This window comes from Nonomuraea sp. JJY05 (genome assembly GCF_043496855.1).
GTDB lineage: Bacteria > Actinomycetota > Actinomycetes > Streptosporangiales > Streptosporangiaceae > Nonomuraea.
The window spans coordinates 223768-279948 of record NZ_JBIEIS010000006.1 but is presented as its reverse complement, the minus strand read 5'-3'; the positions used below and the strand labels follow the sequence as shown (position 1 = coordinate 279948).

General features: G+C 70.8%; 51 protein-coding genes and 2 pseudogenes (1 of these 53 only partly in view). 18 read left to right on the top strand and 35 right to left on the bottom strand.

The annotated features are described in order from the left end of the window. The 7 genes from ACFKCF_RS10900 to ACFKCF_RS10870 all read right to left on the bottom strand — a co-directional run. Positions 1 to 778, bottom strand: the 5' end (the start) of a protein-coding gene (locus tag ACFKCF_RS10900) for a protein kinase (protein ID WP_394492859.1). The gene continues 1058 nt to the left of window position 1, outside the view; only the first 778 of its 1836 coding nucleotides appear in the window; the start codon lies at positions 776 to 778; its stop codon lies off the left edge, out of view. A gap of 111 nt (positions 779 to 889) precedes the next feature. Beyond that, on the bottom strand, positions 890 to 2056 hold the full coding sequence (locus ACFKCF_RS10895; RefSeq protein ID WP_394492858.1) for a cytochrome P450: 1167 nt from the start codon (positions 2054 to 2056) through the stop codon (positions 890 to 892). Between the two features lie 211 nt (positions 2057 to 2267). Further along, positions 2268 to 3059 carry an IclR family transcriptional regulator gene (locus ACFKCF_RS10890; protein WP_394492857.1) on the bottom strand — a complete coding sequence of 264 codons (792 nt, stop codon included), beginning with the start codon at positions 3057 to 3059 and terminating at the stop codon, positions 2268 to 2270. A gap of 85 nt (positions 3060 to 3144) precedes the next feature. Further along, positions 3145 to 3858 carry an XdhC family protein gene (locus tag ACFKCF_RS10885; RefSeq protein WP_394492856.1) on the bottom strand — a complete coding sequence of 238 codons (714 nt, stop codon included), beginning with the start codon at positions 3856 to 3858 and terminating at the stop codon, positions 3145 to 3147. Between the two features lie 14 nt (positions 3859 to 3872). After that, a complete protein-coding gene (locus ACFKCF_RS10880) occupies positions 3873 to 6221 on the bottom strand; it encodes an aerobic carbon-monoxide dehydrogenase large subunit (protein ID WP_394492855.1) in 2349 nt (782 codons plus the stop codon). Continuing rightward, the gene (locus ACFKCF_RS10875; protein WP_394492854.1) at positions 6218 to 6679 is read right to left on the bottom strand and encodes a (2Fe-2S)-binding protein; all 462 of its coding nucleotides are present in this window, start codon (positions 6677 to 6679) and stop codon (positions 6218 to 6220) included. The genes ACFKCF_RS10880 and ACFKCF_RS10875 overlap by 4 nt, the downstream gene beginning before the upstream one ends. 1 nt (position 6680) lies before the next feature. Then, complete coding sequence (locus ACFKCF_RS10870; protein WP_394492853.1) at positions 6681 to 7541, bottom strand: FAD binding domain-containing protein; 861 nt, start codon at positions 7539 to 7541, stop codon at positions 6681 to 6683. Between the two features lie 85 nt (positions 7542 to 7626). Here ACFKCF_RS10870 and ACFKCF_RS10865 point away from each other — a divergent pair, with 85 nt between their 5' ends. Next, entirely contained in the window at positions 7627 to 8535 is a 909-nt protein-coding gene (locus ACFKCF_RS10865; RefSeq protein WP_394492852.1) for a LysR family transcriptional regulator, read from the top strand. 131 nt (positions 8536 to 8666) lie between these two features. On the opposite strand, the gene eda is transcribed toward ACFKCF_RS10865, so the two are convergent. The 4 genes from eda to zwf all read right to left on the bottom strand — a co-directional run bounded on the left by eda (position 8667) and on the right by zwf (position 13885). Continuing rightward, positions 8667 to 9281, bottom strand: coding sequence for a bifunctional 4-hydroxy-2-oxoglutarate aldolase/2-dehydro-3-deoxy-phosphogluconate aldolase (gene eda / locus ACFKCF_RS10860; RefSeq protein ID WP_394492851.1), 615 nt, complete (start codon positions 9279 to 9281; stop codon positions 8667 to 8669). 74 nt (positions 9282 to 9355) lie between these two features. Beyond that, positions 9356 to 10321 carry a glucokinase gene (gene glk, locus ACFKCF_RS10855; RefSeq protein WP_394492850.1) on the bottom strand — a complete coding sequence of 322 codons (966 nt, stop codon included), beginning with the start codon at positions 10319 to 10321 and terminating at the stop codon, positions 9356 to 9358. A 112-nt stretch (positions 10322 to 10433) separates the two neighbouring features. After that, positions 10434 to 12377, bottom strand: coding sequence for a phosphogluconate dehydratase (gene edd / locus ACFKCF_RS10850; RefSeq protein ID WP_394492849.1), 1944 nt, complete (start codon positions 12375 to 12377; stop codon positions 10434 to 10436). Positions 12378 to 12418: 41 nt separating this feature from the next. Further along, positions 12419 to 13885: a glucose-6-phosphate dehydrogenase gene (gene zwf / locus ACFKCF_RS10845; protein WP_394492848.1), complete on the bottom strand. Its 1467-nt coding sequence runs from the start codon at positions 13883 to 13885 to the stop codon at positions 12419 to 12421. A 151-nt stretch (positions 13886 to 14036) separates the two neighbouring features. On the opposite strand from zwf, the gene ACFKCF_RS10840 reads away from it, so the two are divergent. Next, on the top strand, positions 14037 to 15242 hold the full coding sequence (locus tag ACFKCF_RS10840; RefSeq protein WP_394492847.1) for an ROK family protein: 1206 nt from the start codon (positions 14037 to 14039) through the stop codon (positions 15240 to 15242). A 2-nt stretch (positions 15243 to 15244) separates the two neighbouring features. Here ACFKCF_RS10840 and ACFKCF_RS10835 read toward each other — a convergent pair whose 3' ends face one another. Further along, a complete protein-coding gene (locus tag ACFKCF_RS10835; RefSeq protein WP_394492976.1) occupies positions 15245 to 16819 on the bottom strand; it encodes an ATP-binding cassette domain-containing protein in 1575 nt (524 codons plus the stop codon). 77 nt (positions 16820 to 16896) lie between these two features. On the opposite strand from ACFKCF_RS10835, the gene ACFKCF_RS10830 reads away from it, so the two are divergent. Beyond that, positions 16897 to 17547 (top strand): TetR/AcrR family transcriptional regulator, encoded by a 651-nt coding sequence (locus tag ACFKCF_RS10830; RefSeq protein ID WP_394492846.1) that lies wholly within the window; start codon positions 16897 to 16899, stop codon positions 17545 to 17547. Positions 17548 to 17568: 21 nt separating this feature from the next. On the opposite strand, the gene ACFKCF_RS10825 is transcribed toward ACFKCF_RS10830, so the two are convergent. From ACFKCF_RS10825 to ACFKCF_RS10815, 3 genes are all read right to left on the bottom strand, one after another. After that, positions 17569 to 18957 (bottom strand): MFS transporter, encoded by a 1389-nt coding sequence (locus ACFKCF_RS10825; protein WP_394492845.1) that lies wholly within the window; start codon positions 18955 to 18957, stop codon positions 17569 to 17571. Positions 18958 to 19277: 320 nt separating this feature from the next. Continuing rightward, a complete protein-coding gene (locus ACFKCF_RS10820) occupies positions 19278 to 19814 on the bottom strand; it encodes a hypothetical protein (protein ID WP_394492844.1) in 537 nt (178 codons plus the stop codon). A 71-nt stretch (positions 19815 to 19885) separates the two neighbouring features. Beyond that, positions 19886 to 20587, bottom strand: coding sequence for a DUF2470 domain-containing protein (locus ACFKCF_RS10815; protein WP_394492843.1), 702 nt, complete (start codon positions 20585 to 20587; stop codon positions 19886 to 19888). 67 nt (positions 20588 to 20654) lie between these two features. Between ACFKCF_RS10815 and rpsD the strand changes: the two genes are divergently transcribed. Both rpsD and ACFKCF_RS10805 read left to right on the top strand, forming a co-directional pair. Further along, on the top strand, positions 20655 to 21269 hold the full coding sequence (gene rpsD, locus ACFKCF_RS10810) for a 30S ribosomal protein S4 (RefSeq protein ID WP_394492975.1): 615 nt from the start codon (positions 20655 to 20657) through the stop codon (positions 21267 to 21269). A gap of 2 nt (positions 21270 to 21271) precedes the next feature. Further along, positions 21272 to 22258 (top strand): annotated as a pseudogene (locus ACFKCF_RS10805) (low temperature requirement protein A); the annotation flags it as partial. Positions 22259 to 22484: 226 nt separating this feature from the next. On the opposite strand, the gene ACFKCF_RS10800 reads toward ACFKCF_RS10805, so the two are convergent. After that, positions 22485 to 23264, bottom strand: a complete 780-nt coding sequence (locus tag ACFKCF_RS10800) for an ion transporter (RefSeq protein ID WP_394492842.1) — start codon at positions 23262 to 23264, stop codon at positions 22485 to 22487. A 120-nt stretch (positions 23265 to 23384) separates the two neighbouring features. On the opposite strand from ACFKCF_RS10800, the gene ACFKCF_RS10795 reads away from it, so the two are divergent. Further along, a complete protein-coding gene (locus tag ACFKCF_RS10795) occupies positions 23385 to 23699 on the top strand; it encodes a DUF4190 domain-containing protein (RefSeq protein ID WP_394492841.1) in 315 nt (104 codons plus the stop codon). Here the strand turns inward: ACFKCF_RS10795 and ACFKCF_RS10790 are convergent. Beyond that, positions 23649 to 24320: a TetR/AcrR family transcriptional regulator gene (locus tag ACFKCF_RS10790; protein ID WP_394492840.1), complete on the bottom strand. Its 672-nt coding sequence runs from the start codon at positions 24318 to 24320 to the stop codon at positions 23649 to 23651. The two genes, ACFKCF_RS10795 and ACFKCF_RS10790, sit on opposite strands and share 51 nt — an antisense overlap. Positions 24321 to 24387: 67 nt before the next feature. Here ACFKCF_RS10790 and ACFKCF_RS10785 point away from each other — a divergent pair, with 67 nt between their 5' ends. Together ACFKCF_RS10785 and ACFKCF_RS10780 are read left to right on the top strand one after the other, a co-directional pair. Then, positions 24388 to 25128, top strand: a complete 741-nt coding sequence (locus ACFKCF_RS10785) for an ABC transporter ATP-binding protein (RefSeq protein WP_394492839.1) — start codon at positions 24388 to 24390, stop codon at positions 25126 to 25128. Continuing rightward, a complete protein-coding gene (locus tag ACFKCF_RS10780; protein WP_394492838.1) occupies positions 25128 to 25853 on the top strand; it encodes an ABC transporter permease in 726 nt (241 codons plus the stop codon). Before ACFKCF_RS10785 ends, ACFKCF_RS10780 begins: the two co-directional genes overlap by 1 nt. Positions 25854 to 25862: 9 nt before the next feature. Here the strand turns inward: ACFKCF_RS10780 and ACFKCF_RS10775 are convergent, their stop codons facing one another. Beyond that, a complete protein-coding gene (locus ACFKCF_RS10775; protein ID WP_394492837.1) occupies positions 25863 to 27221 on the bottom strand; it encodes a S8 family peptidase in 1359 nt (452 codons plus the stop codon). A gap of 183 nt (positions 27222 to 27404) precedes the next feature. Here ACFKCF_RS10775 and ACFKCF_RS10770 point away from each other — a divergent pair, with 183 nt between their 5' ends. After that, positions 27405 to 29441 carry a spermidine synthase gene (locus tag ACFKCF_RS10770; RefSeq protein WP_394492836.1) on the top strand — a complete coding sequence of 679 codons (2037 nt, stop codon included), beginning with the start codon at positions 27405 to 27407 and terminating at the stop codon, positions 29439 to 29441. Positions 29442 to 29520: 79 nt separating this feature from the next. Here ACFKCF_RS10770 and ACFKCF_RS10765 read toward each other — a convergent pair whose 3' ends face one another. From ACFKCF_RS10765 to ACFKCF_RS10750, 4 genes are all read right to left on the bottom strand, one after another. Beyond that, complete coding sequence (locus tag ACFKCF_RS10765; RefSeq protein WP_394492835.1) at positions 29521 to 30417, bottom strand: RNA polymerase sigma-70 factor; 897 nt, start codon at positions 30415 to 30417, stop codon at positions 29521 to 29523. Between the two features lie 31 nt (positions 30418 to 30448). Beyond that, on the bottom strand, positions 30449 to 31624 hold the full coding sequence (locus ACFKCF_RS10760) for an NAD(P)/FAD-dependent oxidoreductase (protein ID WP_394492834.1): 1176 nt from the start codon (positions 31622 to 31624) through the stop codon (positions 30449 to 30451). Between the two features lie 168 nt (positions 31625 to 31792). Then, complete coding sequence (locus ACFKCF_RS10755) at positions 31793 to 33340, bottom strand: LCP family protein (protein WP_394492833.1); 1548 nt, start codon at positions 33338 to 33340, stop codon at positions 31793 to 31795. Positions 33341 to 33514: 174 nt separating this feature from the next. Next, positions 33515 to 34531, bottom strand: coding sequence for a neutral zinc metallopeptidase (locus ACFKCF_RS10750; RefSeq protein WP_394492832.1), 1017 nt, complete (start codon positions 34529 to 34531; stop codon positions 33515 to 33517). Between the two features lie 577 nt (positions 34532 to 35108). Here ACFKCF_RS10750 and ACFKCF_RS10745 point away from each other — a divergent pair. Further along, complete coding sequence (locus tag ACFKCF_RS10745; RefSeq protein WP_394492831.1) at positions 35109 to 35978, top strand: LysR family transcriptional regulator; 870 nt, start codon at positions 35109 to 35111, stop codon at positions 35976 to 35978. 34 nt (positions 35979 to 36012) lie between these two features. Here ACFKCF_RS10745 and ACFKCF_RS10740 read toward each other — a convergent pair whose 3' ends face one another. Together ACFKCF_RS10740 and ACFKCF_RS10735 are read right to left on the bottom strand one after the other, a co-directional pair. Next, the gene (locus ACFKCF_RS10740) at positions 36013 to 37359 is read right to left on the bottom strand and encodes a sensor histidine kinase (RefSeq protein WP_394492830.1); all 1347 of its coding nucleotides are present in this window, start codon (positions 37357 to 37359) and stop codon (positions 36013 to 36015) included. Beyond that, positions 37352 to 38026, bottom strand: coding sequence for a response regulator transcription factor (locus tag ACFKCF_RS10735; RefSeq protein WP_394492829.1), 675 nt, complete (start codon positions 38024 to 38026; stop codon positions 37352 to 37354). The genes ACFKCF_RS10740 and ACFKCF_RS10735 overlap by 8 nt, the downstream gene beginning before the upstream one ends. Positions 38027 to 38153: 127 nt before the next feature. Between ACFKCF_RS10735 and ACFKCF_RS10730 the strand changes: the two genes are divergently transcribed. The 3 genes from ACFKCF_RS10730 to ACFKCF_RS10720 are packed head-to-tail and all read left to right on the top strand — an operon-like array spanning position 38154 to position 41297. Continuing rightward, positions 38154 to 39329 (top strand): outer membrane lipoprotein carrier protein LolA, encoded by a 1176-nt coding sequence (locus ACFKCF_RS10730; RefSeq protein WP_394492828.1) that lies wholly within the window; start codon positions 38154 to 38156, stop codon positions 39327 to 39329. Further along, positions 39326 to 40312, top strand: a complete 987-nt coding sequence (locus tag ACFKCF_RS10725; protein ID WP_394492827.1) for an ATP-binding cassette domain-containing protein — start codon at positions 39326 to 39328, stop codon at positions 40310 to 40312. The genes ACFKCF_RS10730 and ACFKCF_RS10725 overlap by 4 nt, the downstream gene beginning before the upstream one ends. Next, positions 40299 to 41297, top strand: coding sequence for an ABC transporter permease (locus ACFKCF_RS10720; protein WP_394492826.1), 999 nt, complete (start codon positions 40299 to 40301; stop codon positions 41295 to 41297). The genes ACFKCF_RS10725 and ACFKCF_RS10720 overlap by 14 nt, the downstream gene beginning before the upstream one ends. Before the next feature lie 51 nt (positions 41298 to 41348). Here ACFKCF_RS10720 and ACFKCF_RS10715 read toward each other — a convergent pair whose 3' ends face one another. Both ACFKCF_RS10715 and ACFKCF_RS10710 read right to left on the bottom strand, forming a co-directional pair. Continuing rightward, positions 41349 to 42077 carry a YcnI family protein gene (locus ACFKCF_RS10715; RefSeq protein WP_394492825.1) on the bottom strand — a complete coding sequence of 243 codons (729 nt, stop codon included), beginning with the start codon at positions 42075 to 42077 and terminating at the stop codon, positions 41349 to 41351. 48 nt (positions 42078 to 42125) lie between these two features. Further along, positions 42126 to 42695 carry an MFS transporter gene (locus tag ACFKCF_RS10710; RefSeq protein ID WP_394492824.1) on the bottom strand — a complete coding sequence of 190 codons (570 nt, stop codon included), beginning with the start codon at positions 42693 to 42695 and terminating at the stop codon, positions 42126 to 42128. A gap of 129 nt (positions 42696 to 42824) precedes the next feature. Between ACFKCF_RS10710 and ACFKCF_RS10705 the strand changes: the two genes are divergently transcribed. Beyond that, complete coding sequence (locus ACFKCF_RS10705) at positions 42825 to 43298, top strand: hypothetical protein (protein ID WP_394492823.1); 474 nt, start codon at positions 42825 to 42827, stop codon at positions 43296 to 43298. Between the two features lie 35 nt (positions 43299 to 43333). On the opposite strand, the gene ACFKCF_RS10700 is transcribed toward ACFKCF_RS10705, so the two are convergent. From ACFKCF_RS10700 to ACFKCF_RS10685, 4 genes are all read right to left on the bottom strand, one after another. Continuing rightward, on the bottom strand, positions 43334 to 44080 hold the full coding sequence (locus ACFKCF_RS10700; protein WP_394492822.1) for an ATP-binding cassette domain-containing protein: 747 nt from the start codon (positions 44078 to 44080) through the stop codon (positions 43334 to 43336). 2 nt (positions 44081 to 44082) lie between these two features. Then, on the bottom strand, positions 44083 to 44871 hold the full coding sequence (locus tag ACFKCF_RS10695) for an ABC transporter permease (RefSeq protein WP_394492821.1): 789 nt from the start codon (positions 44869 to 44871) through the stop codon (positions 44083 to 44085). Then, positions 44864 to 45535: an ABC transporter permease gene (locus ACFKCF_RS10690; RefSeq protein ID WP_394492974.1), complete on the bottom strand. Its 672-nt coding sequence runs from the start codon at positions 45533 to 45535 to the stop codon at positions 44864 to 44866. The genes ACFKCF_RS10695 and ACFKCF_RS10690 overlap by 8 nt, the downstream gene beginning before the upstream one ends. A 239-nt stretch (positions 45536 to 45774) precedes the next feature. After that, complete coding sequence (locus ACFKCF_RS10685) at positions 45775 to 46170, bottom strand: hypothetical protein (protein WP_394492820.1); 396 nt, start codon at positions 46168 to 46170, stop codon at positions 45775 to 45777. Between the two features lie 106 nt (positions 46171 to 46276). On the opposite strand from ACFKCF_RS10685, the gene ACFKCF_RS10680 reads away from it, so the two are divergent. From ACFKCF_RS10680 to ACFKCF_RS10670, 3 genes are all read left to right on the top strand, one after another. Beyond that, positions 46277 to 47254, top strand: coding sequence for an alpha/beta hydrolase (locus ACFKCF_RS10680; protein ID WP_394492819.1), 978 nt, complete (start codon positions 46277 to 46279; stop codon positions 47252 to 47254). A gap of 98 nt (positions 47255 to 47352) precedes the next feature. Continuing rightward, positions 47353 to 48189 carry a siderophore-interacting protein gene (locus ACFKCF_RS10675; RefSeq protein ID WP_394492818.1) on the top strand — a complete coding sequence of 279 codons (837 nt, stop codon included), beginning with the start codon at positions 47353 to 47355 and terminating at the stop codon, positions 48187 to 48189. Between the two features lie 211 nt (positions 48190 to 48400). Further along, the gene (locus ACFKCF_RS10670; RefSeq protein ID WP_394492817.1) at positions 48401 to 49900 is read left to right on the top strand and encodes a protein kinase; all 1500 of its coding nucleotides are present in this window, start codon (positions 48401 to 48403) and stop codon (positions 49898 to 49900) included. Here the strand turns inward: ACFKCF_RS10670 and ACFKCF_RS10665 are convergent. Together ACFKCF_RS10665 and ACFKCF_RS10660 are read right to left on the bottom strand one after the other, a co-directional pair. Beyond that, positions 49887 to 51089 carry a hypothetical protein gene (locus tag ACFKCF_RS10665; RefSeq protein ID WP_394492816.1) on the bottom strand — a complete coding sequence of 401 codons (1203 nt, stop codon included), beginning with the start codon at positions 51087 to 51089 and terminating at the stop codon, positions 49887 to 49889. The genes ACFKCF_RS10670 and ACFKCF_RS10665 overlap by 14 nt on opposite strands. Beyond that, positions 51086 to 51586 (bottom strand): SigE family RNA polymerase sigma factor, encoded by a 501-nt coding sequence (locus tag ACFKCF_RS10660; RefSeq protein ID WP_394492815.1) that lies wholly within the window; start codon positions 51584 to 51586, stop codon positions 51086 to 51088. Before ACFKCF_RS10660 ends, ACFKCF_RS10665 begins: the two co-directional genes overlap by 4 nt. 143 nt (positions 51587 to 51729) lie before the next feature. Here ACFKCF_RS10660 and ACFKCF_RS10655 point away from each other — a divergent pair, with 143 nt between their 5' ends. After that, the gene (locus tag ACFKCF_RS10655; RefSeq protein WP_394492814.1) at positions 51730 to 51933 is read left to right on the top strand and encodes a hypothetical protein; all 204 of its coding nucleotides are present in this window, start codon (positions 51730 to 51732) and stop codon (positions 51931 to 51933) included. 740 nt (positions 51934 to 52673) lie between these two features. On the opposite strand, the gene ACFKCF_RS10650 is transcribed toward ACFKCF_RS10655, so the two are convergent. The 3 genes and pseudogenes from ACFKCF_RS10650 to ACFKCF_RS10640 form a co-directional block, all read right to left on the bottom strand. Next, a complete protein-coding gene (locus ACFKCF_RS10650; RefSeq protein ID WP_394492813.1) occupies positions 52674 to 52982 on the bottom strand; it encodes a hypothetical protein in 309 nt (102 codons plus the stop codon). 198 nt (positions 52983 to 53180) lie between these two features. After that, positions 53181 to 54263, bottom strand: a complete 1083-nt coding sequence (locus ACFKCF_RS10645) for a hypothetical protein (RefSeq protein WP_394492812.1) — start codon at positions 54261 to 54263, stop codon at positions 53181 to 53183. A 1467-nt stretch (positions 54264 to 55730) separates the two neighbouring features. Further along, positions 55731 to 56005 (bottom strand): annotated as a pseudogene (locus tag ACFKCF_RS10640) (IS630 family transposase); the annotation flags it as partial. Positions 56006 to 56181: the final 176 nt, after the last annotated feature.

Here is a 56181-nt window from a genome sequence, read left to right as displayed (position 1 = left end):
GCCGGCGGGCCGGGTCGGGGTGGATGGCCGCCGCCACCAGCCGGTCCAGGGGCGCGGGCAGCCCTCGCAGGTCGGGCGGCGCGCTGCGGGCCCGGGCCGCCATCACGTACGCGTCTCCCTCGCCGAACGGATGCCCGCCCAGCCCCGCGTAGGCGATCAGCGATCCCCAGGCGAACACGTCGCCCGCCGGGCTGGTGCGCCCCTCGAAGACCTGCTCGGGAGCGATCCATCCGGGCGTGCCCATCACCATGCCGGCGTTGGTGTGCCGGGAGCTGACGTGCGTCGAGCGCGCCAGCCCGAAGTCGATCACCCGGGGCCCGGCCAGCGTCAGCATCACGTTGGCCGGCTTGAGGTCACGGTGCACCAGCCCGGCCGCGTGGATCGCGGTCAGCGCGGCGGCCACGCCGACGGCCGCGGAGTGGAGCACGGACGGCGACAGCGCGCCGTGCTCGATCAGGTGGTCCTCGAGCGAGATGCCGTCGATGTACTCGGTGACGAGGTAGAGGACGCCCCGGTCCTCGCCGTGGTCGAGCACGCGCGCCGTGCAGAACGAGGCCACCTTGCGCGCGTTGGACACCTCTTCGTGGAAACGCGCCCGGTAGACGGGGTCGGCCGTGTAGTCGCGCCGGATCGCCTTGAGCGCCACCCGCTGCCCGTCGGCCGCCTTGGCGAGGTAGACCACGCCCATGCCACCGGAGCCGAGACGGCTGATCAGCTCGTAGGGGCCGATCGCCGGCGGATCTTCCGGCTCCAGCGGAGTGCCTGCGGAGCGCCCCAATGTCGCCGTCCTCTCGCCGTCGTCATCCCGTCTCAACCCGAACCGTTCCTCCGCCCGGCACGTCATTTTGTACCCAAGACTCTAACGGAGGAAGTGCCTGCCCGGTGGCGACTAGTTCTGAGCAGGCGAGGGGGCGCCGTGGATGCGCAAGGGGCGCATCGTCACCCGCAGGCGCGAGAGGTTGAGGCTGTGGGGGAGGGGGCGGTGCGGGGACAGCAGCCGCCCGACCGGCTTGGGGCGGGCGGCGCGGACGATGCCGGCCAGGAAGGCGGTCCCGACCGCGAGCGTGAGGTGCACGCCGTCGCAGCCCGGCCCCTTGAACGACTGCGCCCACCACTCGTTCGCCGCGGTGCCGTCCAGCCAGATCTCGGGGGCGAAGGTGTTCGCGTACGGCAGGCGCGGGCTGCGCTGGTGCGCGGCGATCGGCACGAGCACGGTGGTGCCGGCGGGCACGGTGGTGCCGTACCAGTCGGTCCTGGTGGCGGTGACCCGCGACAGCGCCGGCACCGGCGGCCACAGGCGCAGCCCCTCGCGCAGGCAGGCCCGCAGGTAGTCGGCGTCGCGGCGGGCCGACTTGCGCTGGGCCGGGTGGGCGGCCAGCAGCGCCAGCGTCTGCATCAGCCCCGCCGACAGCACGCCGAGGCCCATCAGCCAGAACGCCGCCTGCATGAGCCCGCGCGAGCGCCCCACCCCCGGCCTCTCCGCGATCAGGCCGGCCAGGCTGCCGGGTTCGGCGCGGCGCAGGTGGTCGAGGATGCGGGCGTCGTACCGGCCCGAGAGCAGGTCCTGGCGCCGCCTGTCGCGCCACCTGCCGGCCCGCGTGAGACCCGCCAGCAGGCGGGTGAGCTCCACGTCGTCGGCCGCGCCGTCGCCGTAGACGCAGCGCCTGGCCACCCGCTGCCACCGGGCGTTGAGCCGGTCGTGGTCCACCACGCCGGAGGTGAGCTCCCCGGCCTCCTCCCGGGCGATGTCGATGAACGTCGGGCGCAGCACGTCCGTCGGCAGGCCGAAGGGGCGCTGTTCGACGCCCTGCGCGTATTCGCCCTCCTCCGACAGCACGCGCAGGGCGTCCCGCTTGGAGATGATCAGCAGCGCGGGGCCGCGCAGGCCGCGCACCAGGACGGGGCGGCCGCCGTACCTGGCCTCGAGCTCGGCCAGCAGCGCGCGGGAGCGCAGCGGGTCGCGCCCGGGCATCAGATGCGGCGCGCCCGGCGGGACGATCACGGCGGCCAGGCGCAGGCTCTCCAGCACGGTGGCCCGGGGGAGTCCCCTAGGCACGCGCGGCCTTTCCTGTTCCGACCGGCGCCCGCGGATCCGTGGCCGTGCGGGCTCTGACCTTTCGGACCGCGGGCGCCTCCTGGGTGGCCGGAGCAGGAAGGAAGTCCATATGCCGATGTGATCTCCCGTGGCGCCGCGTCGCAATCGGGGGTTTCGGCCACCGGAACACTTCCGGGCGGAGGCCGCGGAGATGTTCCGATGGCCGGAACGCCTACGCGCCGAGGAGGGCTGCCGAGATGGCCTGGGCGGCGCCGCGTACGGAGATGCCGAGCTTGGCGAGCGGCGCCGCGCCCGCGGGGGCGGCCACGCCGAGTGCCATGCAGATCCGCCCGCCCGGGCCGAACACCGGCGCGGCCACGCACGACACGCCCTCGGTGAACTCCTCCTGCGAGTACGCCACGCCGTGGCGGCGGACCCGGGCCAGCTCGCGTTCGAGGCCGGCCAGCGTGGTGATCGTGCGGCGCGTCATCCGCTCGAACGAGCCGCGCGCCAGCAGCTCCTGGCGCAGCCTCGGGTCGAAGGCCAGCAGCGCCTTGCCGGTCGCCGTGCAGTGCAGCGGCGCGCGGTCCATGCCGTCGGAGCGGGAGTCGACGCGGTTGTGGCTGTAGAGGCGCTCGACGTAGCGGGCCTCGAGGCCGGAGGGGACGGCCAGGTTGACCGTCTGCCTGGTGGTCTCGTACAGGTAGAGCAGGTACGGCAGCACGACCTTGCGGGTGCCGGGCACGCGGGCCCGGGTGATGCCGGCCATCGTCTCCAGCAGCTCGCCCGGCAGGTAGCCGTTGCCCACCCGCCGGGCCAGCTCGCGCGAGCACAGCACCCCCAGGATGCGGTGGGCGGTCGACTTGGGCAGGCCCGTGCTGCGGCACAGCTGCGAGAGGCTGACCGGGTGGGAGACGGTGCTGAGCGCCAGCAGGATGTCGATGCCCCGCTCCAGGCTGCCCGGCTGGGCCGCGGGGCGGTCGTCCGCCATCCTCTGCACTTGGCGGATCAGTTCCGTCGGCATTGATGTCCTTTCGCTCTCCGGAGAGCGAAAGGGGCTTCCCGGGGGCTGCGGTTGTCCTTTCCTTGGCGTACCCGGCTGCCGCCCGTTAACGCAGGCTGATGATCTCGGCGTACACGGAAACCGCCACTTCACCGGGCGTTCTGGCACCTATGTCCAGACCCGCCGGAACCCGCACGCGCTCTCCTCCCTCCACGCGCGCCAGGACCGCCGTGCCGCGCTTGCGGCTGGCGATCAGCCCGATGTACGGGACGCCCTTGGCCAGCGCGTCACGCAGGACCGGCTCCTCGCCGACCCCGTGCGAGGCCACCAGCACGGCGTCGGCGTCGGCGGCGAGCCCCGGGCCGGTCTCGATCTGGTACCCGAGCGCCTGGCCGACCGCGGCGAAGGCCCGGGCGATGGGGCTGTCGCCGTACACGTGGATCAGCACGGGAGGCAGCACGGCCTCCAGGAAGATCTCCAGCGTGCCGCCGGACAGGCACGGCTGGCCCACGGCGACCAGGCCCTCCTCCTCGTGCGGCTCGCCCGCCTCCGGCGTGATCCGCAGCAGCGTGGTGCGTGCCGCGCGCCGGAGTTCGAGCAGCCGCAGGCCCTGGGCCCGGACGGTGTCGGTGGCGCAGACCCCGCCGACGAAGCCCTCGATCGTCCCGTCCGGCAGCACCAGCGCGCGGTCGCCCGCCTTCGCGCTGGTCGGCCGCTGCGCCCGCACGACCGTGGCCAGCACGTACGGCTCCCGCCCCGACCGCAGCCGCGCGACCCGGGCGTCCAGGTCGGCGGCCGGCCGCGGCCGGGGCGTCGGCATACCGAGAAATTCACTCACGGGATGGCCAGGTCAGTGCGGAACGGGTCGCCGTTGACGACGCGCCAGACGTTCGCCGGGGTGAGCGGCATGTCGGCGTGGCGCACACCGTACGGTTTGAGCGCGTCCACCACGGCGTTGACCACGGCCGGGGGAGAGCCGACGGTGGCCGACTCGCCCACGCCCTTGGCCCCGATCGGGTGCGTCGGCGAGGGCGTCACGGTCTCGCCCAGCTCCCACGACGGGCACTCCATCGAGGTCGGCAGCAGGTAGTCCATGAACGACGCCCCCAGGTGGTTGCCGTCCTCGTCGAACGCCATCACCTGCATGAGCGCCATTCCCACCCCGTCGGCCAGCCCGCCGTGGATCTGCCCCTCAACGATCATGGGGTTGATCCGCACGCCGCAGTCGTCCACCGCGACGAACCTGCGCACCTTCACCTGCCCCGTCCCCGGATCGACGTCGACGACGCAGATGTAGGCGCCGAACGGGTACGTGAGGTTGGGCGGGTTGTAGACGGTGACCGCGTCCAGGTGGCCTTCGACGCCTTCCGGCAGCTCCAGGTTGGAGTGCGCGGCCAGCGCGATCTCGGCCATCGACTTGCCGGTGGACGGGTCGCCCACCACCGACCACCTGCCGTCGGCCCACTCCAGGTCGTCCGGCGCGGCCTCCAGCATGGCCGCCGCCACGATCTTGGCGCGGTCGCGCACCTTCCTGGCCACGAGGGCGGTGGCCGCGCCGGAGACGGGGGTGGAGCGCGAGCCGTACGTGCCCAGCCCGAACGGCGTCTGGTCGGTGTCGCCGTGCACCACCTCCACGTCGTCGGCCGGGATGCCCAGCTCCTGCCCGACGATCTGGGCGAACGTGGTCTCGTGCCCCTGGCCCTGCGACTGGCACGAGACCCGCAGCACGGCCTTGCCCGTCGGGTGCACGCGCAGCTCGGCGCCGTCGGCCATGCCCAGGCCGAGGATGTCCATGTGCTTGCGCGGGCCCGCCCCGACGGCCTCGGTGAAGAAGCTGACGCCGATGCCCATCAGCTCGCCCCTGGCCCGCTTGTCGGCCTGCTCGGCGCGGAGCTTGTCGTAGCCGGCCATGTCCATGGCCAGGCGCAGCGCCCTGGGGTAGTCGCCGGAGTCGTACTCCCACCCGGTGGGGGAGTGGTAGGGGAACTGCTCGGGTCTGAGCAGGTTACGCAGCCGCAGCTCGGCCGGGTCGAGGTCCAGCTCGGCGGCCAGGACGTCGATCATGCGCTCGACCAGGTAGACGGCCTCGGTGACGCGGAAGGAGCAGGCGTAGGCGACGCCGCCGGGGGCCTTGTTCGTGTAGACGCCGGTGACCTCGCAGTGCGCGGCCTCGATGTCGTACGAGCCGGAAAAGACGTGGAAGAAGCCGGCCGGGAACTTGGTCGGCTGGGCCGTGCCGTTGAACGCGCCGTGGTCGGCCAGCACCTTGACCCTGATCGCCTGGATCCGGCCGTCGCGCGTCGCCGCCACTTCGCCGCGCATGTGGTAGTCGCGGGCGAAGGCGGTGCTCATGAGGTTCTCGGAGCGGTCCTCCATCCATTTGACCGGCTTGCCGGTGACGATCGAGCCAACGATCGCGCACACATAGCCAGGATAAATCCCGACTTTTCCGCCGAAACCGCCGCCGATGTCCGGCGAGATCACCCGGATCTTGTGCTCGGGCAGCCCGGCCACCATCGCGTACAGCGTCCTGTGGGCGTGCGGGGCCTGCGTGGGGCACCAGACGGTCAGCTTGCCGGTGACCTTGTCGAAGTCCGCGAGCGCGCCGCACGTCTCCAGCGGCGCCGGGTGCACGCGCGGGTAGAGCAGGTCCTGGGCGACCGTCACCTCCGCCTGCTCGAAGAGGGCGTCGGTGCGGTCGCGGTCGCCGGCCTCCCAGTCGAAGATGTGGTTTCCGGTACGCCCTTCGAGATCGTCCCGGATGACCGGGGCGTCCGGATCGAGGGCCTTCCTGGCGTCGATGACGGCGTCGAGGGGGTCGTACTCGACGTCGATCAGCTCCAGCGCGTCGCGGGCCGAGTAGGCGTCCTCGGCCACCACGAACGCGACCTCCTGACCCTGGAAACGCACCTTGTCCGTGGCCAGCACCGCCTGGGTGTCCTGCGAGAGCGTCGGCATCCAGGCGAGGCCGAGCCCGGCCAGGGTCTGCCCGGTGATGACGGCCTTGACCTTCGGATGGGCCTCGGCGGCGCTCGTGTCGATGGAGACGATCCTGGCGTGGGCGTGCGGGCTGCGCAGCACGGCGCCGTACAGCATGCCGGGCAGCCGTACGTCGTCGGTGTAGGTGCCGCGGCCCCTGATGAAGCGGGCGTCCTCCTTGCGGTGCATGCGTCCGTAACTCATTGCTTCGCCTCCGCGGCCCACCGGATGGATCGGACGATGTTCTCGTAGCCGGTGCAGCGGCACAGCTGCCCCGAGATCGCCTCGCGGATCTGGCCCTCGTCGGGGTCGGGCACGCGGTCGAGCAGCGCGCGGGCGGTGAGCAGCATGCCGGGCGTGCAGAACCCGCACTGCAGCCCGTGGCACTCCACGAACCCCTTCTGCACCGCGTCCAGCTCCCCGTCCCGTTCCAGTCCCTCCACGGTGGTGACCTCGTGGCCGTCGGCCATCACCGCCAGCACCGTGCACGACTTGACCGGCACGCCGTCGAGCTGCACCGTGCAGACACCGCAGTTGGAGGTGTCGCAGCCCCAGTGGGTGCCGGTCAGGCCCAGCTCGTCGCGCAGGAAGTGCACGAGGAGCAGCCTGGGCTCGACCTCTCTGGTGTACGGCTGTCCGTTCACCGAGACCGTGATGCGCATGTCAGATCCTCCCTGCGGCTCTGGCCAGCGCGCGCCGGGTCAGCTCGGCGGCCAGGTGGCGCTTGTAGTCGGCGGGGCCGCGCTGGTCGGCGTGGGGGTCGCAGTGCTCGGCGGCGATCCGGCCCGCCTCCGCGAACGCCTCCCCGCCGGGCTGCCTGCCTTCGAGGTAGCTCTCGGCCTCGGGTGCGCAGAAGTGCTCGGCGCCGACCGCGGTCAGCCCGATGCCCGCCCGCGCGATCAGGCCGTCCCGCACGGTGACGACCGCTCCGGCCGCGGCGACCGGCCAGTCGCCCACGCGCCGCTCGACCTTCTCGTACGCGCTGCCCGTGCCCGCCATGATCGGCACGCGGAGCTGCACCAGCAGCTCGCCCGGCGCGACGGCGGTCTCGTACGGGCCGTGGTGGAAGTCCCTGATCGGCACCGTACGCTGACCGCCCGCGCCCTGGATGACCGCCCGCGCCCGCAGCGCCGAGAACACGGCGGACAAATCCTCGGAAGGGTCGCCCTGGCACAACGACCCGCCAACGGTCCCCCGATTTCTCACTATCGGGTCGGCAATAACTCGCTCCGCATCCCGAAATATCGGGAAAAGGTCGGTGGCGGTGGTGCTGTCCAGCAGCTCTGCGTGGCGTACCAGCGCGCCAATGGCCAGCTCGTCACCCTCCACGGCGATCCGCCCCAGCTCGGCCAGCCCGTTGATGTCGATCAACGCCTCCGGCTGGGCCAGGCGCAGCTTCATCATGGGGATGAGGCTGTGCCCACCTGCGACGATCCTGGCCTCGGGGCCGTAGCGCGCCAGCAGTTCGAGCGCGTGCGGCACGCTGTCCGCTCTCTCGTATTCGAATCTCGCGGGAACCTGCATGACTGCACATTGCTGGCACCGATTTGTCCCGACAATCCGCAAATAAGGGATTCCTTAATGAGCGCCGGAGAACTATGAAGGGGGCATGACACTCAGCCAGCTCGGGGCGTTCGTTTTCGTCGCGCGTCTGGGATCTGTCAAGGCGGCGGCACGGGCGCTGGGCGTGAGCGAGCCCGCGGTCTCCCAGTCGCTGGCCCAGCTCCGCAGGCACCTCGGCGACCCGCTGCTGACCCGTACCGGCGACCGGATGGTGCTGACCGAGGGCGGGCGGCGGCTGCTCGGGATCGCCGCCCAGATCGTCGCGCTCGGAGCGGAGGCGGTCGCCGCCGTCCAGCCGGGCCGCGTCGCCGGGCTGCACGTGGTCATGGACGCCGGGCTCGCCGAGTACGTGGCCGGGCCGCTCGTCTGCCTCTTCACGCAGCGCAAGTCGGTGGAGGCCACCACCGGCGTGGCGGCCACGACCGAGATCCCGCTCCTGCTGTCCAGCCGCCTGGCCGACGTCGCCCTCGGGGCCCAGGTGACGGGCGAGGGCCTGGTGAGCCGCCCGGTCCTGCGCTGCCGCCTCATCGTGGTCGGCTCGCCCCGCGGCCGCCGTGACCAATGGCTGGTCGGCCCCTCCGGGACGGACCCGCTGAGCGACACGAGCCGGCTGCTGCGGCTGCTGCGGGTCCCGGAGTCCCAGGTACGGGTCTTCGCGAACCAGACGGCCGCCTGGAAGGCCGCCGCCGAGGGCTCGGGCGTGGCGCCCGCCACGGCCCACCTGGTGGCCTCCCAGTTACGCAGGGGTGAGCTGGTGGCCATCGAGACCGCCGCCACCCCGCTGGCCGCGTACTGGTACGCCACGACCCTGGAGCCGCCGAACCGTTCGGTGGCCGCGGGCACCTTCCTGGACTTCCTCACCGCCCCGGCCGCCACCCAGATCATGCGCACCCCGGCCGACGGCATCCCCCGCAGCCGCTTCCGCCCCCCGATCCACGTGTCGATCTGGAGCTGAGCCCTACCGCACTCGTTAGAGCCGCTCGCCCGGCAGGTGACCGTCGCGCACGTCCTGCCCGGCCCGGACCCGCACCTCCAGCCGCCGATTTCCCGCCGGCGGCGCGAGATCGGGACCTGGAACGGCGTTCATCAGCTGGAGAGCGCCGCGGCCTCCGAGGCGAGCTTCTCGACGCGGCCCCAGTCGCCGGAGGCCAGCGCGTCGGCCGGGGTCAGCCAGGTGCCGCCGACACAGCCGACGTTCGGCAGCGCGAGATAGTCGGGCGCCGTGTTCACCCGGATCCCGCCCGTCGGGCAGAACCGCACGTCCGGCAGCGGCCCGGCCAGCGCCTTGAGGTAGGGGATGCCGCCCGCGGCCTCGGCGGGGAAGAACTTCAGCTCCTTGACCCCCCGCTCGACCAGCGCCATCACCTCGGACACGGTCGCCGCCCCCGGCAGGTAGGGGACGCCGCTCGAATCCATCGCCTCGACCAGCGACAGGGTCGTGCCGGGCGACACCAGGAACCTCGCCCCGGCGGCCACCGACGCCGAGATGTCCTCCGAGCTGCGGATGGTCCCCGCACCCACGGTCGCCTCGGGCACCTCGGCCGCGATCCTGGCGATGGCCTCGCGCGCGGCCGGGGTCCGCAGGGTCACCTCGATGACCGGCAGGCCGCCGGCGACCAGCGCCCTGGCCATCGGCACGGCGCTCTCCACGTCGTCGATCACCACGACGGGGATCACCGGGGCGAGATCGAGCAGGCTCATGAGTTTTCTTCTCCTCGTCGGCCCGTTGACGGCCGTCTAGTCACGTACAGGTCCGCCCAGACAAGTCCGCACGGTCACCCCACCAGTTCCCGGCGGGCGCGCTGCGCCAGCCAGGCCGCCGCGCCCGTCAGGGCGGGCTGCGGGGCGACGATCAGCGCGGTGCCGATGGCCTCCAGGTAGTGGGCCATGTCCGGATTTGCGGCGAAGCGCGTCCGGAAGCTGCTGGTGCGCACGCGTTCCACGATACGGGGGAGCACTCCGCCGCCCACATACACCCCGCCCCTCGCCCCGAGGGTCAGGGCCACGTTCCCGGCGAAGCTGCCCAGCATCCCGCAGAACACCTCCACCGTCTCCGCGCACAGCGAGTCGTCCAGCCGCGCCACGATGTCCGAGGCGGTCAGGTCGGGGGCGGCGACGCCGTTCACCTGGGCGAGCGCCCGGTGCAGCCGGACCAGCCCAGGCCCGGACAGCACGTGCTCGGCCACCACGTGCGGCAACCCCTGCGACTGCAGGACCTGGACGATCTCCAGCTCGCGCCGGTCCACCACGGGCACCGTGACGTGCCCGCCCTCGCCCGGGATCGGCGTCCAGCCGTGCTCGGCCGGCACCAGCCCGCCCACGCCGAGGCCGGTCCCCGGCCCCAGCACGGCCTTGACCCCGTGACCCGGCTCGGGGCCGCCCAGCGAGACCAGGTCGTCGCCCTCCAGGTGCGGCAGCGACACCGCCAGCGCCTCGAAGTCGTTGAGCAGCACCGCGTACGGCACGTCGAGATCCCGTACGGACCCGGCCCACGCGGAGTTCGTGAGCCGGTAGCGGTCGCCGTCGATCGGCCCGGCCACGGCCAGGCACGCCGCCCCCGGTCGCACTCCGCCCGCGTGTTGCGCGAGATAGGCGGCTACGGCTTCGGGGAGGGTCTCGTAGTCGGCCCCGGCCAGGACCGCGACGTTTGCCGGCCGCGCTCCCAACGAGGTGACCAGGCCGAACCGGGCGTTGGTCCCGCCGATGTCGGCGACCAGCCACGGAAGGTCAAAGGCACTCACCGCATACCTCCGGCATCCAGGGCGGCGTCAAGATCGCTCGCCATATACCGAAGGATCCCACGAACGCTCACGCCGCCCCAGACGGGGCGGTGAGCCATCGGTCTCCGAGACGTCACCTCGCCAGCCCGGCGTGCTGGGCGCCGACCGGGGCGCCCGTCTCCAGGTGGGAGGCGCCGGCCTCGGCGAGGAAGCCCAGGCCGGGGCCGTGGTCGGGCGACTCGGCGCCGCTGACGCCGAAGATCCCGGCGCCCTGCTCGGCGTGCCCCGCCATCCGGCGGAAGGCCGCGAACAGCTCACGCCCGGTCCCCACCCACTGCGCGTCGCTCAGCGGGCGGCCCTCCGGCACGCGCCGGGCCAGCTCCTCGGCGGGCACCTGCAGCTCCAGCGTCCCCGCCGCCGAGTCCAGCCTGATGAGGTCGCCGTCGCGCACCAGGGCGATCGGCCCGCCGTCGGCGGCCTCGGGCGACAGGTGGATGGCCGCGGGCACCTTGCCGGACGCGCCCGACATGCGGCCGTCCGTGACGATCGCCACCCGCTGCCCCCTGTCGAGCAGCACGGCCAGCGGCGGGGTGAGCTTGTGCAGCTCGGGCATGCCGTTCGCGCTCGGCCCCTGGTAGCGGATGACCGCCACGAAGTCCTGCCCGTCCAGCTCGCCCGCCTCGAACGCCCGCAGCAGCTCCAGCTGGTCGTCGAACACCTTGGCCGGCGCCTCGATCACCAGGTGCTCCGGCTTGACCGCCGAGACCTTGGAGACGGCTCGGCCCAGGTTGCCCGACAGCATGTGGATGCCGCCGTCCGGCGAGAACGGCGCCGCGACCGGGCGCAGCACGTCCAGGTCGGAGCTGCCGCCGGTGACCGGCGCCCACACCGGCTCGCCGTCCACCAGCTCGGGAGCCTCTCGGTAGCGGTCGAGGCCGCGCCCGGCCACGGTCAGGACGTCCCCGTGCAGCAGGCCCTCGTCCAGCAGGTCGCCGATGAGGACCTGCATGCCGCCGGCGTCGCGGAAGTGGTTCACGTCCGCCTGGCCGTTCGGGTAGATCTTGGTGAGGGACGGCACGACCCCCGACAGGCGGGCGAAGTCGTCCCAGGTCAGCACGATGCCCGCGGCGGCGGCCATGGCGACCAGGTGGATGGTGTGGTTCGTGGACCCGCCCGTGGCCAGCAGGGCGACGCAGGCGTTCACGATGGCCTTCTCGTCGACCAGCTCGCCGATCGGCGTGTACTCCGAGCCGTGCGCGGTGATCTCCACCGCGCGGCGCCCGGCCGCCTCGGTGAGGGCGTGGCGCAGCTCGGTGTGCGGGTTGACGAAGGTCGAGCCGGGCAGGTGCAGGCCCATGACCTCCATCAGCGCCTGGTTGGAGTTGGCGGTGCCGTAGAAGGTGCAGGTGCCGGGGGAGTGGTACGACTTCGACTCGGCGTCGAGCAGCTCCTGGCGGCCCACCTTGCCCTCGGCGAAGAGCTGGCGGGTGCGCGCCTTGACCTTGTTCGGCAGGCCCGAGGCCATCGGCCCGGCCGGGACGAAGATCGCCGGCAGGTGCCCGAAGTGCAGCGCCCCGATGAACAGGCCGGGCACGATCTTGTCGCACACGCCCAGCAGCAGCGTCGCGTCGAACATGTCGTGCGACAGCGCGATCGCCGTGGCCATCGCGATCACGTCGCGGCTGTAGAGGGACAGCTCCATGCCGGGCCGCCCCTGCGTGATGCCGTCGCACATCGCGGGCACGCCGCCCGCCACCTGCGCCACGCCGCCGGCCTTGCGCACCGCGGCCTTCAGCTCCGGCGGGTACGTCTCGTACGGCTGGTGCGCCGAGAGCATGTCGTTGTAGCTGGTCACGATCGCCACGCCCGGCTTCGCCGCGCCGCGCAGCGCGAGTTTGTCGTCGGCCGGCGCGGCCGCGAAGCCGTGCGCCAGGTTCGCGCAGCCGAGGTGGGCGCGGGCCGGGCCCTTCGCCCGGGCGGCCTCGCCGTCGCGCCGGATGCGCGCCAGGTACGCGGCCCGGCTGGTGGCGCTCCGCTCGGCGATGCGGTCGGTGACGTCCTGGATGACGGGGTTCACGGTGCCTCCTTCGTCGGGTCCATGAACCCGGAATCGATTGTTCACGCGTCCTCCTCGTGCCACTCGCGACCGCTGCGGCCGAGCAGTTCGTGGGCTCCGGCGGGGCCGGTGGTCCCGGCGGGGTAGGGCTCGGGCAAGTCCCCGGACGACTCCCAGGTCGACAGGATCGGGTCGATCCAGCGCCAGGCCGCCTCCACTTCGTCACGCCGCATGAACAGCGTCGGGTTCCCGGCCAGCACGTCCGTCAGCAGCCGCTCGTACGCCTCCGGCACCCGCGCGGTGAACGTCTCGCCGAAGCTCAGCGACATCGGCACCGGCTTCAGCGTCACCTCGCCCGCGCCCGGCTCCTTGGCCATGATGTGCAGCTCGATGCCCTCTTCGGGCTGCAGGCGCAGCACCAGGCGGTTCGGCGTGCCGCCGGGGAAGATGGAGTGCGGCACGTCCTTGAACTGCACCACGATCTCCGACCTGCGGTACGGCATCCGCTTGCCGGTCCGCAGGTAGAACGGCACTCCCGCCCATCGCCAGTTCTTGATCTCGGCCCGGATCGCGGTGAAGGTCTCCACTCGCCGCGAGGCGTCCGTCGGCGGCGTGGAGGCGGGCTCGTCGAGGTAGCCCGGCATCCCGTCGGCCTCGGTGTACTGGCCGCGCACGGTGAAGCGGTCGACCTCTGTGCCCGTGATCGGGCGCAGCGCCTGCAGGACCTTGACCTTCTCGTCGCGGATGGCCTCGCGGTCGTTACGGGCCGGCGGCTCCATCGCGGTCAGCGTCAGGAGCTGGAGCAGGTGGTTCTGCACCATGTCGCGCAGCGCGCCCGCGTGGTCGTAGTAGCCGCGCCGGCCCGGCGTGCCGACGGTCTCGGCGGCGGTGATCTGGACGTGGTCGATCCACAGGGAGTTCCAGATCGGCTCGAGGAAGGCGTTGGCGAAGCGCAGGACCAGCAGGTTCTGGACGGTCTCCTTGCCCAGGTAGTGGTCGATGCGGAAGATCTGGCGCTCGTCGAAGATCGCGCCGACCTCGTCGTTGATCCGCTGCGCGCTCGGCAGGTCGTGGCCCAGCGGCTTCTCCAGCACCACGCGCGAGTGCGGCGTCACCAGCCCGGCCTCCTCCAGCTCGCGGCAGAAGGGGCCGAACGTCCGGGGCGGGCTGGCCAGGTAGAAGACCCGGTCGCGCTGCTCGTGCCCGGCCAGCAGCCGGGTCAGCGCCCCCCAGCCGGACTTGTCGGCCCCGCCGACGTCGACCGACACGTGGTGCAGGCGGCCGAGGAAGCGCTGCCACATGGCGGGGTCGTCGATCGGGACCCGGTCGCGTACCTCGGCGTCCACCTTGCCGCGGAAGTCGGCGTCGGTCAGGCCACCCCTGGACATGGCGATGACGCGGGTCTCCGGGGAGAGCCGGCCGTCCCTGTCGCTGTGGTAGAGCGCCGGGAGCAACTTGCGCATGGACAGGTCGCCGGTCCCGCCGAAGACGACGAGGTCGGCGGTGTGGGCGGGGCTGGTTGTCGACACGGGGGACACGGTTACGGGCTCCGATGATCTACCAAGCAGGGACAGAACGGACACTAACGAGAGTTTGGGTCCCACACAAGCGGAGTTTTTGTATTTGAGATAAAAAAGTCTGGACTTTTCATGACCTAACCCCATGTGATTCACTTAGCCGATGCCTCGACGTACCGCCGCGACCCTTGCCACGAGTGGCGAGGTGCTCCGCCTCATCCGCACCGGAGAGGCCGTGACGCGCGCCGATTTGGGCCGGGTGACCGGCCTGTCGCGCCCCGCGGTGCAACTGCGCGTGGGTGAGCTGCTGGAACGCGGCCTGGTCGTGGAGCGCGACGACGCCCCGTCCACGGGCGGGCGGCCGCCGGTCCGGCTGGAGTTCAACGCCGCGGGCGGCGTGGTGCTGGTGGCGGCGCTCGGCGCCAGCCGCACCCGGGTGGCCGTCTGCGACCTGGCCGGGCAGGAGCTGGCCGGGCGCGAGTTCGCGATGGACGTGGAGCAGGGGCCCGACGTCGTGCTCCCGGTGATCATGGACTCCTGGGACGAGCTGCTCGGCGACCGGCCCCGCTCGATGCTCAGGGGCGTCGGTATGGGCGTGCCGGCCACGGTCGAGTTCGCGCAGGGGCGCGCCGAGAGCGCCCGCGTGATGGCCTCGTGGACCGGCGTGGTGATCCCGCCGATCATCCGCGAGCGCTTCCCCGTCCCCGTGCTCGTGGACAACGACGTCAACGTGCTGGCCATCGGCGAGCACCGCGGCGCCTACCCCGACCTGGACGACCTGATGTTCGTGAAGATCTCGACGCGGATCGGCGCGGGCGTGATCGCCGGGGGCGGCATCCTGCGCGGCGCGCTGGGCGCGGCGGGCGAGATCGGCCACATCCCCGTGCTCGACGGCGGCGACGTGCTGTGCCGCTGCGGCAACACCGGCTGCGTCGACTCCGTGGCCAGCGGCACCGCGCTGCTGCGCGACCTGCGGGCGCAGGGCAAGGACGTCAAGACGATCGCGGACGTGACCGCGCTGGTGCGCGCGGGCGACGCCGAGACGATGGCCACGGTGCGCGAGGCCGGACGCCGGATCGGCGAGGTGCTGGCCGGGGCGGTCAACATCCTCAACCCGTCGGTGGTGGTGCTGGGCGGCGACGTGGCCGAGGCGTTCGGGCCGCTGGTGTCGAGCATCCGCGAGGTCGTCTACCGCCGCTCCACGGCCCTGGCCACCCGGCGGCTGCGCATCGAGCCGAGCCGGCTGGGGGCGGGCGCGGGCATCAGCGGGTGCGCGGTGATGGTGCTCGACCACGTGCTCTCGCCGGATGCCGTGGACGAGACGATGACGATCACGTCCCTGCGCCGCGAGCGCGTCGCCGCCCAGTAGCGTCAGAGGTCCCAGCGGGGGACGTCGCTCTCCCGTACGAGCTCGTCCGCGCCGAAGACCAGATGGCGGTCGAGGTCGGCGGCGAACCAGCGGTCGTGCGTGACCGCCAGCACCGTCCCCTCGAACCCCGCGAGCCCCTGCTGGAGCGCCTCCGCGCCGGCCAGGTCGAGGTTGTCCGTCGGCTCGTCGAGCAGCAGCAGCGTGGCCCCCGACAGCTCCAGCAGCAGGATCTGCAGCCGGGCCTGCTGCCCGCCCGACAGCGTCTCGAACGGCTGCCCGCCCGCCGGCGCCAGCTCGTAGCGGGCCAGTGCCGCCATCGCCTCGTTGCGGGTCAGCGCGTACTCCCGCATCACCACGTCGGCGGCGGCCCGCCCGATCAGGTCGGGCCGTGCGTGGGTCTGCGTGAAATGCCCGGCCGACACCCTGGCGCCCAGGCGGGCCACGCCGGTGTGCGCGATCGGCTCGCCGGCCAGCAGGCGCAGGAAATGGGACTTGCCGGTGCCGTTCAGGCCCAGCACGCCGACCCGCTCGCCGTACCGGACCTCGGTGGAGAACGGCCGCAGCAGGCCGGTGAGCTCGAGGTTCTCGCAGGTCACCACCCGCTTCCCGGTGCGCCCGCCGCGCAGCCGCATCCGGACGTTCTGCTCCTTCGGCGCGCGCTGCGGCGGCCCCGCCCGCTCGAACCGCTCCAGCCGCGTGACCGCCGACTGGTAGGCCCCCGCCAGCGCGTCGTTGTTCGCCGAGCGCTGGCGCAGCAGGTGGACCAGCCGGCGCAGCCTGGCCCGCTCGTCCTCCCAGCGCCGGCGCAGCTCTTCGAGGCGCTCCTTGCGCCGCCTGCGGGCCTCGTCGTACGTCGCGAACCCGCCGCCGTGCACCCACACCCCGCGCCCCTCCACGGTGATGATCCGGTCGGCGGTCTCGGCCAGCAGCTGCCGGTCGTGCGAGACGAGCAGCACGGTCTTGGCCGAGCCCCTGATCGCCCGCTCCAGCCACTGCTTGGCCCGCACGTCCAGGTAGTTGTCGGGCTCGTCCAGCAGCAGCACCTCGTCCGGCCCGCGCAGCAGCGCCTCCAGCATGAGCCGCTTCTGCTCGCCGCCGGACAGCGTGCCCAGCTCCCTGTCCTTGATCCGTTCGTACGCCAGCCCCAGGGCCTCGGTGGCGCACACGTCCCACACCACCTCCAGCTCGTAGCCACCCGCGTCGCCGTAGTCGGCGATGGCCTGGGCGTAGGCGAGCTGGGCGGGCTCGTCGTCGCTGCGGGAGATCGCCGCCTCGGTCGCCTCCAGCGCGGCGGCGGCGTCGCGGACGCGCCTCGGGGCGACACCGATCAGCAGGTCGCGCACGGTGCCCGCGCCGAGGAACTGCCGCATCACCCCGATCCCGCCGCCACTCGCGACGCGGCCGTCCGACGGGGCCAGCTCGCCCGCGATCAGCCGCAGCAGCGTGGTCTTGCCCGCGCCGTTCGGCCCGACGAGCGCCGCCTTGGCGCCGGCGCCCACTTTGAAGGACGTCTCCAGCAGCAGCGGCCGCCCGTCCGGCAGCAGGTACGTCAGCCCGCTCACCTCGATGTGCCCCATGACGGCCACCTCCGCTCGATCGTTGTTCAATTAACTAGACCATCGATCCGGTCTCCCGAACAACGTATTATCCCGGGATGGAAACCGTGTGGTCGCGCCCCCAGAAGGCGCCGAGGCAGACGCTGACGCTCGATCGGATCGTGGCCGAGGCGCTCGCCCTGCTCGACGAGGAAGGCGTGGGCCGGCTGACCATGCGCCGCCTGGCCGAGCGGCTCGACACCGGCTCGACCACCCTCTACTGGCACGTCAAGACCAAGGACGACGTCCTCGACCTGGCCCTGGACGCGGTCTTCGGGGAGGTGTCCCTGCCGGCGGGCGGCTCCGGGTGGGAGGGCGCCGTACGCGAGCTCATCGGCGGCTGGCGCGCGGCCCTGCTGCGGCACCCGTGGTCGGCCACCATCCTCGATCGCCCCCTCATGGGCCCGAACGCGCTGGAGCGCACCGAGTTCCTCTACGCGACCCTGGCCGCCGCCGGCTTCGCCGCACCCAAGCCCGCCGCCTACAGCCTGTCCAACTACGTCATGGGCTCGGTCGTCATGCAGGTGACCTGGCAGGACCGCGACCGGGACGACACCGGCGAGTTCCTCAAGGAGCGCGCCGACCGCTACCCGGCTCTCGCCGAGCACGGCCTCGACCACGCGTGGGACGCCACGTTCGACGAGGGCCTCGGCTACCTGCTGGACGGCATGGAGCAGGCGCGCGGACGCGAAGAAGGCCGGCTCGGGTGAGCCGGCCTTCTTCGCGGATCGTCAGTCCTCGCGGGCCTGCTTCGGCAGCATCAGGCCGACCACGAACGTCGTGGCGATCATCCCGGCGGCCACCCACAGCGTGATCGTGACGCTCCCGGTGCCGAAGTAGAGGGTGCCCAGCACGGCCAGGCCCAGCGCCCCGCCCACCTGCTGGAGCGCGGTCAGCGCGCCGGAGGCGGAGCCGGTCTCCTGCGGCTCGACGGCGGCCATCACGATGCTGAAGTACGGGCTCATGATCAGCCCGCTGCCCAGCCCGGCCACCACCAGCGCCGGGGCGAGCTGCCAGGGCGAGACCCCGGGGGAGACGACGGCGATCACACCGATCACGCCGAGCCCCATGACGATCGCGCCGGCCAGCAGCACCTTGCGGCCGTGCCTGCGGGCGGCCTGCGCGACGCCCATGCCCGCGATCATGCCCAGCGACGAGGGCACGCTGGTCAGCGCCGCCTTGAGCGGGGAGTAGCCCAGGCCGAGCTGGGTGTAGAGGCCGATCACGAGGAAGAACCCGGTGAAGGCGGCGAAGTAGATCGTGCCGGTCGCCATGCCGGAGACGAAGGCCCGCTTGCCGAACAGGCTGGGCGCCACCAGCGGGTCGCCGCCGCGCCGGGCCCTGCGCTTCTCGTAGGCCGCGAAGACCGCGAACACCGCCGCGGAGGCCGCCATCATCGCGAACGCCCACGCCGGCCAGCCGCTCTCGCGCCCCTGGACCAGCGGGAAGACCATGAGAACGGTGCCCGCGGAGGCCAGCACGGCGCCCGGCAGATCCAGCCGCACGCCCTTGACCGGGCGGGAGGCGGGCAGGAAGCGCAGGGCGGCCAGCGCGGCGGCGGTGCCGATCGGCAGGTTGATCAGGAAGATCAGCCGCCAGTCGACGCCGGTCAGCGCGCCCGCCAGGATGGGCCCGCCCACCGCGGACAGCCCCATGACCGGACCGAACATCCCCATCGCGACCGCCAGCTCCTTGGGCGGGAACATCTCCTTCATCAGCCCCATGCCCTGGGGGATCATCGCCGCCCCGAACAGCCCCTGCACGACCCGGGCCGCGATGATCGTCTCGGGGGAGGCGGCCAGGGCGCACAGCAGCGACCCGACGGTGAACCCGATGACGCCGATGAGGAACATGCGCTTGCGCCCCACGATGTCCCCGAGCCGCCCGCCGGTCAGCAGGCCTGCGGTCATGGCGAGGGTGTAGGCCGCGCCGAGCCACTGGATCAGGGAGGTGCCACCGCCGAGGTCGGCCCGCATCGTCGGGCCCGCGACGTTGGTGACGGTCGCGTCGAGCAGCTCCATCACCGAACCGGCGAGGACCACCGCGAGCGCGGGCCAGCGCCACTTGTAGGGCGCGGGTGCGGCGGGCGTCTGCGCGGGGCGGGTGTCGAGGACGGTCATCCAGGGCCTCCTGAATCGGAACGGCTTGTTCTGTTCCAGAATAGCAGAACGGAATGCTTCATTCCACAATCCGGCCAAGATTGTTCGCCGCAATCGGGGCAAGGGGTCACCACGGAGCCGGGCAAGAGTGCGCGCCGTCACGGCGAGCAGCCCGTGAGCCTTCACGACCGGCCATGACAGACGGCAACGGGCGTCGGCGCGTGCGGCCCACCGTGCGCAGCCGTAAAGACAGGCTTGAAGAGCGCGATCCACCGTGCGCAGTCATAAGAGACGGCTTGGAGATCGGCGCGGTCCGCCGTGCGCAGCCGTAAAGGAGGGGGTCAGTGCTTTCGAGGGTGGCGCGTCTGGCCGGGCGGAACGTGCGTGCGGCCAGGCGTCGTGGCGGCGGTGGGGGGTGGCGCGACGGACGGGCGGGTCGGCCGCACCGCCGGGGTGACCGTGGCCGGCGCAGGCGTGGGCGTGCGGGAAACGGAGGCGGGGGTCGGCCGTCTGGTGTTCGTTCGCCGTGGGGTCGGGTGCGCCTGCTTCGGGGTGGGGCGGCGCGCGACGGAGGTGGAGCGCGTCGGGCGCGCAGAGGGGGTGCGCGTCAGAGGAGCGGTGGGGCCGAGGGCGGTGGGCGCGGTGCGGAGGCGGGATTCGGTGGCGACCGGGATGGAGCCGTCGCGGGCGCCGGGGCCGGTGCGGTGCCAGTCGACCGCGTCCAGCCGCGTGCCGGTGGACGCCCCGCCCACCAGGATCCCCGCCGAGGCCAGCATGAGCGTGCCGATCAGCGCGCCGACGATCATCAGTATCCGCCCCCGCCGCCCGCTCTCGTCGGCGAGCTGGTGGGGTTCCGATGATCGCTCCGTGCCAGTCACGCCTCAAATGCTAGAGAGGTGCCGCCGATGCCAGGACCGATCCGGACAAAACGCAGAGCCAATTGTGATCATCAACAGGAGCAGAGCAGCCCGCGCAGCGCCGTCTCCAGGCACAGGTCGGAGCGGGCCGGGGTCGGCCACGGGAAGCGGATCAGCGACTCGTCCACCCGTACGGTCGCCCCGAACCGGTCCAGCTCCCAAAGCCACACCTCGCCGGCCTCCTCGCCGAGCTGCCGGGACACCCCGGCGGTGAGCTGCGCCCGGTGCGAGGCGTTGACGTGCGCGAGCACCCGCTCGGCCGTCTCCGCCAGCGGGTCCGGCGTCGCGCCCAGGTAGTCGTCGGCGTCCAGCAGCCCCGACTCCTGCCCGGTCAGGTACACGACCTGCCCCACGTCCAGCCGCAGCAGCCGGGGCGCGGAGCGCTCCCCGAACCGTTCCAGCGCGTCGAACAGGCTCTCGTCGGCGCTGTGGGCGGCCACCGCGACCGCCGCGCCACGCGCCTCGCTCTCCGGTACGGCCTCCGCCCACCCCTGCACCTCCAGCAGCCCGCGGGGATGGGTGGCGTCGCCCAGTTGCCGCATCGCCGTCAGGTTCACCGCGACGACGGCGTCCTCGCGCAGGGGGTGCAGGGGCTCACCGGGCAGCGCCAGGAGCACGGGCCGGCCGCGCTCGTCCACGCCTCCCCGGGCCGGCGAGGGGGCTCCGTCGACGGACAGCTTGGCGACGCTCGCGGTCGCGGCGAGGGTGCGGACCCGCTCGGGGATCGGCAGCATGGGCCCTCCGTTCAATGATAGGTTAGGCTTCCCTAAGTAAGGATTACCTAATCACATTGAGGTGAACGTGCGCTACACCGGTCCCAAGGTGCGACTGTCGCGTCGCGCGGGCGTCCCGCTGACCAGGAAAGCCGTCCGCTACTTCGAGCAGCGCCCCTATCCGCCGGGCGAGCACGGCCGCAAGACCAACCGCCGCACCACCGGTGACTACGGGCTGCGGCTGATGGAGAAGCAGAAGCTGCGCTGGTACTACGACGTGTCGGAGCGGCAGCTGCGCCGCTACTGGGACCTCGCCGTCCGCAAGTCGGGAGCCTCCGGCGCCGAGCTGGTCACACTGCTGGAGAGCCGCCTGGCCTCGCTCGTGCTGCGCGCCGGGCTGGCGCCGTCCATCTACGCGGCGCGCCAGTACATCAACCACGGCCACATCGCCGTGGACGGCCGCAAGGTGGACATCCCCAGCTACCTGGTCAAGCCCGGCCAGGTGGTCACGGTGCGGCCGCGCTCCCGCAAGATGCAGCCGTTCGTGGCCGCCGCCGAAGGGGTCTACGCCGACGAGCGCATCGCGCCCTATCTTTCCGTGGACCACGCCAACCTGACGTTCACGCTGGTGAACCGCCCCGAACGCGGGCAGATCGTGGTACCCGTGGAGGAGCAACTCGTCGTGGAGTTCTATTCTCGTTAGCCGTGAGTGAACCGGTAGAGCGTCACGCGAGTTGGTTAGAGCTGTTCTTCGACCTGGTGGTCGTCGTGGCGGTGGCGCAGCTGGCCCACCGTCTGGAGCACCCGACGTGGGAGAACGTCGCGTTGTTCGCGGTGCTCTACTACGCGGTGTGGAGCGTGTGGACGACGCTGACGCTCTATTCGAACGCCGAGGCCGAACGCACCCGCACCCGCGGCATGCTGATCGGCATGTTCGGCATCGCCGTGATGGCCGCGGCCGCGCCCGACGTGGCGCACGTGCTGGAGGCGACCGGCGACACGCATGACGGCTGGTTCATCGCCGCCTACATCACCTGCAGGGTCGGCGCCTCGCAGACCCTGCAGCGCTCCGGCACGATCCTGACGGCGTGGCCGGCGGCCCAGCTCGGCGCGGGTCTGATCCCGTGGTTCGCCTCCATCGGCGTCCACGGCCCGGGGCGCTACCTTCTGTGGGGGCTGGGCGCCGGACTCGACCTGATCTTCTCCGTGCTCCAGAGCCGCAGGCCGGAGCGCCTGATCAACGAGCTGCAGCGGCAGGCCCAGCGGCAGGCGCAGCGGCTGGAGGATCGCGACCGGCGCAGGGGCAACGGGGCGGTGCTGCGCCCGGCGGCGGCGGTCAAGGCCGCCGTGCTCGACCCGGCGCACCTCGGGGAGCGGCTCGGCCTGTTCGTGATCATCGTGCTCGGCGAGGCCGTCATGCAGGTCGTGATGGCCTCCTCCGGGCATTCCTGGGACCTGCAGCTCGGTCTGGCGGCGGTGGCCGGGTTCGGGCTGATCGTCTCGCTGTGGTGGCTGACCCTGCAGTACGGGGTGAGCGCGGTGCCGGGCGCGGCCGAGCGGGGGCTGCGCGCGTATGTGGCGCTGCCGGCGCACTTCGCGATGACCGCGGGCATCACCGCGACCGCGGCGGGGCTCGGTGCGGTCGCCGCGGACCCGGCCGCGCACCCGCACGGCGGCGTCGGCTGGGTGCTGGGCGCCGGTCTGGCCGTCTACTTCGCCGCCTCCGCCGTGCTCGGCGTGGCGGGGGGGCGCCGAGCGGCGGTGGATCTGGGGATGGGCGCTGCCGTCCGTGGCCGCGCCGCTGGCGGTGGGCGCGGTGTCCGGATTGATCGAGGGCTGGGCCGTGGTCGCGTTGCTGCTGGTCGTCGCCCTGTGGCGGGTGGCCTACCGGCACGGCGGCGGCACGGTCCTGGAGGGCTCAGCCCGGCCGGCGTAGCTCGGCGACCTCCTTGCGCAGCTCGGCCAGTTCGTCGAGGATCCGCTGGGTGTGCTCGCTGGTGTCCTCCAGCGCGGCTCGCTCCTCGGCGTTCTCCTCGTCCATGGCGCTGACGACCACGGCCATGAAGAGGTTCAGGATCACGAACGTGCAGATCAGGATGAAGATGGTGAAGAAGACCCAGGCCGACGGATGCCGGGTCATCACCTCCCTGGCGATGTTGCCCCAGTCGTCGCCGGTCATCGTCTGGTAAAGGGTGAACAGCGAGGTCTGCAGGCTGCCGAAGCGCTCGGGGGAGGTGCTCCCGTAGAGCTTGGTGGCCATGACGGCGGCCACGTAGAGCACCAGGCCGAGCAGCACCACGATCGAGCTCATCCCCGGCATCGCACGCAGCAGCGCCGACACGACGCGGCGCAGGCTCGGCACGACCGACAGCAGCCGCAGGGCGCGCAGGATGCGCAGCGAGCGCAGCACGGACAGGCCGCCCGTGGCGGGCAGGAAGGCGATGGTGACGATCACGGCGTCGAAGACGTTCCACGGGTCGCGCAGGAACCTGGAGCGCTCGACGTAGATCTTGGCGATCAGCTCGACGGCGAAGACGTACAGCGCGATGTGGTCGACCACGGTGAGCAGGTGGCCGAAGCGCGCGACAACCGCGGGGAAGGTCTCGAGACCCAGCGTGGCCGCGTTGAGCAGGATGACGCCGACGATGAACCGCTGAAAGCTTGCGCGGGCGAGGAAGGCGGCGGTGCGTTCACGCACGGGGGCAGGCTCCTAAAGGGCTTGGTCATGTGCCCCACCATGATGACGCAACATGATCAAGCCGGGGTCTGTGGTATAAAAACGCACCTGAGCGACGAATGGTGAGGGCGCCGAGCGACCATGTCCTATCCGAACTACGGTCCCTCCTACTACGGGCCGCCACCCCAGACCCACCCCCAGGGCACCACCATCCTGGTGCTGGGCATCCTGAGCCTGGTGGTCTGCACGTTCATCGGCCCCTTCGCCTGGTCGATGGGCAACCGGGCGCTGCGCGAGATCGACGAGAGCGGCTACTACTACGAAAACCGCGGCACGGTGCAGGCCGGGCGCATCTGCGGCATCGTCGGCTCGATCCTCATGATGATCGCCCTCGGCTTCGTCGTCCTAATGTTCGGGCTCATGCTGATCACCGGCGCCCTTTCCAGTTCCGGCTAGCAGGTCACCGATGCCCGACTCCAGCAGGTCGAACGCCTTGTCGGCCTGAGCCCTGAGGTCGGGCTCGATGCTCTCCCACTGCTCGCCCGCCAGCTGCCTGCGCACCGAAGAGTGGGTGAGGATCCTCGTCGTGTTGAGGATGTGGGTGGCGATCAGGCGGGGCGTGAGGTCGTCGGCGTCGGCCTCGAGCTCGTCGGCCAGCGCCCGCGTCAGCGCGTCCTCCCGCTTCTCGTGCATCTCGCGCAGCTTGGCCACCAGCGAGGGCGCTTCGCCGACGATCCGGGCGAACACATCGGACCCCTGGCTGAGCCCGTAGCGCCAGTGGCGCGTGTCGAGCGCGTCGAAGAAGTCGCGGCGGAACGCCCCCACCACGCTCTCCCCGGGCTCGCGCTCGCGCAGCACCTGCGGCGCCAGGTCGATCGCCACGTCCTGCCGGTCGGCGAACAGGTCCTCCTTGGTGCCGAAGTAGTTGAACACCGTGTTGACCGACACGTCGGCGGCCCGCGCCACCTCGGCCACGGTCACGTTGTCGAACCCCTTGGCCATGAACAGCCCCATCGCGACGTCCGCGATGCGCTGCCTGGTCTCGCGCTTCTTCCGCTCCCGCAGCCCCTCTTGCATGCCTCCATCGTACCAAGTTTGCAGTCACACCAAAATTGTGATTACCCTAATTTTGGAGGCGATGAAAATGATCAGAACGTCAGGTCTGAGCAAGACCTTCGACGGCGGCGTAGAGGCCGTCAAAGGCGTCGACCTATCGGTCGAGCCCGGCGAGATCGTCGGGTTCCTCGGTCCGAACGGCGCCGGCAAGACCACGACCATGCGCATGCTGACCACGCTGCTGCGGCCCACGTCCGGCGCCGCCACGGTGGCCGGCCACGACCTGCTCGGCGACGCGAAGGAGGTGCGCAGGCGCATCGGCTACGTCTCCCAGACCGGCGGGACGTCGCCGGCCTCGCCGCTGATGGGCGAGCTCGTGCTCCAAGGCATGCTGTATGGCCTGAGCAGGCAGAAGGCGGAGGCCAGGACGCGGGAGGCACTGGAGCGGCTCGAACTCGCGGGCCTGGAGTCGAAGCCCGCCGCGGCGCTGTCCGGCGGGCAGCGCCGCCGCTTCGACATCGCGTTCGCCCTGCTGCACGACCCGGTCCTGCTCTTCCTCGACGAGCCCACCACGGGCCTCGACCCGCAGAGCCGGGCCAACCTGTGGGACCACATCCGCTCGCTGCGCGCCGAGCAGGGCATGACGGTCTTCCTCACCACCCACTACCTGGACGAGGCCGACGCGCTCTGCGACCGGATAGTGATCATCGACCACGGCCGCATCGTGGCCGAGGGCGCGCCCGCCGAGCTCAAGACCGGCGGGCGCACGCTCGACGAGGTGTTCCTGGACATCACCGGCAGGTCGCTGCGCGAGGAGGCGGGCGTCTGATGCTGCGCGACACCTGGGTGCTGTTCCGCCACGGCGTGCGTGTCACGCTCCAGCAGAAGGTCGGCATGATCTTCGGCGCGATCCAGCCGCTGCTCTTCCTGGTGCTGTTCGGGCCCATCTTCACCACGTTCGGCACGTGGGAGACGCTCGTTCCCGGCCTCATCGTCCAGCTCGGGCTCATGAGCATGGGGCTGGCCGGGTTCGGGGTGGTGTTCGAGAAGCGTTCCGGCGTGCTGGAGCGCATGCGCGTCACCCCGGCCAGCCGGCTGGCGCTGCTGCTCGGGCGCGTGCTCAACAACGCGCTCACCATGACGATCCAGACGCTGCTGCTCCTCGCGGTCGCCTTCGCCCTCGGCCTGCGTGCTCCCGCGCTGGGGCTGGCGGCCGGGTTCGTGCTGGTGATCGTGCTCGGGAGCAGCCTGGCCGCGCTGTCGTACGCCATCGCGCTGACGATGAACGAGCACCTGTTCGCGCCCGTGATGTCCACGGCGGTGATCCCGCTGGTCCTGCTGTCCGGCTCGTTCCTGCCGATGTCGATGGCGCCGGGCTGGCTCGACGCCATCTCGCACCTCAGCCCGTTCAGGTACACGCTGGAGGCGCTGCGCGACCTGTTCGAGGGGCGCTACCTGACGGGCACCGTGGGCCTGGGAGTGGCCGTGACCGTGGTGTTCGCCGCGGTCAGCCTCACGATCGGGACCAGGGTCTTCAACCGGGAGAACGCCTGAGGGCGTCGCTCAGGCCGCGTTCCTGGCGCGCCGCCGCAGCGCGGCGATGATCCCCGCCGGGTCCACGTTCCCGTAGCCGTAGTCGTAGTCGAAGCCCACCTCGCTGCGGTCCTCGGCGGTGCGCCGCAGCAGCGCGCGCAGCTGGGTGGGCGACAGCCGGGTCGACGGCCACAGGGTGCGGACGGCGGCGACGAGCCCGGCGGCCACCGGCGTCGCCGCGGAGGTGCCCGAGTCGGGCTCGTCGTCGCCGAACGCCTTCGACCCGGAGAAGTGGGTGTAGGCACAGAAGTCGGGCTTGCGGGCGGTCAGCCGACCGGGGCCCTGCGAGGAGTAGCCCACCCGCTCCCCGTTGATGTCGACGCCGCCGACGGACAGCGCCTTCGGGTGGGAGTTGGCGCCGACGATGGGCCGGTTGGGGTAGACGCACCGGCCGTCGGGACAGTGGGTGCCGCAGTTGCCCGCCGCGAACAGCACGTCCGCGCCCGCCCGGTCGAGCTCGGCCACCATCAGGTTGAACGGGTGGGCGGCGTTGTCGGAGTAGTTGCCCGGATGCCCGACGGGGAAGTCCCAGTCGGGGGAGAACGAGCCCCACGAGTTGCTCACCACCAGCGCCCTGGACTCGGCGGGCTGGGCGGCGAGCACGTTGCGCAGGTGGGCGAACGCCGACACCGCGTCCGACAGCAGCCCGTCCAGCGCCGAGCCGCCGGGCCGGGTGGACAGCAGGACCGGGATGTCGATCAGCGACGCCTGCGGCGCGGCGATGAGCGTGTCGAACGCGCACATCGTCCCGTGATCGACCTCGAACTCGCCCGCCTTGCCCGACACGCCCTGCGGGCTCCACGACCGCTCGGCGTCCAGCGTGACGCCCCTGCCGAGCTGCCTGGCGGTGTGGGCCGCGTTGATCCCGGTGTCGAGCACGGCCAGCGCCACCCCGCTGCCGTCGAGGCCCTCGGCGCTCAGGCCCGGCACGTTGAGCAGCCGCTCCACGTCGTGCCAGGTGCCGACCGGCGGGTCGCCCCCGCACGTGCGCGTGGTCTCGATCACCGGGTCGGCGAAGACGCCGACCACGTCGGGCCGCAGCGCGGGCAGCAGGGTGACCCTGGCGGCCAGCTCGTCGTCCGAGATCGTGCCGCGCACCAGCACGGAGGCGTCCTCGGCGGCCAGCGAGAAGTCGAGCGGCTGGTTGAGCGAGAGAGGGTCGCCGCCGGCGGTCGGGACGGGCCGCGCGACCGCCACGGGGACGTACGCGGTGTCGAGCTCGACCCCCGGCAGCCCGTCGGCCACGTCGGCCGTGGTGGCGCTCTGATCCGGATCGGCGACGGCCGCGACCAGATCGGGGGAGGGGCGGAGCTGGATCAGGACCCGCATGTGTCACCACCGAATCTCGTGGAGGGAACGAACTCCCCAAGATTCCTCCATCCATTGCCCCCGCGTCCAGCGCCTTTCAAGGGTTTGACCTGCGCAAATGCCTCAATTAGTGCGAACTGGATGGCATTTCTTCCGGGGCGTCAGGCTTCCGTGTTCCCGGTCTCTTCACTACGGTGTCGAATCATGACGCTCCAGGCGCAGAAGCCGGTCGACGACGGGGAAAAGGCTCACTGGCTGGCGGTGCGGCCGAGGCTCGTCCTCGCCAGCGCCTTCATGCTGTTCCTCGAGCTGGCGCTGATCCGGTGGACCGGGTCCAACATCGTCCACCTCAGCTATTTCACCAACTTCGTGCTGCTCGGCTCGTTCCTCGGTATCGGGCTCGGCTTCCTGCGCGTGGGGCGGTCGCGGCGGCAGCCGTACTACTCGCCCGTCGTGCTGGCCGTCCTGGTCGCCGTCGTCCTGACGTTCCCCGTGACCGTCGACAGGAACACCGAGGGCGTCCTGTACTGGACGAGCCTGTCCACCAGCGGCCCGCCCGCGTGGCTGATCCTGCCGGTGATCTTCGGTGCCGCCGCGCTGGTGCTCATGGGCCCCGCCGAGCTCGTCGGGCGCTGCTTCCCCGAGCTGACGCGCCTGGAGGCCTACCGCTACGACCTGATCGGCAGCCTCAGCGGGATCGCCGCCTTCACGGCGCTGTCGTTCCTGAGCGCGCCGCCGGTGTTCTGGGGGCTGATCGCGGCCATCTGCTACGGGCTGCTGCTCACGCCCCGGCCGCGCTCGCTCTACGTCGGCCTGGTGACCGTGCCCTCGCTGGCCGTGGTGGGGCTGCTGCTGATGGAGACGCTGACCGCCGGGGCCATCTGGTCGCCGTACTACAAGGTCACCATGCGGCAGCTCACCCAGCTCGGCGTGCTCGTCACCGACATCGCCGTGAACGGCATCCCGCACCAGCAGGCCGTGCCCGCCGCCGCCCGGCTGCAGTGGGAGGCCCAGTACGGCCTGCCGTACGAGCGGACCGGCAAGCCGCCCAAGGACGTGCTCATCGTCGGCGCGGGCAGCGGCACCGACGTGGCCATCGCGCTGTCCAAGGGCGCCAACCGGGTGGACGCCGTGGAGATCGACCCCAAGCTGCGCGAGCTGGGCGGCTCGGTCCACCCCGACAAGCCGTACGACGACCCGCGCGTCACCACCCACATCACCGACGGGCGCGCCTTCCTCGAGCGCACGAGCGACAAGTACGACCTGATCCTCTTCGCCCTGCCCGACTCGCTCACCCTCGTCTCCGGGGCGAGCTCGCTGCGCCTGGAGAGCTACCTGTTCACCGAGGAGGCCATGAGGGCCGCCCGCGCGCACCTCAAGCCGGGCGGCACCTTCTCGATGTACAACTACTACCGGGAGAGCTGGCTGGTCGACCGCCTCGCCGCCACCATGCAGAACGCCTTCGGCCACAAGCCGTGCGTCGACGTCGTCAGCACCGCCGGCCAGCAGGCCGTCATCACGGCGGGCGTGACGGCCGACGCGCAGCGCTGCGCGTCCGAGTGGCCCGGCGCCGCCCCCGGCACCCCGCAGCCCGCCAGCGACGACCGGCCGTTCCTCTACCTCAAGGACGCCACGATCCCGCCGATCTACATCATCACGCTCGGCCTGATCCTCATCGTCAGCCTCTTCGCCGTACGCGTCGTCGCCGGGCCCTATGAGCGGATGCGGCCGTACGCGGACCTGTTCCTGCTGGGCGTGGCGTTCATGCTGCTGGAGACCAAGAGCGTGACCGGGTTCGCGCTGCTGTTCGGCACCACATGGGTGGTCAACGCCATCGTCTTCGCCGGAGTCCTGGTCGCGGTCCTCGCCGCCGTCGAGATCACCCGCCACTTCCGCACCCCGCCGCTGCCCGTCATGTACGGCGTGCTGCTCGCGGGCCTGCTGCTGGCCTGGCTGGTGCCGAACACGTGGCTCCTGTCCCTCCCGCTGCCCCTGCGCGCGGTGGCGGCCGTGGTGGTGGCATTCCTGCCGATCTTCGCCGCGAACGTCGTCTTCGCCAAGCGCTTCGCCGAGACGGCCGACGCGACCACCTCCTTCGGCGCGAACCTGCTGGGGGCCATGGTGGGCGGCTGCCTGGAGTACGCGGCGCTGGTGATCGGCTACAAGGGGCTGCTGATCGTGGCGGCGGTGCTCTACATCGGGGCGATGGTGCTGCTGCCCCGCAAGTTGGCCACCGCCTGACGCTCGGGCCAAGAAGCTCATCGCGTGAGAGGGCCGGCAGGAGCCGCCGATGATCACCGCGTGTCCGCCGGGAGGACGATCAGCGGGAGGTGAGCAGGGTCTCGGACTCGACGCGGGTGAGCTTTTCGGGGTTGCGGACGTAGTAGAGGCCGGTGACGCGGGCGTTCTCCACGCGGAAGCCCAGCACGCCGTCGATCGCGCTGTCCAGGCGCAGGATGAGTCCGGGGTTGCCGTTGACCGTCGTGGACTCACCGGTGAAGGTGCCGCCGGCCTTGCCGAGACTGCCGGCCATGTAACGGAGCACCTTGTCGGCGCCCACGACCGGTCGCAGGGCCGCCAGCCTGAGGCCGCCGCCGTCGCTGACGAACTCGACGTCCGGTGCGAGCACGTCGAGCAGCCCCTGCAGGTCCCCGGTCACGAGCGCGGTCTGGAACGAGGTCAACGCCGCCCGGGCTTCTTCCTGGGAAGCCGGGGTGCGCGGCCGGCGGGCGTCGACGTGCCGGCGGGCGCGGTAGGCGATCTGGCGTGCGGCGGCGGGGCTCCTGCCGATCGCGGCCGCGATGTCGTCGTAGCCGATGTCGAAGACCTCGTGCAGCACGAAGACGGCGCGTTCGGCCGGTGAGAGGGTTTCGAGGATGAACATGAGTGCCAGCGACAGGCTCTCGGACAGTTCGGCGTCCTCGGCCACGTCCGGCGCGGTGAGCAGGGGCTCGGGCAGCCAGGGGCCGACGTAGGCCTCCTTGCGCCGCTGGAGGGTGCGCAGCCGGTTGAGTGCTTGCCGGGTCGTGATCCGCACCAGGTAGGCGCGCCGGTCCCGCACCTGCGCCAGGTCGACCTTGACCCACCGCAGCCAGGCATCCTGGAGGACGTCCTCGGCGTCCGCCGCCGATCCGAGCATCTCGTAGGCGACGGTGAACAGCAGGTCGCGGTGGGCGACGAAGGCCTCGGTCGCGGGGTCGGTGACGTGGTCGTTCATACGGTGCTCTTTACGAGGGAGGGACCTGGCGCTAGGCCACGTGTCGGGTGTCGGACGGCGGCGTGCGGTGTTCCGGCTGAGGCGTTTCCAGGCGATAGGCACTGGCCTTGCGGGCCCCGGACGCCAGCTGATCGAGGGGGAACCGGCAGGCGAACTCCTTGACGTGGGCACCGAGCCGCCCGCTGATGTGGAGCGCGTTCGCCCTGTCGTCCAGGTAGGAGAACTGGGTGACGCCCGCGTTCCGGCCGAGGCTGATGCACTGCCCGGCGAACAGCAACCGGACGGGAGCGGGCGTTTTCCCGGCGATCCGGCGCAGGACCGTGGCGGCGGCCCCCGCGCCCAGCTGCACGGCGGCCTGGCAGCTCATCCGGAAGGGCCGGTCCGTCATCGCCGCCGCGTCCCCGGCGGCGACGATGCGCACGTCGTCCACGCTGGTCAGCGTCGCGTCGGTGAGCAGGCGGCCTTCGGCGTCGGTGCGCAGCCCGCTGCGGGCGGCCAGGTCCGGGACCCGGAATCCCGCGGTCCAGATCGTCACCGCGCTGGGCAGATCGCGGCCGTCGTCGAGCCGTACGGCCTCGCGTGTCACTCCCGTCACCCGCGCGCGGGGACCTTCGAGGACGGTCACACCCAGCTCGGCCAGCCGGTGGGCGACCGGGCGGCGGCCCCGGGCATGCAGGTAGGGGCCGAGCACGTCGCCGCAGACCAGGGTGACCTTGCGGCCCAGTTCAGCCAGCTCGGCGGCGGTCTCCATACCGGTCGGGCCCGCTCCCACCACGGTCACCGGAGCCGTCGCGGGCGTCGCGGCCAGCGCCGACCGTAGCCGTTGCGCGCCCTCGAGGTCCGACACCGAATGAGCGAACTCCGCTGCTCCGGGCACGCCGGGATCGGCGGCGCCGCTGCCCACCGCGTAGATGAGGTAGTCGTATGAGACCGTGCCACCGCCCGCCAGCGACACCCGGCGCTCGGTGGCGTCGATCCGGGTCGCGGTGTCGACCACCAGCCGGACGTTCCCGCCCAGAACCTCACCGAAGCCCTCGACCGCGTCATCGGAGCCGGTCACGAGCTGGTGCAGGCGGATCCGCTCGACGAAGTCGGGACGTCGATTGACCAGCGTCACCGACACGCCATCGCGCCGGGCCAGGCGATTGGCCGCCATCACGCCCCCGTACCCGCCGCCGACCACGACCACCTCGACGTTCCCGTTCATCGTGTCTCCCTCGTTTTGTGGACTCGGCATTGAGACACCAGCCGTGCGTCCGGTGTAACGGCGCGCGGATGAGACATAGCGCACATCGGACGCGGCGGAAACGCCGGGACGACGAAGAGGGAGACGTGGACGAGGCGGCGGGGGTGGGTTCCGCCGCCGGTGCGGTGGTTACAGGCCGCAGAGCTCCTCGAGCGACTTGGCGTTGCCGCCCTTCTGGGTGTTCCTGGTCGGCGTCTGCGTGGGCGTCGCGGGGCGCGTACGGGTCGGCGAGGCCGAGGAGGTGATGCTCGGGGACGCGCTCACGTTGGCCGTCTGGGCCTGGCGGGCGGGCCGGTTGGAGTCGGCGATGGCCTTCCTGGAGGCCACGCGGATCTTCGCCCAGTCGGGCGAGCCCGGCCAGAACTCCGGCGGCACGAACTGCATGCTCGTGATCTTGGCGTCCTTGACCTTGACGGCCAGCTCCACCAGCGGCTGCACCAGGTGCTGCGGGATGTTGGTCTGGGCCAGCCGCCTGGCCGCGCCGGCGATCCTGGTGAAGTTGGTGAGGATCACGGTGGGGGTGGCCTGCTGGGCGAAGGCGCCGATGACGCAGCGCTGGCGGGCCATGCGGGAGAAGTCGTCGCTGTTGACCCGGGAGCGGCCGTACCAGAGGGCCTGCTCGCCCGTCAGCTTCCGGTAGCCCGCCTTGATGGTGCCCGCCGTGCCGAAGTGGCCGCCCCACTTGACGTCCTGCTCGACCCGGATCTTGAGGCCGCCGATGGCGTCGACGAGGTCCGCGAAGCCGTACATGTTCATCAGCATGTAGTAGTCGATCTTGAGGCCCAGCGTGTAGCCGATGGCGTCCATCAGCGCCCGGGGGCCCTTGTTCTTGCCGCCCATGAGCTGCGGGTTCTCGTTGGCGTACTGCCAGACCTCGTTGAGCAGGCCCCCGTTGGGGAGCTCGGCCATGTAGCCGTTCGGGAACTGCCTGTGCAGCGGCGAGGTCGGCGGGAAGCGCACGTGCTGCAGGTTGCGCGGCAGGCTGAACAGCACGGTGTTGCCCGTCCTGAGGTCGATGCTGGCCACGTTCATGCTGTCGGTGCGCACGCCGGTGCGGTTGCCGGCCGCGTCGCCGCCGATCAGCAGGAAGTTCATGCGGTCCTTGCCGCCCCACGGGTCCTCGCCCTCCTTGACCGGGGCGGGGACCTCGGGGTCGGACACCGAGGGGAAGATCTTGTCGATCGTGTCCCGGACGGTCAGCACGTAGTTGGCCGTCAGCGCGAACGGCGACATCACCGCCACGCACAGCACCCCGACGAGGATGCCGGTCAGCACCTGACCCTGCTGGTTGAGGCGGTTGGGCCCGAGCGCGACGTACGAGATCACCAGCACCGCGAACCACGCCAGCGCGAGGGCCGAGGCCACGACGATCACGGTGATCTGCGCCCCTTCGGAGGCGAACACGGTGAGGTTCTGCATGTTCCGGGTCAGCCCGTAGGCCAGGGCCGCCAGGAGCAGCACCGCGTACACGCTGAGCAGGATCAGCCCGGTACGGCGACGCCCGGCGCGCAGATGTGCGGCGCCGGGCGCGATGGCGGACAGGGCGGTCCACCCGAGTACGGAGGCGGTCGTCAGGGGCTTGGCGAAGCGAGGGGATGAGGAGCCAGGGCGCGGACGGCGAATGGGTCGCCGTTTCTTGCCCCCTGGCACGGTTTCTGCCCCATCGCGATTGCTCACACCCGGCTCCTTACACGCCTACCAGGCAAAACTGTCGTTTGCCCCCCGTTGGGCACAAGATTGCCAGGATTCTAGTCCCCATATCTGGACATCAGAGACATGTACCCAAGCTGAGATGAACACTACGTGCACGATGGGCCGTGTTTTGGGGGTTTTTGGCAGTTCACAGGATTTTCAGGAAACCGTCGAGGACGGCGCCATCCAGGTGTTGCACTGGTACGTCTTGTCCCGCTCCCAGCCCTGCCGGAACCACCGGTTGTTGTTCGCGGGCGTGCCGTGGTCGCGCGGCCACCCCGGATAGTCGCCGACCTGGCCGTAGAACCAGAACAGGCGGCTGCGCAGGGACGTGTTCACCGGGTACGACGCCGCCACCGACCGCATCCACATGGCGCCGAAGCAGGTCGCCTGCAGCTCGAGCCGCCTGCTGAGCGCCAGCTTGCCGCTCTGGCTGGAGGAGTCGAGGGTGGCGCGCCACCAGCTGTCCATCAGGCCCGTGATGTTCTGGATGTGGTGGCCGTACTCGTGGGCCATCATGCTGATGATGCCGCCGTGCCAGGAGATGATCTGGCCGTACCCGCGGGCGTTGCCGTTCCCCCGGGCCATGGCCGAGGTGGAGGCGTAGATCGTGTTGTTGCGCGGGCAGTAGTACGGCACCATGCTTCCGGCCGACGGATAGTCGCCGCACGCGCCCCTGCCCCGCTTGGCGGCGATGGCGTAGTTGGGCGGGCTGAACTGGATGCCCTGCTTCTCCAGGATCGGCTCCCACGCCCGGTCCATGCACTTGCCGGTCTTCAGGATCAGCGCCTTGAGCTGGCTGTGGTTGAAGATGTTGGTGCTCCCGCCGGAGCAGCTCAGCCTGGGCAGCGTGCCTGCCCGGTACATGGTGTTGTTCTTCAGGCTCGTGTTCAGCGTCACCTTGGGAGGCTGCGTCGGAGTCGGCTCCGGCTCCTGGGTGTCCTCCTGGGTGGGCTGCTGCGTCGGCGAGTCCGACTCGTCCGGGGTCGGCTGCCGCGTGCGGGTCGGGAACGGGTCGCTGGTCGCGCGCTCCGAAGGCTCGTACGTCGGGATCGCGACCGGTGTCGTCGTCTCCGACCTCGACGCGCTCTTGAACAGGGCCGACGCGATGATGATCAGCACGAACAGCGCGGCGATGCCCCCGAGCACGCCGCCGATCACGCCGAAGACGCCCATGCCCGACTTCCTGCGCTGCGGCGGCCCCCACTGCGCCGGCGGCAAAGGGGGCGGCGGCGGTGGAGGCGGGGGCGGCGGTTGCCGGTATTGCTGCTGCTGCCCGTAAGGTGGCGGCGGTGGCGGATACTGCGGGCCGCCCTGGGGATAGGTCTGCTGCGGATAGGCGGGCCCCTGAGGGTACGCCGGCGCCTGCTGGTACGGGTTCCCCTGCGGCGGGGGAGGCGGCGGCGGTGGAGGCGGCGGAGGCGTCGGGTACGGCTGCCGGCTCGGCGCCTGCGGCTGGCGGTAGTTCGGCGGCGGCCACGGCAACGAGGGCGGCCTCTGTGGCTGCCCTGGCCCCTGTGGCGGGGGTGGATATTGCCCGTTCCCTGTCACCGTGTCTCCCCGTTCACCCGGTTGTCTGGAATCGATGGCTTTGCGCCGCGACTAGCCGGACCCTTGCCAAATTTGGGGCAAAAGCATACTGATTTCTCACCCGTCACGGATGTAGCAGTGATCGGTTACGGTCCGAAATCATTCGAGGTGATCTCGGTTATCTCCCGGTCCGCGCGGCGGGCGTTGCCCTAGCTTCTTTGGCATGAATCTCCAGCAGCTCCGCTATGTGGTCGCGACTGCGGAGCACCGCACCATGACCGACGCGGCAAGATCGCTTTACATCGCGCAGCCTGCGCTGTCCCGCGCGATCCGCGATCTGGAGCGGGAGCTCGGTATGACGCTCTTCGCTCGTTCAGGCCGTGGCGTGGTCGTCACCGCGCAGGGCCGTCGCGTGGTCAAGCTGGCGAGGGAGGCACTCGATGCCGTTCACGAGATCGAGAGCCTGGCCAACCACGGCGGCGTCACGGAAGCGGAGCTCCGCATCGCGTCCACGCCCAGCCTCGAACCCGGCCTGGCCGGGCGGCTGCTCCCGGCTTACGCGGCCGAGCATCCGGGAGTACGCGTGCACATCGTTCGCTGCGACGGCAGAGACGCCGTCGTCAGCGCCATCAGAGATCAGCGGGCCGACCTCGGGCTCACCGATCTCCCCGTCCCCACGGACCTGATCACCCATCCGCTCGAGCGCCAGGAGATCGTGCTGATCTCCCCGCCCGGGCTCGACCTGCCCAACCCGGTGCCGATGGGCAAGCTGCACGGCATGCGCCTGGCGCTGCCGGCCCGCGGCAGCATGCGGCGCAGGGAGCTGGACGCGATGTTCGGCAAGTACTCGGTGAGCCCTGTGGTCGTGCTCGAAACCGACGAGCGCAACGGCTGGCTCAACGCGGTCCGCGCCGGCCAGGCGTCGCTGCTCTGGTACCGCGGCCTGGCGGAACAGGCCAGTCGCGCGGGCCTGATCGTGCGCTCGCTCGAACCCGCCGTGCGGCGCGTCATCGCCGTCGTGCACGCCCGCCGCCGCCTGCCGCTGATCGCCCAGGACTTCCTGGCCACCGCAGAAAAGGGGACAGCGGCCTGACCCGATTAGGAACGATCCAGAGTTAACGAACCCCCTACCGGGAGACCGGCAACCGCACCACGGCCCGCAGGCCGGGCGCGGCGTCCTCCAGGACGACCGTGCCACCGTGCGCACGCACGGTCTCGCGCACGATGGCCAGCCCCAGCCCGGCGCCGCCCTCATCGCGGCTGCGCCCGGAGTCCAGCCTGGTGAAGCGGTTGAAGACGCGCTCGCGATCCTGTTCGGGGATGCCGGGCCCGTCATCGGTCACCGTCAGCACTCCGTCCGCGGTCAAGGCCACCTCGACCTTGGAAGAGGTGTGGCGTACCGCGTTGTCCATCAGGTTCGTCAGCACCCGGCTCAGGTCGAGGGCGTCCCCGCGCACCACGACCGGGTCGCACACTGTCAGGCGCGCCTCGGCGTACCTGTCGACGGTCTGGCGGACCACCTCGTCCAGCTCGACGGGTTCCCGCCTGGCGGGCACGCCGCCGCGCTCGTCCAGCCTGGCCAGCGCCAGCAGGTCCTCGGCCAGCCTGGACAGCCGCATCGTGTCCTCCAGGACGCCCTCGGCGGTCTCCCGCCAGTCCTGACCCTCGGGATGCCCCAGCGCGACCTCGAGCTGCAGCCTGATGCTGGCCAGCGGGCTGCGCAGCTCGTGCGCGGCGTCGGAGACCAGCGCCCGCTGGCGCTGCTCGGCCTCCTCCAGCCTGGCCAGCATGCCGTTGAGCGTGGTGGCCAGCGAGTGGACCTCGTCACGCGACTGCGGCACCGGCAGCCGGCGCGACCTGGCCGTGTGGGTGATGTCCGCCGCGCCCTTGCGCAGGGCCGCGATCGGGCGCAGCGTACGGCCGATCATGAGCCAGCTCGCCACCGCGAGCAGCACGATCAGCGCGGGCGTGCCCACCAGCAGCACCCGTCCGGCCGTGACCAGGCTGGTCTGGATCTCGCTGATGGGCCGGGCCGCGATCACGGTCTGCCCGCCGTCCGCGCTGAGCACGATCACCCGCAGGAACCCGGGCACCGCGTACGGCCGCCCGTCCATGAGCGTGGCCTGCCCCCGCTTGAGCACCTTGGCCCGGGCCCTGGCGTCCAGCAGCGGGACCAGCCGGTCGGTGCCGTACGTCACGTGCGTGATGCGCCCGCCGGCGTCGATGACCTGCACGATCGTGCCGTCGTGCGTGGTGATCGGGCTGGTCAGCGTCCCGGCGTCGGCCGCCACGCGCACGGCCTGCGCCGTCTGCCTGGTGGACTCGTCCACCGTGTCCATCAGCGCCCGTTCCAGCGCGCTGAGCAGCACCGTCGCCGACACGGCCAGCGCCAGCGCGAGCACCGCGGCGGCCGCCACCGTGAGCCTGAACCGCAGCCCCTGCCGCCGCCACCAGACGAGCGGGGAGTCAGCCACCGTCGCCCGCCAGCCGGTAGCCCGCGCCGCGCACGGTCTGGAGCGCGTTCCTGCCGAACGGGGCGTCGATCTTGCGCCGCAGGTAGCCGACGTACACCTCGACCACGTTCGGGTCGGTGTCGAAGGTGTCCCAGACGTGCTCCAGGATCTCCACCTTCGACACGACCTCGTCCCGCCGGCGGATCAGGTACTCCAGCAGCGCGAACTCCCTCGGCGTCAGCTCGATCGAGCTCCCGTCCCGCTCGACCCTGCGCCGGGCCGGGTCGAGCGACAGGTCGCCGGCCACCAGCACCGACGGCCGCCGCCCCGCGTCGCGCCGCAGCAGCGCCCGCAGCCTGGCCACCAGCACCACGTACGAGAACGGCTTGGTCAGGTAGTCGTCGGCGCCCAGGTCGAGCCCGTCGGCCATGTCGTACTCGCCGTCCTTGGCCGACAGCATGAGGATCGGCACCCAGTTCTCCTCCGCGCGCAGCTGCTTGCACACGTTGTAGCCCGAGAGCCTGGGCAGCATGATGTCGAGCACCACGATGTCGTAGTCACCGTGCCTGGCCGCGTGCAGGCCCTCCTCACCGTCGTGGGCGAGATCCACGGCGAAGCCCTCAGCCTGGAGCCCCCGCTGGAGCGCGGCGGCCATCCGCCGCTCGTCCTCGACGACAAGTACTCTCATGTGGCAATTCTCCTGTTCCCGCCCTGAGACAACGCTGAGAAGGCTGAGAGCCGTCTCAGACAGTCTCAGGTCCGCCTAAGGATGCATCACGCAGGCTCTGAACATCGACATACCGTTAAGGAGTGAGATGCGCAGAGGCACGTTCGTGAGGTGGGGAGTCCCGATCGCGGCCGCGGCCGTGATCGGAGCCGCGATCGGCGCCGGCCCCGTCATAGCCGCAGTGAGCGGCGAGCCCGTGCTGCCGGAGCGGTCGGCCCAGCAGTTGCTGGCCGACGCCGTGGCGGCGACCAGCAAGGAAGGCGGCATCGCGCCGATGTCCGGCACGGTGCAGCAGACGGCCTCGCTCGGCCTGCCGGCGCTGCCGCAGACCGGCGAGGCCTCGCCGCTGAGCTTGCTGTCCGGCTCGCATGAGGTGAAGATCTGGTACGGCGGCGACGACAAGGTCCGGGTGGCCCTGCCGACCCAGCTGAACGAGACCAACCTGATCGTGAACGGCGATACGGGCTGGTACTGGGAGAGCGCCACCAACACGGCCACCAAACTGACCATCAAGGCGGAGGCCGGGCAGGACAAGCGCGCTCTGCCCACGCCGCGGCCGACCGACGTGACGCCCCAGCAGGTGGCCGAGCACCTGCTGGCCAACGTCGACCAGCACACGGCGGTCCGCGTGATCAACACCGCCCAGGTGGCGGGCCGGCCGGTCTACCAGCTCGTGCTGGCGCCCAAGGACGCGGGCTCGCTCGTCCAGGAGATCCGCCTGGCGCTCGACGGCGAGACGTACGTCCCGCTGCAGGTGCAGGTGTTCGCCAAGGGGTCGGCCGAGCCGGCGTTCCAGGTCGGGTTCACGCAGGTGACGTTCACGCCGCCGGCGGCCGAGAACTTCACCTTCACCCCGCCCGCGGGCGCCAAGGTGGAGGAGAAGACCATCGGCGCCGGCATGGAGCAGGACCTGGCGGCGGATCGCGCCGAGCACACCAAGGACGTCGCGAAGCAGGCGAAGGTCGTGGGGCAGGGCTGGACGACCGTGGCGGTCGTGCCGTTCTCGCTGTCGGACCTGAAGTCCGCGACGCCGTCGGACGGTCGCGAGGGCCCCGGCCACGGTCCGGGCCCCGGCGGGGGCACGGGTGACCCGAGCGCGCTGATCGACGGCGTGCTGAAGTCCGCCACCCCGGTGAGCGGCACGTGGGGCTCCGGCAAGCTGATCAAGACCAAGCTCGTCACCGCCCTGCTGACCGACGACGGCCGCCTCCTGGTCGGCGCGGTCACCCCGGAGGAGATCACCAAGGCGGCGGGCACCAAGTGACCACCGTCACGCAGGAAGCAGGGGCGCCCTTCGGGGCGGCCCTGCCCCCGGGGATGAACCCGGGGGAGTTCGCGCTCGTCACGGAGGGCCTGACCAAGCGCTTCCGCGGCGGCCAGGTCGCCGTGGACGCGCTGGACCTGGCCGTGCCGCGCGGCTCGGTGTTCGGCTTCCTGGGGCCGAACGGCTCGGGCAAGACCACCACGATCCGCATGCTGCTCGGCCTGGTCGCGCCGACGTCGGGCGCGTACTCCGTGCTCGGGCTGCCCCAGGCCCAGGCCCTGCCCAAGGTGGGGGCGCTGGTCGAGGGGCCGGCCTTCTACCCGTACCTGTCGGGCGCGGCCAACCTGATGCGCTTCGACTCCGCCGACCCGACCGCGCCCCGCGCGACCGCGAAGCGGCGCATCGCCGAGGCGCTCGACCGCGTGGGCCTGTCGGCCGCGGCCGGCAAGCGCTTCCGCAACTACTCGCTCGGCATGCGCCAGCGCCTGGCCATCGCCGCCGCCCTGCTGGGGCCGCGCGAGCTGCTCATCCTGGACGAGCCCACCAACGGGCTCGACCCGCAGGGCACGCGCGAGGTCCGCGCGCTGGTCAAGGAGATCGCCGCCGACGGCACCACGGTCTTCGTCTCCTCCCACCTGCTGGCGGAGGTGGAGCAGATGTGCACGCACGCCGCGATCATGCGTATCGGCAGGCTCGTGGCGCAGGGCACGATCGCCTCGCTGAACGGCGGGCTCGTCACGCGCATCCGGGTGGAGACGCCGGACGTGGCCGACGCCGCGCGGGTGCTCGGCACGCTCGGCCTCGCCGACGTGCTGGCCTCGGACGGAGAGGTCACGGCGGAGCTGGGCGGCCACGCGCCGGACCGGGTCAACGCCGCGCTGGTGGGGGAGGGCGTGGCGGTTCGCGGGCTGGCCGTGGTGCGGCCGAGCCTCGAGGACGTGTTCGTGGGACTGACAGGGGAGGGCTTCGATGTCGACGGCTGAGTCGACGGCTGACACGGCGGGGACCCTGGGGTCCGCCGTCGGGACCACGGAGGCCGGGACGACGGAGGAGCGCCGCACGCCCGGGCTGGTGCCCGTCGCGGAGTCCATGCGCACCACCGAACGCCGCCCGCCGGAGCCGCCCGCTCCCGCTTCCGCCCCCGCGGCGAGAAGGGCGTGGGCGTTCTGGCGGCTGCTCGGCTCCGAGCTGGGCCTGACCTTCCGCAGGCCGCGCAACCTGACGATGCTGGCCGTGCTCGGCGTCGTGCCGATCGTCATCGGCGTGGCGCTGCGGCTCGTCGCCTCCGAGGAGGGGATGGGCGGGCTCGTCCAGGACGTCGTGGGCAACAGCCTGATGCTGACGTTCGTGTCGTTCTCGTTCCTGGTGCTGCTGCTGATGCCGGTCGCCGTCAGCGTCGTGGCCGGCGACTCGATCGCGGGCGAGGCCGGGGCGGGGACCCTGCGCTACCTGCTGGCCGCCCCGGCGGGGCGCACCCGGCTGCTGCTCGTCAAATACATCAACGCGGTCGTCTTCGCGTACGCGGTCACCGCGGTGGTGGCCCTGACGGCGCTGCTGACGGGCCTGATCCTCTTCCCGGCGGGGCCGGTGACGCTGCTGTCCGGCACCACGATCTCGATGGCCGACGGGCTGCTGCGCATCCTCATCGCCGTCGGGTACGTCGGCGCCGGAATGGCCGCCCTGGCCGCGGTCGCGCTGGCGCTGTCGACGTTCACCGAGGTGTCCATCGGGGCCATCGCGGCCACCATGGTGCTGGTCATCGTCTGCCAGGTGCTCCGGGCGATCCCCGAGCTGGGCTCGATCACGCCCTACCTGCTGCCGTCCAAGTTCACGAACTTCGACGCCGTGCTGCGCAGCCCGATCGACTTCGGGAGCCTGCGGGACGGGCTGCTGGCGTTCGGCGCGTACATCGCGCTGTTCGGCTCGATCGCCTGGGCGCGCTTCTCCGGCAAGGACATCACCTCCTGACAGCGCAAGCGCCCCGGCCGCGGACGGCCGGGGCGCGGGACGTCGTGGACGTCAGGCGGCGGGGCGGCGGCGCAGGCCGAGCGCGCCGATCACGACGCCGATGACGCCCACCACGAGGCCGGCGCCGCCGAGCAGGCGGGCGGTGCCGTCGGAGGCCGGCGTGGCCGCCGCCACCGGCGCCACCGAGGGAGCGGCGGCGGCCGGAGCGGCCGAGGCCGGCGCCGAGGCCGTGCCGTGCGCGTCGCCCCCGCTCGCGGGAACCAGCTTGAGCGTCGGGGCGGGGTGCTCCGCCTCGGTCCCGTCCGTCTTGGGCGCGTCCGACCAGTCCACCACCTCACCCCCCGAGTACGTCTGCTTCGTCGGGAACACCAGCGAGTCCGTGTCCTTGGGCAGCTGCCCCATGGACACCTCGAACTCCTGGAACTCGCCCGGGTTGATCTTGCCACCGGACCACACGACCTTGGTCACGGCCTCTTCGAGGTCGCCGTACTCGGTCTTGACCGGCTTGGGCAGCTTGCCCTGCGTGACCTTGACGTCCCAGCCCGGCAGGGGCTTGACCGACACGAACGCGAGCGGGTGGTCGACGGGGAAGGAGACCTCGATCTTGGTGGTCGAGGCGTTGTCGCGCTCGTTCGGCACCCGGAAGGCGACCTTGGTGAATCCGCCCTGCTCGGCGGTGCCCGGCTGGATGGTGACGTGGGCCAGGGCCGGAACGGCGAGGCCGACGGTGAGGGCGGTGGCGGCGGCGAGCACGGTCGCCGCACGGCGTACGAGGGACATGCGGGAACTCCACTTGGTGAATGGGGATGAACGAGGGGTGTCAGACGGTCAGGCGGGAAGTGGAGGACCACGCCTGGCCACGCAGAGCCGGAACTCCGGCTGGAGCGGGACGACCCTCGCCCGGACGATCGGCGCGGCGGGCCGCGCGAACGGCGGCGCGGCGACCGCCGGGAGCAGCATGAGACGGCGGCCGACGAGGCGCAGCAGCGACCAGAGCGCGACCTCGCCGCGCGCCAGCCACAGGCCCGTGATCAGCGTGGCCGTCACGTGCGTGAGCAGCATCCCGGTGTTGACCGCCAGGCCGCCCTGGCCGTGCCCGTGCGCCGCGGCTCCCAGCTCGAACAGCCCGCGCACGGAGAAGTAGGCGGCGCCGTCGGCCGCGAACAGCTCGTGCAGCGCCAGCTGCGCCCCCACCAGCACGACGTTGATCGTCGCCGCGGAGCGCTCCCTGCCGCACAGCGCCAGCCCCAGCGCGGACACGCCCGCGAGCCCCAGGCCGGCGACCCACGGCGCGGGCGCCGAACCGCCGCCCAGCACGTGGGCGAAGGCGGCGAGAGCCACGCAGACGGCGGCGAAGGCGGCCGTCCGCGCGAGTCTGAGGGGAAGGTGCGCACGCATGGGTGTGCCCCATGCTCTCACGGGGCAGTGAGTCATGAGACCCGAAGTCCGAAGCCGCACATTGGCTGGTCCAAAACGGGCATTTAGGGCTAGGGTCGTGCCGACCGCGTTGACATCGAGGTGAGAACGTTGCGGCACTTAGGTGGTTTCCTCATCGGGCTGGTGGTGACGGCAGCCGTGCTGGCGGGCGGTGGCTGGGCCGTCCAGCAGGCCGTCGGCAACGCCGCGGCGACGCCACCGGACAACCAGAAGATGTGGATCGCCCTGGGCGCGATGGCCGCCGTCGGGCTGGTCGTCGGACTGGTGGTGGCGGGCCGGATCTCGCCGATGGCGACGTTCGTTCCGTCGATGGTCCTGCTGGCCTGGACGGTCGTGTACGCACTCGACGTGAACAGGGCGATCTCCCTCATCCCGAGCGCCCCGTCGGTCAACCAGATCATCCTGGACGCCGGCCTCGGCGCCAAGACCCTGCTCACGTCGGGCGTGTTCGCCCTGCTCGGCGTGGCGCTGTTCATCCCCGTGCTGATGCCGTCGCGCTGGTCGCGCCACTACGACGACGTCGACGAGGACTACGAGGCCACGCCGGAGGGCAGCTACTACTGAGCCGTCCTTACTGGGCCGTCCTTACTGGGCCGTCCCTACTGGGCCGTCCCCGTGTAGAGGCGGGTCACCACGTCCTCGATGCTCGACTGGCCGGGAGAGGTGGCCATCAGGTCGTCGAGCGTGCCGTCGAACGCCAGCCGCCCGTGGTCGATCACCATGACCCGGCGGCACAGGCGCTCGATGTCGCCGAGGTCGTGCGTGGTCAGCAGCACGGTCGTGCCGCGCTCGGCGTTGACCCGCTGCAGGAACTCCCTGATGCCGGCCTTGCTGACCACGTCCAGCCCGATCGTCGGCTCGTCGAGCACCAGCACGTCGGGCGCGTGCAGCAGCGCCGCCGCGAGGTCGCCCCGCATGCGCTGGCCCAGGCTGAGCTGGCGCACCGGCGTGCGCATGAACTCACCCAGGTCGAGCGTCTCGGTGAGCTCGTCCAGCCGCGCCGTGAACGTGGCCCGGTCCACCTTGTACAGGTGGCGGATCAGCTCGAAGCTGTCGACGAGCGGCAGGTCCCACCAGAGCGTCGTCCGCTGGCCGAACACCACTCCGATCCGCCGGGCCAGCGACGTGCGCCGGCGCGACGGGTCGAGCCCGGCCACCCGGACCCGCCCGGACGTGGGCGTGAGGATGCCGCAGAGCATCTTGATCGTGGTGGACTTGCCGGCCCCGTTGGGACCGAGGTAGCCGACGAACTCTCCCGCCGACACGGTGAACGACAGGTCGCTCACGGCGTGGACGACCTTCCTCTTGATCTTGAACGAGCGTCCGGCCCGGTCGAGTTCGATCATCCTCAACTCCCCGTGGATCGGTAGTGCCTGATGCCCTGCCGCCAGGCCAGCCCGGCCAGCAGGGCGAGGACCAGCGCGGCGACCGGCGCGGCGAACCGCAGGAGCTCCGGCGTGCCGAACGGGTCGTCCCTGCCCAGCACGTACAGGCCGGGCTGCCAGTTGACGAAGGCCAGCGGGAGCACGTACGTCACGCCCCTGACCAGGTCACGGCCGTAGATGCTGAGCGGGTACTGGCTGAGCTGGTTGCTGCCGTAGGTGAAGGCGTTGGACACCTCGGGGGCGTCGGTCAGCACGAACTGGACCGCGCCGCCGAGCGTCCAGATCGCCGCGAAGATGACGATCCCGGTGACCAGCATGACGGGGATCATCCAGGCGCGCCGCCAGTCGAGGTCGAGCGCGGCGACGCCGTAGCCGAGCACGATGCACGCCTGCAGGATCCGGCCTGCCCTGGCGGGCACGAACCGGTCGGTGGCGAGCTGGATCCACGGGCTGACCGGCCTGATCAGGAACGTGTCGAGGGTGCCCGCCTTGATGTGCTGGCTGATCCGGTCGATGTTGCTGACGAACGTGTCGCAGATGGCGAACGACACGCCGGCGGCGCCGTACAGGAAGAGGACCTCGTCGCGGGAGAAGCCGGCGAGCGTGGTCGTGTTGGTGAAGATGATCAGGATCACGGCGACGTCGAGCGCGGAGGTGAGGGCGCCGAACAGGGTCATCAGCGCGAACGACACCGGGTACGCCGCCGCGGCGCGGGTCCAGGTCCACAGCAGCAGGAAGTATGTCCTAACCACCCTGGATCACCACCTTGTGGCGGATCGCCATCGTGGCGAGCGCGCCCAGCGCGAGCAGGATCGCCGCCCAGAGCGCCTGGAACGCCAGCGTCTCCAGGACGGGGGCCTTGCCCAGGTAGAGGTCGGTCGGGAGCTGGACCATGGCCGCCCAGGGCATCACCATGACCAGGTCGCCGAACCAGCCGGGGAACAGGTGCAGCGGCACCAGCATCCCGGAGAAGAACGTCGTCAGGAGCATCGACACGACCGCGACGCCGCGGTCGTCGAGGAGCCAGCAGACCGACAGCGCCACGAGGTAGCGCCAGCCGAAGCTGACCACCACCGCGACGGCGAAGCCGGCCAGGAACGCCAGCCACTGCCCGAGCCCGGCGGGCACCGTGATGCCGAACACCACCGCGCCGATCAGCATGGGCGGGATGCCGCGGACCAGGAACAGGTACGCGGCCCTGCCCAGGTCCTCGGCCAGCGTCCAGAGCTGCAGCGAGGCGGGCCGGACCAGGTCGAGCGCGATGTCGCCGCTGCGGATGCGCTCGGGGATGCCGAGCCCGCCCCCGAACAGCTGCATCGGGCCGATGAACGCCTGGGTGATGAAGCAGAACGTGACGGCGTCGATCACGTCGTAGCCGGCCAGCCCGGGGCGGGCCTGCCAGAGCGCGATGAGGATGTAGGCGCGAAGGATGCCGAAGACGCTGTTGGTGAAGGCGCCGGCGATCGCGCCCCAGACGTAGGTGGCGTGCTTGCGGAAGCCGTACCGGACGAGCCGGGCATATAGGGGTATGGTTTTGCACCTCCGGAGGGTGAGGACACGGTGACCAACCGTGTACGGACCCGCGCACGGGTCTGCCGATGGGAAGCATGGAATTATGCGTTGCGGCCTATGGGCCCCGCAACGCAATTAATCGTTCAGCGGTCGGTGAGGCGGTAGACGAAGCGCAGGCCCGACCACTTGTCGTCGATCGCGGCGACCTTGTTGTCCACCAGCCCCATGGACAGGCCGTAGTCGCGGATGGGGTTCTCCGAGAGGTCCGTGGGCACCTTGCTTGCGCGTTTCGGCCAGCAGACCCACAGGCCGCCGCTCTTCGCCAGCAGGGTCAGGGCGGATGGGAACGCCTCGTGAAGGGCGGCCGAGTCGGGGCAGAAGACCAGTATGACGTCGTACGGTCCCCCGGCCGGGGCCCGATGCACCTCGGCGGCGGGCTCGCCCAGGTCGAGTCCGTCGGGGGCATCGATGGCGAGCACCCGGTGTCCTGGCTTGACGCCGAGCTTGCGCGGCAGCGGTGTGCCCGAGTATCCGGCCATAGAGGACAGCGTGTCACAGCACCGAAATATCCAGGTAAGAGATGAGATACTTACTGGCCGGTAGAAGGATCTTCATCCGGGGAAGGAGATTCATCGGAGGGCCGATATGCAGATCGACCGGGACGTGGTCCCCGACTATCCCTTGAGCTGGCAAGCCCGCGCCCTGACCAGTCTGATGTGGGGCACCCTGAAGCCGGCGTCCACGGTGCTGATGCGCCATCCGCTGGCTCTGGTCTGCGCGGCCCGGCTCGGGGAGCTCGGCCGCCTGGTGACCGTGCCCCAGCCCGAACACGTCACGATCGAGCCCGCGGAGTTCTCGGCCTGCGGGGGCGAGTGGGTGCACGGCAGGCCGGGGCTCGACGAGGGCAAGGTGGTGCTCTACTTCCACGGCGGCGGCTACTTCTCGTGCTCGCCGCGTACCCATCGGTCCATCACCTGGCGGCTGTCGGTGGCGGCCCGGCGACCGGTGCTGGCGCTCGACTACCGGCAGGGGCCGGTGCACAAGCTGGCGGACTCGCTGACCGACGCGCTGGACGCGTACGACTGCCTGCTGGGGCGCGGCCACGCGCCCGAGAACGTGATCCTGGCGGGCGACTCCGCGGGGGGTCACCTCACGCTGGCGACGCTGCTGGCGCTGCGGGACCGGAAGCTGCCGATGCCCGGCGCGGCCATCTGCCTGTCGCCGTGGGCCGACCTGACCGACATCCCGCGGCACGCGAACCGCTGGCAGGACCCCATGCTGCCGGCCGGCCGGGTGCGCTGGCTGGCCCGCCGGTGGACCTCGGGCCTCGACCCGAGCGATCCGCTGGTCTCCCCGGTGCTCGGGGACTTCACGGGGCTGCCGCCGCTCATGATCGTGACCGGCTCGACCGAGGTGCTGCGGGACGAGGCCAGGCGGGTGGCCGAGCGGGCGCGGCAGGCCGGGGTGCCGGTACGGTACGAAGAGTGGAACCGGATGCCGCACGTCTTCCCGATCCTCGCGGACGTGCTGCCCGAGGCGCGGCTGGCCTTCCGGCACATGGCGTACTTCCTGCGAGCCGTGGCCGCCCGCCGGGCGTCCAGGGGCGACATCGCGGCGGCCTGAGTTTTCGGCACTGCCCTTTTCGAGGTTCCCGGCGTACGCTGACAGCTTGGAGAACGTGTAAGGTTAGGTATACCTAACCTGAAGTCAGGGGGCTGTGCATGACTGAGAAGCCCACGGATCACCATCGTGGCGTCGTCCTGCGGACCGAGTGGATCTCGCGGCACATGGTCCGCGTCGTGGTCGGGGGCGACGGGCTGGCCGACTTCGCCACCACCGGCCTGACGGACCACTACGTCAAGCTGGTCTTTCCCTACGAAGGCGTCGAATACCCCACTCCGTTCAGCGTGAAGACCTGCCGCGAGACGATGCCGCGCGAGCTCTGGCCGCGGCTGCGGACCTACACCGTACGCGCCTGGGACCCCGACAGCCGCGAGCTGACCCTCGACTTCGTGGTGCACGGCGACGAGGGCCTGGCCGGCCCGTGGGCCGCCCAGGCCGGTCCCGGGGACATCGTGCTCATGCTCGGCCCCGGCGGCGGCTACGCGCCCGACCCCGAGGCCGACTGGCACCTCCTGGTCGGCGACGAGAGCGCGCTGCCGGCCATCGCGGCCTCGCTGGAGTGCCTGCCGGAGGGCGCGCAGGCGCACGTGCTGGTCGAGGTGGACACGCCCGAGGACGAGCAGAAGCTCGAGACGGCCGCCGACGCCCGGATCACGTGGCTCTACCGGAACGGCCGTCCCGTGGGCGAGAAGCTCGTGGCGGCGGTGCGGACGCTGGAGTTCCCCGAGGGGGACGTGCACGCGTTCGTGCACGGCGAGGCCGGCTTCGTCAAGGAGCTCCGCCGGCACCTGCGCGTCGAACGCGGCATCGGGCTGGACCGGCTGTCCATCTCCGGATACTGGCGCTCGGGGGCCGACGACGAGGCGTGGCGCGCGATGAAGCGCGACTGGAACCGTCAGGTCGAGGCCGAGGAAGAGTCCGCGATCGCCTCCTAGGCTCTCGGGGCACTCAGAGCCGAAACACCACTTCAGACCGCTGAACCCCAGCACTTACTGACCCCAGGGGAACGAAGACCTAACCTCCAATACCCCTTATGACAGACATGCGGAAAGCCTCCGCGGATCCGGCCACAGTGTGCTTTGCCGAGTCCCGGATCAGAGAGGCGAAACCCGTATGGCGCGTGGTGCTGGCGACATGCCTCCTGGCGTGCGGCCGCTTACGGTGGGCGACCCGGTCATCATCGGCCGATACCTGCTCCTCGGCCGCCTCGGCACGGGCGGGATGGGAGTGGTGTATCTGGCCGAACACCCTCGGGGTGGCCTGGTCGCACTCAAGACGCCGCATGCGGTGCATCTCAACGATGCCACGTTACGCGCGCGCTTCGCTGAGGAAGTGACTTTCTCGCGAAGATTGGTGCCGTTCTGCACGGCGGCGGTCCTGGAGGACGGCACCGACAAGGACCGCCCGTACCTGGTCACCGAGTACATCCCGGGCCCGGCCCTCTCCCAGGTCGTCGCGGCCAGGGGGCCGCTCGCGCCCGATCTCGCGTACGGCGTGGCGCTCGGCGTGGCCGCCGCCCTGGTGGCGGTGCACGAGGCGGGGCTGGTGCACCGGGACCTCAAGCCCGGCAACGTGCTGCTGTCCACGCGGGGGCCGCGCGTCATCGACTTCGGCATCGCCCGCGACGTCGACACTCTGGCCGCGCACACGCAGGCCGGCCAGGTCATGGGCAGCCCCGGATGGGTGGCGCCGGAGCGGCTGACGGGCGGTCCGGCGGTGCCCGCGTCGGACGTGTTCGCGTGGGGGTGCGTGGTGGCGTTCGCGGCCACGGGGCACCATCCGTTCGGGAGCGGGGAGGCGGATGTGCTGACCCGGCGCATCCTGTTCGACCCGCCGCGCGTCGCGGGCGTGCCCGCCATGCTGCGGCCCGCCGTCGAGGCGGCGCTGGCCAAGGATCCCGCCGACCGTCCCAGGTCCGCCGACCTGCTCCGGGCGCTGCTGGCCGCCGGGGGCGTCGGCGAGCCGTGGGATCTGCGGCAGGCGGTGGCCGGGGTGCTGGAGGAGATCTGGACGCCCGTGCCCTATCCGCCCGGCGGCGGACGGGTACGTCTTGCCTCCCCCACCGGCGAGTCCGGGACGCCGGAGGAGGGTGTGGAGCGTTCCCGTACGCGTAGGCGCAGGGCCAGGGCCGGTGCGCAGCTGTCGCACGCCAGCTTCGCCGCCCTGGCCACGGTGTCCATCGCGGCCCTCACGGTGATCGCGGCGGGCGGTGACGGCACGAGCGTCGGAGGCGGCTCCCTGCTGCCGGGCAACCCGTCGATCGCGCGCTCTCACGGCAGCGCGGACTCGACCGTCCGCCCCTCGTCCACGCCCGTCGTCACCCTCCCGCCGACGAAGGCCGCCGCCCCGCTCACGCCGGCGAGCACGCCCACGACGTCCGTCCCGCACACCCGTACCAAGGCCCCGCTGACGGTGCGCAACCCGTCGCCCGGCCGGAAGGACACGTTCGGGCCGGCCAACAGCAGCGGACCGGGCGGCGAGGACCCCGCCGACTGCGCGAGCCCGGCGCGTGGGCGCGGCAACGCGCTCAGGAGGGACTGCCCGCAGCCGTCGCAGTCGATCAGCACGATCCCGCAGGACGGGCCCGGCGAATCGCCGGACCCGTCCGTGTCCGTCCCGGAGACGCCGACGGCTACCGGATCTTAGACAGGTCGATCAGGTAGAGGTCGTCCCCGATGGTGTAGCTGAACATCCTGCCGGTCGATTCCATGGACGGCAGGCTGATGGAGTCGCCCTCCCCGCGGATGCGCAGGTCGCCCGACTTGCCGGTGTCCAGGTCGTAAAGCCCCACGCCCTCCGCCGGATTCCCCGCGCTGCCGTACACCGAGACGTAGAAGCGGTCCTGGACCGGCTGGTACGCCGAGTTCACGGGCCCGGGCACGGTCTTCTGCGACGAGCCGTCCCGGTGCCGGAAGAAGGTGGTGCCTTCCGCGGTCCTGCCCAGGCAGATGGTCACGCCGCAGAGCCGCAGTTCCTCGCCCGGCCGGGTGACGGCCGTCCGGGTCTCGCCGGTCTCCACGTTCTGGATCCGGGCGTACGGCATGCCGTGGGGCTCGCCCCCTCTCCCCGGCGCGCCGATCCACGGCCAGGCCAGCAGATGCATCCCGGCGCCGCCCTGGACCGGCTCCACCGTGCCGCCCCCGAGGGGAACGGTGAAGACCCCGCCGGTGTACAAGGAGAAAACGATCTTGCCGTTGACCACGGCCAGCTCGTCGATCCCGCTGCCGTCGTCGGCCGAGTCGAGACGCCGGTCGGCGACGATCTTCGGGGTGCCGCCGGCCACCGGCACCGTCCAGAGATGCGCGACGGAGTCCTTCGTCCCGGTCCACCAGACCACGTGGCCGCCGCCCACGGCGAAACCACCGCCGCCGCCCACCGTGCCCTTGGGGGTCGGTACGTCGGCGATCTTGCGCAGCGTGCCGGCGTCGAGATCGTAGGCGTAGACGGCGTCCGTCGTCCCGGAGCGGCCTTCCTGGGCGCCCACGAGCAGCGTACGGTCGTCGATGAACGTCTGCGGCCGCCACGGCGCCCCGTCGGGGGACTTCGCCGAGAGCTTCCGCACCGCCTCCGGCCAGACCTTCTCCACCTGTTCGGCCGGCGCCTCGGCGTCCCGCCCGGTGGCGGGGACGGCCGTGATGGTGTCGCCGCCGCGCAGCACGACCGTGGCCCCGGCTCCGATCAGCACGGCCGCCGCGGCGGCCAGCGCGATCCGGGCGCGCCGCCTCCTGCGGCGGTGGATCCGCTCGAGCCGCTGGGGCAGCAGGGCGGGCAGCCCCGGTGCCTGCCCGGCGGCCAGGCCGAGCGTCCTGCGTAGGGTCTTCTCAACCTCGGTCATCGTAGGTTCCCCCTGGTCATCGGCTCACTCGGGAGGGCCACGCGCAGCTTGTCCAGCGCGCGGGCGGCCTGGCTGCGTACGGTGCCGCGGGAGATCCCGAGCACGTTGGCGATCTCGGCGTCGTCGAGCTGCTCGTAGTAGCGCAGCACCAGCACCGCGCGCTGCTTGCGCGGCAGCCCGGCCAGCGCCTGCCACATCCGGCGCTCGTCGCCGCTGGGCAGCAGGTCGTGGTGCTCGCCTTCCGGCAGGTCCCAGGCGAGCAGCTCACGCCTGCGCAACCGCCAGGTGGCGATGTGCAGCCTGGCCATCGTGGTACGCGCGTAACTCTCCGGGTTCTCCTTCAGCCGCAGCCGGGACCAGGCGCCGCGCAGCTTCAGCAGCGCCTCCTGGACCAGGTCGGCCGCGTCATGCGGATTGCCGGCCAGCACATAGCCGTAGCGCAGCAGCGCGTCGCCGCGTTCGGCGACGAACTGCGCGAAACGGGGATCACCTTCCAACAGTCCTCGCCCTTCGTCGTTCCATCACCTCCGAGAGGAACAAGGTGCGGAAACTGTTGCACGCCCCCGCCGGCACCGGGGGCGAGGCGCAGGGCGGGGCTACGCTCGGAGGTGGATCAACTCTTCTGTGAAAGAAGATCATCATGACTACGAAAGCGTTCCCGCTCACGCTGCGCGTCACGGTGAGCGAAGCGACGCCCGACGAGATCAGGGAGAAGGCCGTGGCCCGGGCGCTCAGCTTCTTCGGTCTCGGCACCGAGCTGGACGTCATCAGCGCCGAAGCCGAGCCCGACGCGGAGGCGGAGGGCCGCTACCGCGCCACCGTGCTCTTCCGGAAGGTCGCCTGATGAGCCGGGATCTGTGATCCGGCGGCGCGCGTGCGGCGAATATACGGAGATTGGCAGTCGATGACGGGAGGCGTGCGATGACACGTTGGCGCAGGTTGGTGCTCACCCTGACCGTTGCGATGTTCACCGTGGTCGCGGCGGCATCGGCCGCGGCCGCGGGCATCCAGGGCAGCGGCCTGAACTGATCACCGCCCCGCAACACCGGAACGGCCGGTTCCGTCCCGCCCGTTCCGGCTCCGCCCCCGTCGCGGCCCGACCTACTGCGTCGCCTCCTTCAGCAGGTCCCGCAGCCGCTTCACCAGCGCGGGGTCGCCGTCGCAGGCCGGCGCCGCGCCGTCGCCCCGCCCTCCACAACCACAACAGCACGTCCTGGGACGCGCCCGAGATCGACGCCTCCCCGTGGAAGCGTCCTTGGAGACCTCGACGCCCGAGGCGGCCAGGCGGCCAGGCGGACGAGCCGGCGATCCGCTTCAACGACGATCGACACCGCGCGCGCGTCACCGAAGTCCTGCGGCCACCGGCGGGAGGCGAAGGCGAGGAAGGTCACGAGGATCTCGTCGATGCCGTCCACGGCAGGTCGGCGGGGACCGGCGCGATGGCCTCACCGGCCGCGAGCTCGGCATCCACCCGGTGCACCACCGCCTCCAGCGCCATCCTCCGGACCAGAAGCCGACGCTCTGGTCGGGGTCGCACCAGGTGGGCGTCTGCTCCTCCGGCTCCCGGGCAGGGCCGAAGCGTTCTCATGTCGTAAGACCGAGTAGTTGGAGTCCGTCCGTTGGGTGGCTGCGGTAGTGGTCGGTGGTGGTGGCGACGTTGGTCCAGCCGATCAGGCGGGCCAGCCCGATGGCCAGATTACGGAGGCCGGCCATGATCCGGGGTGCGGTGCCGGTGCGGATTTTGCAGGCGTCGTCGCGGTAGGTGACGTCGCGGATGTGGTGCAGGACTTCGATCCTCCAGTGCCCACGGATCAGTGCGGCGAGCTGGGCATGAGTGATCCGTCCGGGGCTGAGGCCGGTGATGGCGTAGATCGTTCGGGGAATCGATGGCACGCGAACGCGACCCCTGTTCGATCTATCGGCTGGACACCGACGATCAGAGGGGCCGCGTTTGTTATCTATGCACCGGGGTGCTCTCAGCTAACCAGTGCCCAGGGTGATCGTCCCGCCATCCGAGAACGCTTGGGCGCCGGTCTCGGGTTGCGTCAATTCTCCGGTGAATGTCTCACCATTGAATCGCGCCCGCTCCCACTAGTTCCAAGGGCAGTAGGTGGATGAACCCCCGCCGTCGGCTGGCTGCCCTGAGGACTTACAGATCGTGTTTCCAGCGCCCGGCGTGTACGACACCAGTTGCTGGGTGTACCCCCATCGAACCTCTGCGCCCTGGGGAACGACGACGGACTGCCCATATTCGGCAGCTCCGGTGTCGAATTGAGCGTCGCCATCCGGTTCATACGACATGGCGTATCGGCCTGGGTTCGGATGTGTGACGTTGACGTAGGTGCAGGTGCCAGGAATGGTAATGTTGAACACCGCGATGGGTCCGGCCGATACTCCGAGGTTGTATCCCGAACCGCAGTTTTCATAGCTGGCTCCGGGAACGTTCTCGTCGTTCCAGAGGAAGACATCCGAATAGCCCGAGCCTGGATAGCTGGACATGTACATCGATTGTATCTGGGATGTCCAAGGGTCTATCGGCTCTACGTAGCCGCGCCGCTTGGTTGCGTAGTAGTTGTAGTTGCCGTTGCCATCGTTCTTAACCACCCATCGCTCCCAGGTGGCGTTCATGAGCGTCTTGTCGACGACCTCCAGCCGGAAATTCCCGGAGGCGGTCCTAAGAGGGTAGGGTTCCGCTGCTACAGAAACGTCCCCTGCCGCAAGGAGCTCCTGCTCGTTGGCCGGTACGTACGGAGAGTCCTCAACGTATGCCTCGTAACCGTCCTTGTAGGCCTTGATGTTGATCTTCTTGATCTCGACATCGTGAGGAGTGTACATCCGGAGGTCCGGACCTAGTTCGAGCAGGTCAACCTCCGAAGACGCGTAGGTTTTCCCCGTTGCGGCCGCGGTTTCACGAATGAACTTGCTGCGCTTCGCCTGGCGGCTGTCCACTTCGGCTCGGGAGAGGCCATGAGTGCGTGCTTTGCGGTCTTTCTCTCGCGAGGCACGAACCATCGTCTTGATCTGGTTGCTGTCGAATGTGAGCTCCCCGAGGAGCGGTCCCTTGTCCTCTGTGCCGGCCAGCGCTGAAGCAGCTGAAGCAGATGCCCCAACGCCCGCCCCGACTGTGGCTGCACCGAGTAAGAGAGCCGCTAATAATAATTGAGCCTTGCGCATGCGACGTTCCTTTCGTTGAGGTTCTTGCCACGGGATTATGGCAAGTTCTTTGAGGTGATGACGACACAGGTCGAAGAGGCGTGGTGAACGTCCGTTGCTACTTCAGCCACGGCACTTCAGATACCTTTGTCGTAAAGTCTGCGGCGCGCCAGGAGGTCGCATCTTGCGGTCCCGCGGCATATAGATTCACAACTACATGGGCGCCCTGCAGCTCCCTCGTAAAGCTGGCCTCGCTATTGGGCCGGCCGCACTGGTCGGGTTTTTCCGGTTCCTCTATGCATACATCGACCAGGGTGTTCCCGCCCGCTGTGGCGTCAGATTGAAAGTGAACTTGGCGAACAGTGGCGCGACTGTCTTTTCGTAAATCCTTTACGATGGTCTCAGCTGAAACAATCCTATATCCGGAAGGCAGTGTTCGTGGTAGCGCGAACGGGACGCCTGGATTCCTTTGAAGCTCCTCGAGCAAACCGGCCTTGCTTAAATGATCATCCGAGCTCCTGTCGCTACACCCTGAAACCAATAGGGCCGCGACTAAACATGAAGAACCGACTGGACCGCCGAATGCAATGCGCATGCTTCTTGCCCTTATCTCTCATGGCTTCCCCATATCGGTGCATACCTGAAGCCCAGGGCGCTGCCTGAATTCTTGCGCTCCACCCCGACTTTCATAACCTTTGGCCCCCGGCCGGGATGATCTAAATCAGATGAGAAGAAGATAATCCACTGTCAAGCCCCACGCAAGACCTGTTCGGCAAAGCGTGTAAAGATGCATGTGAGAGGCGGTGTTCAAGGCATCTCTTTTCGTACGTGCCCTGCTGAAGTCGGGGGATTGCAGACGGATTGCAGGTTTCTTAATTGAGTTAGGGTCCATACAAGAGCATGGTTTGGGCCTTCCGCAACACGCTCGAAGCCTCCGAACCGGCATCGCGTTCAACGTCGGCTACCAGCGTCATACCCGCCTGGGTCTCAGCAACCGAGAACGCTTCGGCCCTGGGCTCCCGGGAGCTGAGCTCGCCACGCAACTCGACCCTGATTCCGGGACCTATGGCAGCTAGGCCGTAGCCAATGGCGGTGACGTTGCCGGAGACCTGAGCGAGTACATCCATCGCGCTGCCTTTCTGGCGTGAGAATTGCTGGCCTACTTGCATTTCAGCGCGTGGATGACGGAGCAGGAAATATCTTTTTGCTCCAATTTGTCAGCAAATTTGTCGTCAAAGGCACGCTAGGCAAATCACCCTAGACCTCCGCCGACAAGCGCCAGCGGGCTTCTGTGATTCCCTGGGCAGGCCGGTTTCCCGTTTGTCACGTCCCTTGTTTGGTTTCTCCGGTCATGCTGAGGCCGCATGGCCGGCGCTGTGTAAGCGGCGCCGCGACGAGATGGTCGCAATCCCGCGATGCGGAATGTGGGATTTGACCTCGTGCCCGACCAGTGCCGTCATCGGAAACGATCGCCGGGTCGGTGAAGGGTCAGGCTGCGGGAGCCACAGCCCGTCCGCCTGCGGATGCCTTTCTCGCTGCGGATGCGGGCGCGTTCGCGGCGTTGGGCGGCCAGCACGTCGGGATGGCGGGCGTGAGCGTTGCGCCAGCGCAGGTAGGCGTGCAGGGCCCGAGTCTGGACAGTGTGGTTGGGATGGTCGGAGTTGGCCAGGGTGAACTGGCGCAAGGGGCCGAAGTGCGCCTTGATCGGGTTGGCCCAGGAGGCCGTGTGTCGGCGTGAACAGCAACTCGGCCTTGTTCTTCTTGGGGCCATCGCCTCTCTGCCGGCGGCTCTGGAGGGCAACCAGAACGCGCTGCCGGCGTTCAGCAACATTCTGATCGTGAAGGTCGATGGCATCCCGCTCGTACGGGAGCTGACGCCCGAGCAGGTAGAGCACCTCCAGCAGAACCCGCGGCTCAACACGGACCCTCGTCCGGCGCT

Coding starts and splice junctions, on each gene's coding strand:
- ACFKCF_RS10645 (WP_394492812.1), bottom strand. CDS start 54,263: ATGCGCAAGGCTCAATTATTATTAGCGGCTCTCTTACTCGGTGCAGCC.
- ACFKCF_RS10880 (WP_394492855.1), bottom strand. CDS start 6,221: ATGAGTTACGGACGCATGCACCGCAAGGAGGACGCCCGCTTCATCAGG.
- ACFKCF_RS10760 (WP_394492834.1), bottom strand. CDS start 31,624: ATGAACGGGAACGTCGAGGTGGTCGTGGTCGGCGGCGGGTACGGGGGC.
- ACFKCF_RS10765 (WP_394492835.1), bottom strand. CDS start 30,417: ATGAACGACCACGTCACCGACCCCGCGACCGAGGCCTTCGTCGCCCAC.
- ACFKCF_RS10710 (WP_394492824.1), bottom strand. CDS start 42,695: ATGCGTGCGCACCTTCCCCTCAGACTCGCGCGGACGGCCGCCTTCGCC.
- ACFKCF_RS10655 (WP_394492814.1), top strand. CDS start 51,730: ATGACTACGAAAGCGTTCCCGCTCACGCTGCGCGTCACGGTGAGCGAA.
- ACFKCF_RS10750 (WP_394492832.1), bottom strand. CDS start 34,531: ATGGGCGTCTTCGGCGTGATCGGCGGCGTGCTCGGGGGCATCGCCGCG.
- ACFKCF_RS10885 (WP_394492856.1), bottom strand. CDS start 3,858: ATGCCGACGCCCCGGCCGCGGCCGGCCGCCGACCTGGACGCCCGGGTC.
- ACFKCF_RS10875 (WP_394492854.1), bottom strand. CDS start 6,679: ATGCGCATCACGGTCTCGGTGAACGGACAGCCGTACACCAGAGAGGTC.
- ACFKCF_RS10770 (WP_394492836.1), top strand. CDS start 27,405: ATGACGCTCCAGGCGCAGAAGCCGGTCGACGACGGGGAAAAGGCTCAC.
- ACFKCF_RS10665 (WP_394492816.1), bottom strand. CDS start 51,089: ATGACCGAGGTTGAGAAGACCCTACGCAGGACGCTCGGCCTGGCCGCC.
- ACFKCF_RS10785 (WP_394492839.1), top strand. CDS start 24,388: ATGATCAGAACGTCAGGTCTGAGCAAGACCTTCGACGGCGGCGTAGAG.
- ACFKCF_RS10745 (WP_394492831.1), top strand. CDS start 35,109: ATGAATCTCCAGCAGCTCCGCTATGTGGTCGCGACTGCGGAGCACCGC.
- ACFKCF_RS10790 (WP_394492840.1), bottom strand. CDS start 24,320: ATGCAAGAGGGGCTGCGGGAGCGGAAGAAGCGCGAGACCAGGCAGCGC.
- ACFKCF_RS10795 (WP_394492841.1), top strand. CDS start 23,385: ATGTCCTATCCGAACTACGGTCCCTCCTACTACGGGCCGCCACCCCAG.
- ACFKCF_RS10865 (WP_394492852.1), top strand. CDS start 7,627: ATGACACTCAGCCAGCTCGGGGCGTTCGTTTTCGTCGCGCGTCTGGGA.
- ACFKCF_RS10890 (WP_394492857.1), bottom strand. CDS start 3,059: ATGCCGACGGAACTGATCCGCCAAGTGCAGAGGATGGCGGACGACCGC.
- ACFKCF_RS10730 (WP_394492828.1), top strand. CDS start 38,154: ATGCGCAGAGGCACGTTCGTGAGGTGGGGAGTCCCGATCGCGGCCGCG.
- ACFKCF_RS10735 (WP_394492829.1), bottom strand. CDS start 38,026: ATGAGAGTACTTGTCGTCGAGGACGAGCGGCGGATGGCCGCCGCGCTC.
- ACFKCF_RS10720 (WP_394492826.1), top strand. CDS start 40,299: ATGTCGACGGCTGAGTCGACGGCTGACACGGCGGGGACCCTGGGGTCC.
- ACFKCF_RS10870 (WP_394492853.1), bottom strand. CDS start 7,541: ATGCAGGTTCCCGCGAGATTCGAATACGAGAGAGCGGACAGCGTGCCG.
- eda (WP_394492851.1), bottom strand. CDS start 9,281: ATGAGCCTGCTCGATCTCGCCCCGGTGATCCCCGTCGTGGTGATCGAC.
- ACFKCF_RS10715 (WP_394492825.1), bottom strand. CDS start 42,077: ATGTCCCTCGTACGCCGTGCGGCGACCGTGCTCGCCGCCGCCACCGCC.
- ACFKCF_RS10825 (WP_394492845.1), bottom strand. CDS start 18,957: ATGACCGTCCTCGACACCCGCCCCGCGCAGACGCCCGCCGCACCCGCG.
- ACFKCF_RS10780 (WP_394492838.1), top strand. CDS start 25,128: ATGCTGCGCGACACCTGGGTGCTGTTCCGCCACGGCGTGCGTGTCACG.
- ACFKCF_RS10830 (WP_394492846.1), top strand. CDS start 16,897: ATGGAAACCGTGTGGTCGCGCCCCCAGAAGGCGCCGAGGCAGACGCTG.
- ACFKCF_RS10840 (WP_394492847.1), top strand. CDS start 14,037: ATGCCTCGACGTACCGCCGCGACCCTTGCCACGAGTGGCGAGGTGCTC.
- ACFKCF_RS10700 (WP_394492822.1), bottom strand. CDS start 44,080: ATGATCGAACTCGACCGGGCCGGACGCTCGTTCAAGATCAAGAGGAAG.
- ACFKCF_RS10675 (WP_394492818.1), top strand. CDS start 47,353: ATGACTGAGAAGCCCACGGATCACCATCGTGGCGTCGTCCTGCGGACC.
- ACFKCF_RS10775 (WP_394492837.1), bottom strand. CDS start 27,221: ATGCGGGTCCTGATCCAGCTCCGCCCCTCCCCCGATCTGGTCGCGGCC.
- ACFKCF_RS10680 (WP_394492819.1), top strand. CDS start 46,277: ATGCAGATCGACCGGGACGTGGTCCCCGACTATCCCTTGAGCTGGCAA.
- ACFKCF_RS10815 (WP_394492843.1), bottom strand. CDS start 20,587: ATGCTGCCGATCCCCGAGCGGGTCCGCACCCTCGCCGCGACCGCGAGC.
- ACFKCF_RS10835 (WP_394492976.1), bottom strand. CDS start 16,819: ATGGGGCACATCGAGGTGAGCGGGCTGACGTACCTGCTGCCGGACGGG.
- ACFKCF_RS10685 (WP_394492820.1), bottom strand. CDS start 46,170: ATGGCCGGATACTCGGGCACACCGCTGCCGCGCAAGCTCGGCGTCAAG.